The sequence below is a fragment of the Prevotella scopos JCM 17725 genome (genome assembly GCF_018127785.1).
Taxonomy (GTDB): Bacteria; Bacteroidota; Bacteroidia; order Bacteroidales; family Bacteroidaceae; genus Prevotella; species Prevotella scopos.
This window is the reverse complement of record NZ_CP072389.1, coordinates 634,387-692,057: the sequence shown is the minus strand read 5'-3', so window position 1 is coordinate 692,057 and position 57,671 is coordinate 634,387. Positions and strand designations below refer to the sequence as shown.

41 protein-coding genes and 2 pseudogenes (2 of these 43 only partly in view) are annotated in these 57,671 nt (G+C 39.0%); 32 read left to right on the top strand and 11 right to left on the bottom strand.

Annotation, left to right across the window (positions count from 1 at the left end; genetic code table 11):
* The 4 genes in view from ruvC to J4856_RS02560 are tightly spaced (at most 53 nt apart) and all read right to left on the bottom strand, a layout consistent with a single transcriptional unit that may run on beyond the window.
* Positions 1 to 248 carry the 5' portion of a crossover junction endodeoxyribonuclease RuvC gene (gene ruvC, locus J4856_RS02575; protein WP_025837179.1) on the bottom strand. The gene continues 328 nt to the left of window position 1, outside the view, so the window shows 248 of its 576 coding nt (coding positions 1–248); the start codon lies at positions 246 to 248; the stop codon falls past the left edge of the window.
* An 18-nt stretch (positions 249 to 266) separates the two neighbouring features.
* On the bottom strand, positions 267 to 911 hold the full coding sequence (locus J4856_RS02570) for an MBL fold metallo-hydrolase (protein WP_025837181.1): 645 nt from the start codon (positions 909 to 911) through the stop codon (positions 267 to 269).
* A 53-nt stretch (positions 912 to 964) separates the two neighbouring features.
* Complete coding sequence (gene rsmG / locus J4856_RS02565) at positions 965 to 1,588, bottom strand: 16S rRNA (guanine(527)-N(7))-methyltransferase RsmG (RefSeq protein ID WP_025837183.1); 624 nt, start codon at positions 1,586 to 1,588, stop codon at positions 965 to 967.
* A 52-nt stretch (positions 1,589 to 1,640) separates the two neighbouring features.
* Positions 1,641 to 2,411, bottom strand: coding sequence for an RsiV family protein (locus tag J4856_RS02560; protein ID WP_065368060.1), 771 nt, complete (start codon positions 2,409 to 2,411; stop codon positions 1,641 to 1,643).
* A gap of 77 nt (positions 2,412 to 2,488) precedes the next feature.
* Here J4856_RS02560 and J4856_RS02555 point away from each other — a divergent pair, with 77 nt between their 5' ends.
* The 19 genes from J4856_RS02555 to J4856_RS02465 all read left to right on the top strand — a co-directional run bounded on the left by J4856_RS02555 (position 2,489) and on the right by J4856_RS02465 (position 24,213).
* Positions 2,489 to 3,112, top strand: a complete 624-nt coding sequence (locus tag J4856_RS02555) for an HAD family hydrolase (RefSeq protein WP_065368059.1) — start codon at positions 2,489 to 2,491, stop codon at positions 3,110 to 3,112.
* Between the two features lie 94 nt (positions 3,113 to 3,206).
* Complete coding sequence (panB, locus tag J4856_RS02550) at positions 3,207 to 4,025, top strand: 3-methyl-2-oxobutanoate hydroxymethyltransferase (protein ID WP_025837185.1); 819 nt, start codon at positions 3,207 to 3,209, stop codon at positions 4,023 to 4,025.
* Positions 4,026 to 4,175: 150 nt separating this feature from the next.
* Positions 4,176 to 5,351, top strand: a complete 1,176-nt coding sequence (locus J4856_RS02545) for an MFS transporter (protein WP_025837187.1) — start codon at positions 4,176 to 4,178, stop codon at positions 5,349 to 5,351.
* A 403-nt stretch (positions 5,352 to 5,754) separates the two neighbouring features.
* The gene (gene ftsY / locus J4856_RS02540) at positions 5,755 to 6,705 is read left to right on the top strand and encodes a signal recognition particle-docking protein FtsY (RefSeq protein ID WP_065368058.1); all 951 of its coding nucleotides are present in this window, start codon (positions 5,755 to 5,757) and stop codon (positions 6,703 to 6,705) included.
* Between the two features lie 97 nt (positions 6,706 to 6,802).
* Complete coding sequence (gene rimO, locus J4856_RS02535; RefSeq protein WP_025837189.1) at positions 6,803 to 8,104, top strand: 30S ribosomal protein S12 methylthiotransferase RimO; 1,302 nt, start codon at positions 6,803 to 6,805, stop codon at positions 8,102 to 8,104.
* A 92-nt stretch (positions 8,105 to 8,196) separates the two neighbouring features.
* Positions 8,197 to 8,490 (top strand): HU family DNA-binding protein, encoded by a 294-nt coding sequence (locus J4856_RS02530; RefSeq protein ID WP_065368057.1) that lies wholly within the window; start codon positions 8,197 to 8,199, stop codon positions 8,488 to 8,490.
* A complete protein-coding gene (locus J4856_RS02525) occupies positions 8,483 to 9,838 on the top strand; it encodes an HU family DNA-binding protein (RefSeq protein WP_065368056.1) in 1,356 nt (451 codons plus the stop codon). Before J4856_RS02530 ends, J4856_RS02525 begins: the two co-directional genes overlap by 8 nt.
* 202 nt (positions 9,839 to 10,040) lie before the next feature.
* A complete protein-coding gene (locus J4856_RS02520) occupies positions 10,041 to 11,036 on the top strand; it encodes an AAA family ATPase (protein WP_025837192.1) in 996 nt (331 codons plus the stop codon).
* A gap of 50 nt (positions 11,037 to 11,086) precedes the next feature.
* The gene (locus J4856_RS02515) at positions 11,087 to 11,959 is read left to right on the top strand and encodes a DUF58 domain-containing protein (protein ID WP_025837194.1); all 873 of its coding nucleotides are present in this window, start codon (positions 11,087 to 11,089) and stop codon (positions 11,957 to 11,959) included.
* A complete protein-coding gene (locus tag J4856_RS02510) occupies positions 11,956 to 12,999 on the top strand; it encodes a hypothetical protein (RefSeq protein ID WP_025837196.1) in 1,044 nt (347 codons plus the stop codon). Before J4856_RS02515 ends, J4856_RS02510 begins: the two co-directional genes overlap by 4 nt.
* Before the next feature lie 19 nt (positions 13,000 to 13,018).
* Positions 13,019 to 13,975, top strand: coding sequence for a vWA domain-containing protein (locus tag J4856_RS02505; RefSeq protein ID WP_025837198.1), 957 nt, complete (start codon positions 13,019 to 13,021; stop codon positions 13,973 to 13,975).
* Positions 13,976 to 14,031: 56 nt separating this feature from the next.
* Complete coding sequence (locus J4856_RS02500) at positions 14,032 to 15,027, top strand: VWA domain-containing protein (protein WP_065368055.1); 996 nt, start codon at positions 14,032 to 14,034, stop codon at positions 15,025 to 15,027.
* Positions 15,028 to 15,031: 4 nt separating this feature from the next.
* Positions 15,032 to 15,727: a tetratricopeptide repeat protein gene (locus J4856_RS02495; RefSeq protein ID WP_025837200.1), complete on the top strand. Its 696-nt coding sequence runs from the start codon at positions 15,032 to 15,034 to the stop codon at positions 15,725 to 15,727.
* Between the two features lie 10 nt (positions 15,728 to 15,737).
* Positions 15,738 to 18,281, top strand: coding sequence for a BatD family protein (locus J4856_RS02490; protein ID WP_025837202.1), 2,544 nt, complete (start codon positions 15,738 to 15,740; stop codon positions 18,279 to 18,281).
* A gap of 37 nt (positions 18,282 to 18,318) precedes the next feature.
* The gene (locus J4856_RS02485; RefSeq protein ID WP_025837204.1) at positions 18,319 to 19,014 is read left to right on the top strand and encodes a phosphatase PAP2 family protein; all 696 of its coding nucleotides are present in this window, start codon (positions 18,319 to 18,321) and stop codon (positions 19,012 to 19,014) included.
* A 9-nt stretch (positions 19,015 to 19,023) separates the two neighbouring features.
* Positions 19,024 to 20,301, top strand: coding sequence for an S-adenosylmethionine:tRNA ribosyltransferase-isomerase (locus tag J4856_RS02480; protein ID WP_065368054.1), 1,278 nt, complete (start codon positions 19,024 to 19,026; stop codon positions 20,299 to 20,301).
* Between the two features lie 201 nt (positions 20,302 to 20,502).
* A complete protein-coding gene (locus tag J4856_RS02475) occupies positions 20,503 to 21,720 on the top strand; it encodes a DUF2027 domain-containing protein (protein WP_025837207.1) in 1,218 nt (405 codons plus the stop codon).
* 16 nt (positions 21,721 to 21,736) lie between these two features.
* Complete coding sequence (locus J4856_RS02470; RefSeq protein ID WP_025837209.1) at positions 21,737 to 23,704, top strand: NAD(+) synthase; 1,968 nt, start codon at positions 21,737 to 21,739, stop codon at positions 23,702 to 23,704.
* Positions 23,701 to 24,213 (top strand): hypothetical protein, encoded by a 513-nt coding sequence (locus J4856_RS02465; RefSeq protein ID WP_025837211.1) that lies wholly within the window; start codon positions 23,701 to 23,703, stop codon positions 24,211 to 24,213. Before J4856_RS02470 ends, J4856_RS02465 begins: the two co-directional genes overlap by 4 nt.
* A gap of 96 nt (positions 24,214 to 24,309) precedes the next feature.
* Here J4856_RS02465 and J4856_RS02460 read toward each other — a convergent pair.
* Together J4856_RS02460 and J4856_RS02455 are read right to left on the bottom strand one after the other, a co-directional pair.
* Positions 24,310 to 24,912, bottom strand: a pseudogene (locus J4856_RS02460) (IS4 family transposase); the annotation flags it as partial.
* Between the two features lie 277 nt (positions 24,913 to 25,189).
* Positions 25,190 to 26,056: pseudogene (locus J4856_RS02455) on the bottom strand (IS4 family transposase); the annotation flags it as partial.
* A gap of 154 nt (positions 26,057 to 26,210) precedes the next feature.
* Between J4856_RS02455 and J4856_RS02450 the strand changes: the two are divergent.
* From J4856_RS02450 to tamL, 13 genes are all read left to right on the top strand, one after another.
* Positions 26,211 to 28,967, top strand: coding sequence for a hypothetical protein (locus J4856_RS02450; RefSeq protein ID WP_025837214.1), 2,757 nt, complete (start codon positions 26,211 to 26,213; stop codon positions 28,965 to 28,967).
* Positions 28,968 to 29,164: 197 nt separating this feature from the next.
* Entirely contained in the window at positions 29,165 to 31,744 is a 2,580-nt protein-coding gene (gyrA, locus tag J4856_RS02445; RefSeq protein ID WP_065368053.1) for a DNA gyrase subunit A, read from the top strand.
* 180 nt (positions 31,745 to 31,924) lie between these two features.
* Positions 31,925 to 33,184, top strand: coding sequence for a tetratricopeptide repeat protein (locus tag J4856_RS02440; RefSeq protein ID WP_025837215.1), 1,260 nt, complete (start codon positions 31,925 to 31,927; stop codon positions 33,182 to 33,184).
* A gap of 84 nt (positions 33,185 to 33,268) precedes the next feature.
* A complete protein-coding gene (locus tag J4856_RS02435) occupies positions 33,269 to 34,378 on the top strand; it encodes a tetratricopeptide repeat protein (protein WP_025837217.1) in 1,110 nt (369 codons plus the stop codon).
* The gene (locus tag J4856_RS02430) at positions 34,378 to 35,583 is read left to right on the top strand and encodes a tetratricopeptide repeat protein (RefSeq protein ID WP_025837219.1); all 1,206 of its coding nucleotides are present in this window, start codon (positions 34,378 to 34,380) and stop codon (positions 35,581 to 35,583) included. Before J4856_RS02435 ends, J4856_RS02430 begins: the two co-directional genes overlap by 1 nt.
* A gap of 2 nt (positions 35,584 to 35,585) precedes the next feature.
* The gene (locus J4856_RS02425; RefSeq protein WP_025837222.1) at positions 35,586 to 36,899 is read left to right on the top strand and encodes a DEAD/DEAH box helicase; all 1,314 of its coding nucleotides are present in this window, start codon (positions 35,586 to 35,588) and stop codon (positions 36,897 to 36,899) included.
* A 208-nt stretch (positions 36,900 to 37,107) separates the two neighbouring features.
* Positions 37,108 to 38,178 carry a 3-phosphoserine/phosphohydroxythreonine transaminase gene (gene serC, locus J4856_RS02420; RefSeq protein WP_065368052.1) on the top strand — a complete coding sequence of 357 codons (1,071 nt, stop codon included), beginning with the start codon at positions 37,108 to 37,110 and terminating at the stop codon, positions 38,176 to 38,178.
* Positions 38,179 to 38,251: 73 nt separating this feature from the next.
* Positions 38,252 to 39,169: an NAD(P)-dependent oxidoreductase gene (locus tag J4856_RS02415; RefSeq protein ID WP_025837225.1), complete on the top strand. Its 918-nt coding sequence runs from the start codon at positions 38,252 to 38,254 to the stop codon at positions 39,167 to 39,169.
* Between the two features lie 86 nt (positions 39,170 to 39,255).
* Complete coding sequence (locus tag J4856_RS02410) at positions 39,256 to 40,503, top strand: DUF1015 domain-containing protein (RefSeq protein WP_025837227.1); 1,248 nt, start codon at positions 39,256 to 39,258, stop codon at positions 40,501 to 40,503.
* A gap of 20 nt (positions 40,504 to 40,523) precedes the next feature.
* Positions 40,524 to 41,117 carry an IMPACT family protein gene (locus tag J4856_RS02405; protein WP_025837229.1) on the top strand — a complete coding sequence of 198 codons (594 nt, stop codon included), beginning with the start codon at positions 40,524 to 40,526 and terminating at the stop codon, positions 41,115 to 41,117.
* Positions 41,118 to 41,232: 115 nt separating this feature from the next.
* Positions 41,233 to 42,045 (top strand): DNA-deoxyinosine glycosylase, encoded by an 813-nt coding sequence (locus J4856_RS02400; RefSeq protein ID WP_025837231.1) that lies wholly within the window; start codon positions 41,233 to 41,235, stop codon positions 42,043 to 42,045.
* A gap of 634 nt (positions 42,046 to 42,679) precedes the next feature.
* The gene (locus J4856_RS02395) at positions 42,680 to 47,812 is read left to right on the top strand and encodes a translocation/assembly module TamB domain-containing protein (RefSeq protein ID WP_234967162.1); all 5,133 of its coding nucleotides are present in this window, start codon (positions 42,680 to 42,682) and stop codon (positions 47,810 to 47,812) included.
* Positions 47,799 to 50,222, top strand: coding sequence for a translocation and assembly module lipoprotein TamL (tamL, locus tag J4856_RS02390; protein WP_025837233.1), 2,424 nt, complete (start codon positions 47,799 to 47,801; stop codon positions 50,220 to 50,222). The genes J4856_RS02395 and tamL overlap by 14 nt, the downstream gene beginning before the upstream one ends.
* Positions 50,223 to 50,889: 667 nt before the next feature.
* On the opposite strand, the gene J4856_RS02385 is transcribed toward tamL, so the two are convergent.
* The 5 genes from J4856_RS02385 to J4856_RS02365 form a co-directional block, all read right to left on the bottom strand.
* Positions 50,890 to 51,375, bottom strand: a complete 486-nt coding sequence (locus J4856_RS02385) for a dihydrofolate reductase (protein ID WP_025837235.1) — start codon at positions 51,373 to 51,375, stop codon at positions 50,890 to 50,892.
* A gap of 196 nt (positions 51,376 to 51,571) precedes the next feature.
* Entirely contained in the window at positions 51,572 to 52,366 is a 795-nt protein-coding gene (locus tag J4856_RS02380) for a thymidylate synthase (protein ID WP_065368051.1), read from the bottom strand.
* Positions 52,367 to 52,431: 65 nt separating this feature from the next.
* Complete coding sequence (locus J4856_RS02375; protein WP_025837237.1) at positions 52,432 to 53,835, bottom strand: methyltransferase RsmF C-terminal domain-like protein; 1,404 nt, start codon at positions 53,833 to 53,835, stop codon at positions 52,432 to 52,434.
* A gap of 5 nt (positions 53,836 to 53,840) precedes the next feature.
* Positions 53,841 to 55,934 (bottom strand): PorE family type IX secretion system protein, encoded by a 2,094-nt coding sequence (porE, locus tag J4856_RS02370; protein ID WP_025837239.1) that lies wholly within the window; start codon positions 55,932 to 55,934, stop codon positions 53,841 to 53,843.
* A 134-nt stretch (positions 55,935 to 56,068) separates the two neighbouring features.
* Positions 56,069 to 57,671, bottom strand: partial view of an endonuclease MutS2 gene (locus tag J4856_RS02365; protein ID WP_025837241.1) — the 3' portion only. 1,106 nt of this gene lie beyond the right edge of the window; only the last 1,603 of its 2,709 coding nucleotides appear in the window; its start codon lies beyond the right edge, outside the window; its stop codon occupies positions 56,069 to 56,071.

Here is a 57,671-nt window from a genome sequence, read left to right as displayed (position 1 = left end):
TTCTTTCCAAAGAAAGGAGCTTCAATAGCAACTTCATCGGGTAAGTATTCGTCGATGATTCCTGTTACGCGCTCGAATATCCTTCCTAATCTGAGATACACATCACTCTCCTTGCGCATGTCAATAACACCCATAACAACAAGTTCAGCTTTGTTCCCACAGACACGCAAGACACCATACCCCATGACATTTGTGCCAGGGTCAATACCGAGTAGTATCTTTTCAGGTCCTGAACTTTCTGTTTTCATTTTATGGGTTTATTTGTTTTAACGATCCATGTATGGATTATGAGCAAGTTCGAAGCCTATAGAAGTCTGTGGACCATGGCCTGGATAGACAACTGTGGCATCAGGTAATTGTGCTAGTTCTCGAAGGCTACTGATAATCTGGAACATATTTCCCCCGGGGAAATCAGTACGTCCAATACTACCCTTGAACAGTGTGTCGCCAGAGAAGAGGACATTTTCTTCTGCACAATAGAAACACACAGAACCACCCGAATGTCCTGGCGTATGCATCACTTTGAAGGTATGAGAACCAAAAGATATAGTCTTATTCTCTCCAAGCTTTAAATCACCGGCAGGTAAATCATAGTCGAGAACCATACCCAACATTTGTGCTGCGGCCTGCTTTGGGTTGTTCATAAAGACAGCATCGTTCTCTTCAACTTCAGGTAGAAGGTTGAAAGCTGTCAGAAGTGCTGCGTCTCCAAAGTGATGGTCAAGGTGTCCATGCGTCCCAAGATTATGTACAGGGCTTAGTTCTTCTTTTTTGATATAATCAATGATTGTTTTTTGTTCGCTTGTAGTTAATGCTCCGCAATCAATGATAACACATTCCTTTGTCTCGTCACTGACGACGTAACAGTTCTCTTGGAGAGGGTTTACCTGAAAAGTCTGGATGTTAAGCATAAATGTAAACTGTGAGTTAGATGGTTGATAATGATGTGATAATATGGGGAAAGTTATACGGGTACGTAAATTAGGTATTTCTCCTTAAACCACTCTTCATCAAACCATTGTGATAGTTCTGTCTTATCAGCTATATTCTTGTATGGTCTCAGTTCTTCATCAAGGTTACCACCTTTTAAAACAATTACGCCATTTGGCAAGACGTTATGTTGATCTGATGCAATATTCTTTTTGACAATCTTCATCAAATCAGAAAGTGGCATAACCGCACGTGACACGATGAAGTCAAACTTACCTTTTTCTTCTTCTCCACGTAAGTGAGCTGGGAGAACATTATCAAGACCGATTGCGTGAGCTACTTCTTGAGCTACTCTTACTTTCTTTCCTGTGCCATCAATGAGTTTGAAGTTAGCTTCCGGAAAGAGAATAGCAAGTGGAATACCCGGAAAGCCCCCACCAGTACCAAAGTCAAGAACATTTGTACCTTCACGGAAATTTATTCGCTTAGCAATCGCCAATGAGTGGAGGATGTGATGTTCATAGAGATTATCAATGTCTTTGCGAGAGATAACATTGATTTTTGCATTCCAATCGTGATACAATGTATCAAGAGCGGCAAATTGTTCTTCCTGTTTGGGAGTAAGATGAGGAAAGTATTTCTTTATTATTTCAATCATAATCTTTTGTGTATTGGGATTGGTGGATACTAGATAGAGTGAAATGCCTTCTTTAATTATCAATCGACACTCTAACTTCATTCTGATTAATTTCACCAGGTGTATAGATAAACACTGTCGAATCATCAGTGAGGATAAAGTTTTCTGCTGGGTAGGGGGGTATTCCTACAAAGTAACCTCTTGTTTGTAAGCCTACTATATCGTCATTTTCAAGCTTCTCTTTATCGGCTAAACGTTTAATTATTTCTTTTGTTAATTGTTCTTTGTAGTCATCACCGAATTGTTCCTGTAGTGTGACTAGATGTCCATTTTGAGAATTAAAGTTACGTACAATCGTATATTTGGTTTGTTGTCCGTTACCATTGTTGATGGCTATATGAGATAGTGCAGTAATGTAGTTGCCCATAGCAGCTTTTAATTCCGTTTTAATCGTTAATTCACCAATGAGTTTGCTCTTATCTTTCTCTTTTTGACGAATAAGCTGTGCAATGTCCATATAATCCTTAATGTATTGACGAACAAAAGCAGGAATAGCTGTTTGAGGAGCAAGCTTTTCGCTGTTGATTGAGAAATAGTCGGGTTGTAAAAGCCCCATTCTTAGTAGTGAATCGTTTATGGCGTCATACTTATTTCCTTTCAGATAGGTAAAATCAATATGAACATGACATTGTATTGCATCCGAAAGACGTGCTATGGTGTCAACAGAAACCACAGCTGTTTGTACATCCAACTTTTTTGGCGTAGTAGCCTTATGCCCACAACTACTCAAAAAGAGAAATAGAATCGCCGAAAAGGCAAACGTTGTAAATAACTTCTTTATCATATACAATCGACAAAGTTACGAAAAGTTTTTGTAACTTTGCATAATATAGATAATAACAATAATTAATTAAGGATAGAATGGTAAAAGCTTGTTTGTTTGATTTAGATGGTGTCGTGTTTGATACAGAACCCATATATACGAAGTTTTGGCATAATGTTGGTCTAAAATATTGTCCTACTATACCTAATTTTGCTCATGATATAAAAGGACAAACATTGGTGCAGATCTATGATAAATACTTCGCTGGGGAACTAGATAAGCAAGAAGAAATTACCAAAGAATTGAATGAATTTGAACATAACATGCCTTTCATTTATATTACTGGTTTTGAATATTTTATAAAAAATATCAGAAGTAAAGGTATAAAGACTGCAGTTGTCACAAGTTCTAACCTTGAGAAGATGCAGAATGTTTATAAGAAACATCCAGAGTTCAAAGACTATTTCGATGAAATTCTCACTTCAGAAGATTTTGAAGAAAGCAAACCATCACCAGATTGTTATCTCAAAGCGGCCGCACGTTTTGATGTATCACCCCAAGAGTGCGTTGTCTTTGAAGATAGTTTCAATGGTTTACGCTCAGGTATAGCATCAAGAGCACGTGTAATAGGTCTTGCAACTACCAACTCTATATCTGAATTAAAGCCTTTTACAAAGGAAGTAATTTTTAATTATAAGGGTTTTACTTTGTTAGACCATTAAAAAGAAGTAACTTTGCAGCCCAAAACAAAAAGCAAAGGTATAGATTATTGAAATACGTATAGAAAGTTATGCGCTTTGAACGATAAAAGTGAATATGGGATATTTAACAACGGATAAGAAGAAAGTAACTGCGAAGACATTATTGGAAATGAAGGCGACAGGTGAGAAGATTACTCAAATGACTGCTTATGATTTCACAACAGCAGCTATTATTGATGCTGCAGGGATAGATAGTATTCTTGTTGGCGACTCTGCGTCTAACGTGATGGCAGGTAATCAGGATACTACACCTGTTACAGTTGATCAGATGATTTATCACGCGCGTTCTGTTGTACGTGCCTGTCAGCGTTGTCTTGTTGTTTGTGATATGCCATTTGGCTCATATCAGGTCAGCCGAGAGGAAGGAATTCGTAACGCTATCCGTATTATAAAAGAGACAGGTGCTAGTGCAATTAAAATGGAGGGAGGTAAAGAGATTGCAGATACAATTAAAGGAATTGTTGATGCAGGTATACCTGTTATTGGTCATCTCGGACTTACTCCGCAAAGTATTCATAAGTTTGGTGGTTATGGACTTCGAGCAAAAGATAATGCAGAAGCTGAAAAACTTATAGAAGACGCACTTGCACTTGACGCAGTTGGGGTTAGTGCCATTACCCTTGAAAAGGTACCTGCAGCATTGGCTACAAAAGTCACTTCAATGGTTAAAGCTGCCACCATAGGTATAGGTGCAGGTAATGGAACAGATGGTCAGGTACTTGTCTATGCAGATGCTCTTGGAATGACAGATGGATTCAAACCTAAGTTCCTTCGTCAATTTGCAAATGTCAAAAAGTGTATGACGGAGGGTGTGCAAGAGTATATCAAGTGTGTAAAGGATACGAGCTTCCCTTCTGAAACAGAGTCGTATTAAAGTTTGTTGATGTGAAAACCTACAAGTTTAAGAGCAGATTCATTTATATCATCTAAATAGAGAGACAATTGGATTGTACAAGTATAATTCGTTTGCTTTACATAATTCAATATTATAACTCATAACAATTAAATTCAGGTTAAAATAAAAATGGACACTCAAAATATACCTATTCACGTTCGATTGTGGAATAAGCATTTTTGGTTGTTGGCGATGGCTAATCTCCTATTAGTTATGTCTTCTTATATGCTTGTTGCTACCATGCCCATGCGTATGATTGATAGGGGGTATTCAATGTTTCAGATTGCTTTGGTAATGGGTGTCTTCTTTATAGGAATTTATCTTTTTGGTAGTCTTTCAGGTTATCTTGTTCAACGCTTTCGTCGCAAAAACGTCTTCAATGTCTCAACTTTATTGTTGTTGGCTGTCACAGGTGTACTATATTATTTGACCAATCTCCCATATCATTCCTTTGATTATTCATTGCTCGTATTACTTCGTTTTGTACAAGGTGCATTCTATGGATTGTCACAACTGGTACTTCTTAGTACATTAATTATCGATACGGTAGAGGCAGTTCATCGAACAGAAGCAAATCATACAGCTACATGGTTTGGACGTTTTGCAATTTCACTAGGACCCTTAGCAGGTATCATGGTGTATAAGACTATGAGTTTTCCTTCGGTGATTCTTTTGTCTTGTATCTTTTTGGGCATCTCTTTTGTGTTTGTCAACTTAATAAGATTTCCATTTCGTATGCCAAGTGAGGACTTTTCTCGTTTTTCATGCGATCGTTTTCTCTTGAAAGGAAGTCATTGGCTTTTTGTTAATGTAGCCCTTATTACGACAGTTCTCGGAGTCCTATTAAGCATAGAGCATTCACCACGCTTTTATGGAATGTTAATGGTAGGCTTTGTTATAGCCATCCTCGCTGAGCGTTTTGTCTTTGCTGATGCTGATCTACGCAGCGAAGCGACAACAGGGATGATAGTGATTGGAATTGCAATACTACTCATGATTAATCGTAATCAGGAAAGCGTTAGTTATGTCGTTCCAATTCTTATTGGTTTAGGAGTAGGATTAATAGGTAGTCGATTCTTGCTATTTTTTATTAAAATGTCTGATCATTGCCAACGTGGAACCAGCCAAAGTACGTTTTTACTAGCATGGGAGACTGGAATTGGTGCAGGATTGTTCCTTTCGTATGGTTTATTTAATATGGAGCAACCGCTTATCTTGTGGGTATGCCTTGGAGTCTTGGCTGTTTCGTTGATATTGTATGATACATTCATCCATAGTTGGTACGTAAAACATAAGCATCGGTAATTTCTACTAAAAATCACCATCGATAGCCGCTTGTAAACCTGCATACCAAACTGTATTGTGGGAAAATGCCAAGTGTAAATAAAAAATATCGGCAGAGTAAACAAGTATTTCTTAAGATGTAAGTGATGCTTGTTTGCTCTTTTAATAGTGATGATCTATTCCATATTGTATAATGTCAATACTTGTTGTGTTTACTATTCACCATTCACCGTTCACCTTTTTGATGCTAAGCACCTGTACATCTTTATAAGACAATTAGAGAGTTGTTTATAAGCCATTGTTGAGAATTTAACTAACTTGTATGAGAAATAATCGTTGAAAAACACTAATTTACATTGTGATGTAAAGCAAATTTGCTTTTTCGTCAACTTTTTATTATCTTTGCAACAAATTAGCTAATTATATGGGATTATTCGATTTATTCGGAAAAAAGAAGAAGGAAACGCTTGACAAAGGTCTTGAGAAGACAAAAGTAAATGTGTTCTCAAAATTGGCGCGTGCAGTGGCTGGGAAGTCAAAGGTTGATGACGAGGTTTTAGACGATCTTGAAGAAATACTCGTTACATCTGATGTTGGTGTTGACACAACCATAAAGATTATCCGTCGTATTGAGGAGCGCGTTTCTCGAGATAAGTATGTATCTACAAGCGAACTAAATGGAATTCTAAAGAGTGAGATAACAGCATTACTTACGGAAAATAATACTGGCGATAATGGAGAGTGGACACTCCCAGAGGAAACACATCCATACGTAATTCTTGTTGTCGGTGTAAATGGAGTTGGTAAGACCACAACGATTGGTAAACTTGCTTGGCAGTTTAAGCAGGCTGGAAAGAAGGTTTATCTTGGTGCTGCCGATACATTCCGTGCTGCTGCTGTTGAGCAAATTCAGATTTGGGGTGACCGTGTTGGTGTACCAGTTATAAAACAGCAGATGGGAGCTGACCCTGCGAGTGTGGCATTTGATACGTTGCAGAGTGCCAAAGCAAATGGAGCAGATGTTGTAATTATCGATACGGCTGGTCGCCTACATAACAAGATAGGCTTGATGAATGAGCTGAAGAAGATTAAGGATGTAATGAAGAAGGTTGTTCCTGAGGCTCCACATGAAGTTTTATTGGTACTTGATGGAAGTACAGGACAGAACGCTTTTGAACAGGCACGCCAATTTGCTGCAGTAACACAGATCACCTCACTTGCCATCACGAAACTCGATGGTACAGCTAAAGGTGGAGTTGTGATAGGTATTAGCGACCAACTGAAGGTCCCAGTAAAATATATAGGTTTAGGTGAAGGTATGGAAGATCTGCAACTCTTTGATAAAGTGCAGTTTGTAGATAGCCTATTTAAATAGAGTGTTGGGTGTTGAATGTTGGGTGTTGATGAATTGATATTACATTCTATTTATGCAATTCATTAACATTTAACACCTATCACCAAACAAAGAGCGAATGAAGAAAAATCAGATAGATATTGTAACCATGGGCTGCTCAAAGAATCTTGTAGATTCAGAGCTGCTGATGAAACAATTCGAAGAAAATGGCTTTCATTGCACGCATGATGCAGAACGTCCGCAAGGTGAGATTGCGGTTATCAATACATGCGGTTTTATCGAAACAGCAAAGGAAGAAAGCATCAATACGATTCTTGAATTTATTAATAGAAAGAAAAACGGACAGCTTAATAAACTTTATGTTATGGGCTGTCTTTCGCAAAGATATAAAGATGAACTTGAAGCAGAACTACCAGAAGTGGATAAGTTCTATGGAAAATTCAATTATAAGCAATTACTAAATGAGCTAGGGAAGGCTGATGTTCCTGCATGTAATGGCGTTAGACATCTGACGACACCACGGCATTACGCCTATGTGAAGATTGCTGAAGGATGTGATCGTCATTGTGCGTATTGTGCAATTCCATTGATTACAGGTCGTCATCATTCGCGTCCTATAGAGGATGTGTTGGAAGAAGTGCGAAGACTTGTAGGGCAAGGGGTGAAAGAGTTTCAGATTATTGAGCAAGAGTTGACTTACTATGGTGTAGATCTCGATGGTAAGCACCATATCACTGAACTAATCTCAAGGATGGCAGATATTAAAGGAGTAGAATGGATTCGCCTTCATTATGCTTATCCCAACCAATTCCCCCTTGATCTTCTCGATGTAATCGCAGAAAAACCAAATGTTTGTAAATATTTAGATATTGCATTTCAGCATATTTCTGACCACATGCTTAATCGTATGCGTCGTCATGTTAGCAAGCAAGAAACGCTTTATTTGATAGCTGAAATACGTCGTCGTGTTCCTGGCATACATCTTCGCACAACTCTTCTTGTTGGTTTTCCAGGAGAGACTGATGAGGACTTTGAAGAGTTAAAAGACTTTGTTACTAAAGCCCGCTTTGAACGTATGGGAGCCTTTTCTTATTCTGAAGAAGAAGGGACCTATAGTGCTAATCATTACGAGGATGATGTTCCAGAGGAAGTGAAGCAGGCTCGTTTGGATGAATTGATGGCTATTCAGCAAGGAATCTCTGAGGAATTAGAAGCCGAAAAGGTTGGTAAGATATTTAAGGTTATTATTGATCGAAAAGAAGGTGAGTACTATGTTGGTCGAACAGAGTTCTGTTCACCAGAGGTTGACCCAGAAGTACTGATTCCATCGAAGGAGATGGTTTTACGAGTTGGTAACTTCTATGATGTTCGTATCACAGACTCCGATGAATTTGATCTTTTTGGTGAGGTTGTTAAGTGATAGTTTGTAGTTCATAATATTGAATTATAAATTAAAACTTAGAATTAATTTGATTATAGATTCTGAATTTTTGAATAAAAGGAGAGAACAGAATGAATAATAAGGAATTCATTGCAGCATTAGCAGTAAAAACTGGATATACACAGGATGAAAGTCAGAAGATGGTTAAAACCGTTATTGACTTGATGGGTAAATCCTTTGAAGCAGGCGACCCTGTTCCTGTTGTTGGTTTTGGGACGTTTGAAGTGAAGAAACGTATGGAGCGTGTGATGGTTAATCCTTCAACAGGTTTGCGTATGCTGGTTCCTCCAAAGTTAGTTCTTAATTTCAAACCAGCTGCGACAATTAAAGGACACGTAAGAAAGGGAGGACAAGAAAATGGCTAAGACAATAATACAACAGATAACAAATGCGTTAGCTAAGCAATACAATCTCTCTGCTGCAGAAGCGACAGCTTTTGTTGATGCCATTTTCAATATAATAAGCTCTGAACTTAAAAGTGGTAATCAAGTAAAGATTAAAGGACTGGGAACTTTTAAGGTTCAAGCAGTTAAGCCTCGTGAGAGCGTTAATGTTAATACGGGTGAGCGTGTGCTAATAGAAGGGCATGACAAAATAAGTTTTACTCCTGATATCGTGATGAAAGAACTTGTAAATAAGCCTTTCTCTCAGTTCGAAACAGTTGTTATCAATGATGGTGTTGATACGGAGGAGTTAGAGCGTGTTCCTGCCGAAGAAATTTCTGATGAAGTTAAGATAACGGAAGTCAATGAGCTTTCTACTGTCATTAGTTCTGATAAAGAACAAAATGTGCTTGGCAAGAAAGATAAAATTAGGGTTGAAATCTCTGAAGTACAGAAAAAAGAAACTATAACTGAGAAGGAAGATAAGGCTGAAATCATCTCTGTAAAAGAAGAACCCGTTGTTGAGATTGAAAAGAATCCTGAGCGAAACAACCAGTCTATTGATGATACAGAATCGCTATCTTCTACAGAGAAACAGGTGAATTCAGAATCACTAGTGGAATCTTCTATAACAAATAATGTTGAAGAGAAGTTGCAAGGTCAATCTAAAAAGGAAGAAGATGGAGTCGTAGAGTGCGATATTAAACCTGAAGAAGTAGCAGATACAATTGCTGTGGTTCCTGAAGAAAAGGTGACGCCAATAAAAGAAGATTTCATAGAAGATACTGAACGACCAAAAGCTTCAGAGCTTTGTATTTCTCCTACTGATGAAGATAATGATGTTGATGGTTCTGAAAATGGTATGCTGAAGAAGGTTGCTCTAATTGCATTTATAGTAATAGTATGTCTTGGCGTCTTTCTTTGGTTGCGAATGGGTAGTACTAAATCTCAGAAGAATTCAAAAGAAGTTGCTATACAGGCGAATGCTACTGATGATAATTCTTCAGTTGGAACCAAGACGATCTCTGCAGACACAACAAAAACGGCATCAGCAAGTCATAAGGATTCTGAAAAGGAAGAGGTGGCAAAAGTTGATTCTTTTGCAGCATTAAATCATGATCCACGTATTCGTTATGGTGCTTACAATATCATTGGTGTAGAACGTGTTGTTGTGTTGAAGAAAGGTCAGACGATGGAGAAGTATAGTCGTAAGACACTCGGAGCCGATATGGTTGGTTATTTCCAAGTTCTCAATGGCCGCAAAACGATGCAGGCAGGTGATACTATGAAGGTGCCAAAGGTAGAATTAAGGCCAGAGTATAGAAAGTAATTGTGTTTTAAAAATTTCAGATACAACATGGTCTTATTTGTTTCATACAAGTATTATCATATAATAAAGTCCTTAACAATTGTTTTAAGGACTTTTTTAATATAATTTAGACACTATTCTTCGCTACATACGCTTTTATGTTGTACTTTTGCGATTAATAGAATAAGAAAATAATAGTACAATAATATTAATTTGTAAGATAATGGCAGAATCTATTGATATTAGAGAGTTGAACGAACGGATAGAAAGACAGAGTTCTTTTGTAACCAACCTTACAACAGGTATGAATCAAGTCATCGTTGGACAAAGACATCTGATAGACTCTCTACTTATTTCTTTGCTTAGTGATGGACATATCCTACTTGAAGGTGTACCTGGTTTGGCTAAAACTTTAGCGATTAAGACGCTCTCACAACTTGTTGATGCACGTTATAGCCGTATTCAGTTTACCCCAGATCTTTTGCCAGCTGATGTTATTGGTACACAGATTTATTCTCAGAAGGATGAGGCTTTCCACGTAAAGAAAGGTCCTGTATTCGCAAACTTTGTTCTTGCTGATGAAATCAATCGTGCTCCAGCAAAGGTTCAGAGTGCGTTATTGGAAGCGATGCAGGAGCATCAAGTAACAATTGGTGATTCAACTTTTACACTACCTGATCCATTCCTAGTGTTGGCTACTCAAAACCCAATTGAGCAGGAGGGTACTTATATGCTTCCAGAAGCACAAGTTGATCGTTTTATGTTGAAGGTAGTTATTGATTATCCAACATTGGAAGAAGAGAAACTCGTTATCCGTGAGAATCTTCAAGAGAGTATGCCCGTTGTACATCCTGTTGTTAGTGCAACTGAAATACTTGAGGCACGTCATGTAGTTAAGGATGTATATATTGATGATAAAATCATGCAATATATTGCAGATATCGTTTTCGCTACACGTTACCCTGAACGTTACCAGTTGCCTGAACTGAAGCAAATGATAACATTTGGTGGAAGTCCACGTGCAAGTATCAATCTTGCAAAAGCAAGTTGTGCTTATGCTTTCATAAAGCATCGTGGCTACGTTGTTCCTGAAGATGTCCGTGCTGTTGCACATGATGTATTGCGTCATAGAATAGGTTTGTCATACGAAGCTGAAGCAACCGACCTTACAACGGAGAAGATTATCAGTGAGATTATTAATAAAGTCCAGGTACCTTAATCTTCACTTTTATTTTTAGACGAGTTTAAGAAGTGTTATCATCATCGTTTATGGATACAACTGAATTACTAAAGAAAGTCCGTAAGATTGAAATCAAAACTTTAGGACTAAGTCAGAATATCTTTGCAGGGCAGTATCATTCTGCCTTCAAGGGTCGTGGTATGGCTTTTTCTGAAGTACGCGAGTATCAATATGGTGATGATGTTCGTGATATTGATTGGAATGTTACAGGGCGTTTCCATCGTCCTTATGTTAAGGTTTTTGAAGAGGAACGTGAGCTAACTGTAATGTTGCTTGTAGATGTTAGCGGATCACTTGACTTTGGTACCTCGGGACAGCTCAAACGAGAAAGCGCAACGGAGATAGCAGCTACACTGGCTTTCTCTGCTATTCAAAATAACGATAAGATTGGTGTAATTTTCTTCTCAGATAATATTGAAAAGTATATAGCACCAAAGAAGGGTCGTAAGCATATTCTCTATCTTATCCGAGAGATGCTTACCTTTACTCCAAAATCTAAGAAAACGGATGTTGGAGTAAGTCTTGAATACCTCAATAAGGTTATGAAACGCCGTTGTACTGCTTTTGTCATCAGTGACTTTTATACGCGTAAGGATTTTAGTCATGAACTTCGAATTGCAAATAAGAAACATGATGTTGTTGCAATTCAAGTCTATGATCCTCGAGCAAAAGAAATGCCTGATGTTGGTTTAATGAAGGTTCTAGATGCTGAAACAGGTCATGAAATGTATATCGATACACATGACGTACGTATACGGCAAGTGCATAATAAATATTGGGAAGAACGTGAATTGCGTTTGCATGATATGTTAAGTCAGAGTCATGTAGATAGTGTGGCTATAGCAACCGACGTCGACTATGTACAGAAGTTGATGACGTTGTTTTCAAAGAGAAATCGATGAAAAAATATATCGTTATATTTATAATGCTTATCCTGGCTGTTGTAGGTCATGCACAGGTACAGGTAACGGCAAGTGTGGATTCTGCTAAGATTTTGATCGGAGGACGTTCACACTATTTCATTACTGTGTATGCACCAAAGGGGACAAAGATCTCATTTCCAAATTATAATGAGAAAAAAGAGATTGTTCCAAATATAGAAGTGCTTAATGCTAAGTCAGATACAACTGATGCATATGATAAGGTAAGAATAAGACGTATATATACTATTACTGGTTGGGATGCTAAGCGTTATACCATTCCAACGCAGAAAGTTATCGTAGATGGTGTATCGAAGATGACAGGAGAGGTAGAGATGGAAGTTCAAGCTGTCCCCATAGACACATTGAAGAATACTCCTATGCCTCCTGATGATATCCAAAAAGTTCCGTTCATGTGGAGTGAATGGATTCCAGTGATTTTGTTATCGATATTCGCGCTACTATTGATTGGTATAGCTTTTTATCTTTATAGAACCCTTCTTCATAAGAGACATAGTTGGACATCTAAGAAGGTTCATGTCCTATCCTACTATGAGCAGGCAAAACATGATCTGTCTGAGATAGCTGCTAATAAAATGTTATATCAGGAGCAAAAGGATTATTATACGGATGTGACGAATGTTCTTAGAAACTATATCTCACAACGTTACAATATCAATGCTTTAGAAATGACTTCTCATGATATATTAGATAGCATGAAAGATGTGTGCGATGCTTCTGATGTTAATGACTTAAGGGTAGTATTCAATGCGGTTGATCTTGTTAAGTTCGCCAAATATTCAACTAATGCGACTGACATGGATTATTATTTTGATAGCATTGAACGCTTTATAGATAAAACAAAAAATGATGAGCCTGCAGCAGTTGTCGTTGAACCTAAGGAGGATATGAAAGATAATCGTTCACGTAAGATGATAAAGCTTTCGATAGGATTGCTCGTTGTTGCATCCATAGCTTTACTTCTTTATGTAGCATCCGAAACCTATGCACTGTTGATGTGATTTAAATAGTAGAATAGAAATGGAATTTGCCAATAGTGGATATCTCCTTTTACTGCTCTTACTTATACCATATCTATTATGGTATTTTCTTCGTGGTAAAGGAAAAGAACCAACCATGAGGATGAGTGATACCTTCGCTTATCAACATGCACCAAAAAGTTGGAAGGTGAGACTGATTCATCTCCCGATGACTTTGCGTTGTATTGTTTATGCTTTAGTAGTAATAGTACTGGCTCGTCCACAAACACACAATGCTTGGGATAATAAGGATACCGAAGGTATTGACATAATGTTAACTATGGATGTTTCAGCAAGTATGTTAACGGAGGATGTTTTTCCTAATCGTTTGGAAGTAGCAAAGGAAGTAGCATCCGAATTTATCAGTAGCCGACCAAGTGACAACATAGGCTTGACAATCTTTGCTGGTGAGGCCTTTACACAATGTCCAATGACCCTTGATCATGCAACATTGTTGAATCTCCTTCATAATGTTCGGACGAATTTGGTAACAAACGGCTTGATCCAGGATGGTACTGCTATCGGTATGGGATTAGCCAACTCTGTGAGTCGTCTGAAAGATTCTAAGGCTAAGAGTAAGGTCGTTATCTTATTAACGGACGGAAGCAATAATGTGGGTTCCATCTCCCCAATGACGGCTGCTACAATTGCTAAGAAGTTTGGAATACGAGTTTATACGATTGGTTTGGGTAGGGAGACAGGTGAAGACATTGGTGCTATTGATTATCAAACGTTGCAAGATATTGCTATATTAACGAATGGTGAGTTCTATAGAGCACAAAGTCAAGCAGAGCTATCAAAAATTTATCAAGATATTGATAAACTTGAGAAGACTAAGATGAGTCTTAAATCATACGGCCATTTACATGAAGCTTATATGCCTTTTGCATGGTTGGCTTTATTACTCTTCTGTTTTGAGTTAATACTTCGTTGGACAGTCTTTAGACGATTGCCATAAGGGGTCAACCCACCATCTAGAATTAGGTTTACTTGTTTAACAAGATTAGTTGAAGAATGTTTAGATTTGATAATCCCATATATTTGTGGTTGTTATTACTGATACCCTTATCAGTAATTATATACCTACATTCTGTTCGCTTGCACAAGCGACGAATGATAAGGTTTGGGGATCCAACACTTGTACATCAGCTTTCTCCTATGATTAGTCGTAAGAGGGAGTGGGTTAAATTCGTATTAATGGAAATGGGGTTGTTGCTTCTTATCCTTATAGTTGCTCGTCCTCAGGTTGGTAGTAAAATTGCTTCGAACAAAGAAAGAGAAGGCATAGAGACTATTATAGCACTTGATATAAGTAATTCAATGTTGGCTGAAGATGTTGCTCCTTCACGTCTGGAGAAGAGTAAGCTGTTGGTTGAGAATTTGATGGATAAATTCAGTGAGGACAAGATAGGCTTAATAGTATTTGCGGGTGATGCCTTTGTTCAACTCCCTATAACAAGTGACTATGTTTCAGCTAAAATGTTTTTGGATAATATCAATCCTTCTTTAATTGGGACGCAAGGAACAGATATAGGCAAAGCACTTCAGCTTTCTATGAATAGTTTCACTCCAAACTCTAAGGTTGGCAAGGCTATCATCTTGATTACTGATGGTGAAGATAATGAAGGTGGTGCCGAAGATATGGCAAAACAGGCTTATAGTAAAGGAATAAAAGTCTTTATATTAGGTATAGGTTCAAAAGAAGGAGCTCCGATTCCTATGCCTGATGGCAGTGAATTAAAGACCTTAAATGGCGAACTTGTGAAGACTCGTCTTAATGAAGAGATGTGCAAGCAGATTGCTACAGCAGGTCATGGAGTATATGTTCATGTCAATAATAATAGTACAGCAGATGCAGTCTTGACCAGAGAACTTAGCAAACTACAGAAAGGTAAAATAAACAATGTTGTTTATAGTGACTTCGATGAGCAGTTCCAAGCATTAGCATTACTTGCTGTCATTCTATTGATTGCAGATGTCTTGTTACTTGAAAGAAAAAGACGTTGGTAAGAATATGGTAAAACGACTTTATATCATAATATGTATGTTGTTGATGTTTGTTAGCGGTTATGCACAGACATCAAATCAGTTCATTAGAGAAGGAAATAAACTTTTTTCTTCAAAGAACTATGCACAAGCGGAGATACTTTATCGTAAGGCTGTTGATAAAGATCCAAATAATGCAATTGCCAATTATAATTTGGGTAGATGTTTACAGCAACAGAAGAAGAATGATGAAGCTAAAAAACTCTATGAGAAAGCTGCAAAGTTAGAAAAAGATCCTCTACGGCAGTCAAGTAGTTATAATAACTTAGGAACTATTTCTCAAGGTGAGCAAGACTATTCAAAGGCTATAGAAGCATATAAAAGTGCTTTGCGTAGCAATCCTGACCATAAGAATGCTCGATATAACTTAGAATTATGCAAACGTAAGCAAAAACAGCAACAGAAAAATAAGCAATCATCAAGTAAAAATAAATCAGATAATAATAAGGACAAAAATAAAGATAAGAAGAATCAATCCAAAAATCAGAATAATAACAAAAACAATCATCAGAAGAATCAGCAACAAAAAGATAACCAAGGAATGAGTAAAGATAATGCTGAACAACTTCTCAATGCTGTTAAGCAACAAGAAAAAGAGACGCAAGAACGCTTATCTAAAGTTATGCGTCAGCCTTCTGATAAAAAACTTGATAAAAACTGGTAATTTTGAAGATATGAAACGATATATTATTTTATTACTATCTGTCATTAGTGTTTGTCTTTTACAAGCACAACGAGTTCGGGTAGCTGCACCTAAACAAGTGACAGTAGGGGAGGAATTTCAGGTTGAATACATCGTATATACACAAGATGTACGTAGATTTCAATTAGGTAGATTATCAAACGGACTTGAAAAGGTGTTTGGACCTGCTACCTCTTCACAATCAAATTATCAATTCATTGACGGACACGCAAGTAGCTCGTCTTCAGTATCATTTACTTACGTCTTTATCGCAACAAAGAAAGGAAATGTAAACATTGGACCTGCTCATATTTTTGTTAATGATCAGGAACTTGCATCTACGCCTGTAAAGATTGTTGCTGTCAATGGACCTACAAATGCTGGACATTATGATTTGCACAATGATCAACGGACAGCATCATTAAAAGTTTCATCAAACGATTTATTTATAAAGGTAATTGCAAATAAGACCACTGTTTACGAACAGGAGCCAGTTCTACTTACTTATAAAGTTTATACAACAAAGAATTTGCGCCAGCTTATTGGTAAAATGCCTGACTTAGTTGGGTTCCATGTACAAGAAGTAGATTTACCACAACAAAAGACTTTCCATAAAGAACGTATTGGGAAGCGTTTATATAATTGTGTTACTTGGAGTCAATACGTAATGTATCCACAAATGACTGGAACATTGAATGTTCCACCTTTGACATTTCATGGAATCATCCAAGAATCAAACAACTTTAATCCTTTTGAGGCTTTTGGTATTGATGGAGGTAGCACCAATATCAAGAAAGATATTGTTGCACCAGGATTAGCTATTAAGGTTTTGTCTTTGCCAAATCGTCCTGCAGACTTCTCTGGTGGTGTAGGACATTTCAATCTATCTGCGCAATTAAATAAGAAAGAGGTAAAGGCTGGTAATCCTGTTACGATTCGCGTTGTTGTTAGTGGAGCAGGAAACTTGAAGTTGATTAAGAAACCTATCATTCAGATTCCTAAGGAATTTGAAGCATACGATGTGAAAGTTACGGATAAAACACAATTGACGACAAAGGGGGCAGAAGGAAATATGGTTTACGACCAGGTTGTTATCCCTCATCAAGAAGGCCTAGTCGCAATTCCTCCTGTAAAGTTCTGTTATTATGACTTAGCTCAGAAGAAGTATGTTACTCTTCAGACTTCTCCATTGGAGTTGAAAGTATCAAGAGGCGATGGTATTTCAAAAGATATTCTGACTGTTGATTTACCTAACGAAGATATTTTACCATTGAAGCAAGGTGATGGTCCAGTTGATAAAGTGGGTGATTACTTCTTCGGTTCGATAGTATATTTTGTCATTCTCATCTTGTTATTAGGAGCAGGTGGCGTCTTGTCCTTCTATTATCGTGATCGTTTTGCACACCGTGTAGATATGGTTTTGAAACGAGGTAAGAATGCCAATCGTATTGCTTCTAGTCGCTTACATGCTGCCGAGCTATTGATGTTAAAGAATAAGAATCTTGATTTCTATGATGAGGTTCTAAAGACATTATGGGGTTATGCCAGTGATAAGTTAAACCTTCCTGTAGAGTTATTATCACGTGATAACATCAGTGAACAATTTAGTAAAATTAAAGTTCCCTATGATGTGATAGAAAAATATATCTCTGCTATTGATGAATGTGAATTTGAGCGTTATGCTCCTGGTGATGAAAAAGGTAATATGAAGCGAACCCTCGATACTGCCCTGAAGGCAATAGCTGATATGGAAGAAGCTGTTAAGAAACTCAAACCTTCTAAGAAAAAAACATTAAACTTCTTCTTATTTCTTATCTGTATGTCTGCTTTCTCTTTGCAGTTATCTGCACAGATAAAGACGGATGTAGATAAGCTTTATCAAAAGGGAAATTACAAGCAAGCTGTTAAAGGATATGAGAATCTGTTGAAGCAAGGAGAATCTGCAGACTTGTATTATAACCTTGGTAATAGCTACTATCGTCTTGACAATATCCCTTATGCCGTGCTTTCTTATGAGCGTGCACTGCGTCTTGCACCAAGTGATGAAGATATTCGTTTCAATCTTCAGTTGGCGCAATCAAAGACAATTGATAACCTAACACCAGAGCCAGAGATGTTTTTCGTTACATGGTATAAGGCTTTGGTTAATTTTATGAGTGTTGATAATTGGGCAATCTTAAGTCTGGTTTGCTTGTTTATTTCGCTATTGGCACTTGTTATATATCTTTTTATCGAGATTGACTTTCTCAGGAAGTTGTCAAAGGTTGTGTTGCCGCTTTTCTTTTTCTTCTTCATTATCAATTCATTCTTCGCCATCCAGCAAGTCTCTGAGTTAGATTCTGAATCTCATGGTATCATTATGACGCCTTCAGCTGTTGTAAGAAAGATGCCTGATCCAAAGTCGGACGAAGCATTTATCCTTCATGAAGGTTCAAAGGTGAGAATTACTGACAATAGTATGAGTCAATGGACTGAAATCAAGTTGAGCGATGGGCGTCAAGGCTGGATTAAAGCAGAAAATGTTGAAGCTATATAAATCCCTATCAGTTGACCTTCATTTATAAAACCAAATAATGAATTTAGACGTTTTAAGAGCACTCGATAAATCATTATTACTCACTTTTAATGGGAGTAATAATGTTTTTATGGACTATTTCGTCCTGACTGTGACTTCTGCTTACACATGGATTCCACTTTATGCGTCTTTGCTTTATATGGTTATAAAAAACAATGAGAACTGGCAGAAGATTATGCTTGTTATCGGTATTGTGGCATTGGGACTTCTCATTGTAAATGGTGTTAACATCGGTATTGTTAAACCATTGATAGCTCGTCCCCGTCCACTCAATAATGCTGATTTGCAAGGTATGGTTATGACAGTGAATTATTATAATGCGAGTGGCTATAGCTTCTTCTCTTCGCATACAGCAAATGCTTTTTTAGTTTCTGTCTTCTTTTGTTTGTTGGTACGTGATCGTATCTTTACTTTTTTTATGATAACGTGGAGTGTTATGGTTTCGCTCTCACGTCCTTATCTTGGCGTTCATTATCCTTCTGACGTACTTGTAGGAATGATATTTGGCTCAAGCGTCGCTATTCTCATTTATTTTTTATACCTTCGCATTTATATTCGTTTTAGTGACAAGTTGCACTATATTTCAACGAGATATACACGAACAGGTTATAGCTTTGCAGATATTGACGTTATTATCTGTGTGCTTATACTTTCATTTATTTATGCGGCTTTCCGTGCCGTTTTGTCAATATAAATAAAAATTATGTCTGAAGATACAAAGCATATATGCATTTCTGATTACAATTATTCTCTTCCTGATGAGCGTATTGCCAAATTCCCTTTAGCAGAACGCGACCATAGTAAGTTATTGCTTTATAAGCATGGAGAGGTATCAGAGGATATCTTTTATAATCTTCCCGAATATTTGCCTACGGGTGCTCTGATGGTTTTCAATAATACGAAGGTCATTCAAGCACGTATGCATTTCCGTAAGGAAACGGGTGCACTTATAGAGATTTTCCTTATGGAACCAGCACAACCAACTGATTACGAGTTGATGTTCCAGACTAATCACGAATGTGCTTGGCTTTGTATGGTCGGTAATCTTAAGAAGTGGAAGGAAGGAGCCTTGAAGCGTGAGTTTGAAATCAAGGGACATAAGCTAACACTCACCGCATCAATGGATCGAGAAAAGGTTCATGAACAAGCAGGTGGAACAAATCATTGGATAAACTTTGAGTGGGATAATTCAAACGTCTCATTTGCTGAAATTCTTGAAGCTGTTGGAGAATTGCCTATTCCTCCTTATCTTAATAGAGCGACAGAAGAAAGTGATAAGGAAACTTATCAAACCGTTTACTCAAAGATTAAAGGCTCAGTGGCAGCCCCTACGGCTGGACTTCACTTTACCGATAGGGTGTTGAGGGCACTTGATGAGCATGGTATTGATTGTGAGGAACTTACCCTTCATGTTGGAGCTGGGACCTTTAAGCCCGTGAAGAGTTATGAGATCGAAGGACATAGCATGCACACTGAGTTTGTTGTGGTTCGACGTCAAACATTAGAGAAGTTGCTTAAACATGGATATCAAGCAATTGCTGTGGGTACAACTAGCGTAAGGACATTGGAGAGCCTTTATTATATGGGCGTAAAACTTGTTCTTTCACCAGATACGAATGAGAAAGAACTTCACGTTAATCAATGGGAACCTTACGATTTGCCACATAATTCAGAAGGATTGGTTGAGAAGGATGGGAAGGTAATAACAGTGGAGGATGCCATCCATCATCTCCTGGCTTATCTGGATAAAGGTGGACTAGATGTGCTACATTCAAGTACACAGATTATTATTGCGCCTGGTTATTCATACAAGATTGTTAAGGCACTTGTTACGAATTTCCATCAGCCTCAATCAACGCTATTACTTTTGGTAAGTGCTTTCCTAAAAGGAGATTGGCGTAAAGTATATGACTATGCTCTTACTCATGATTTTCGTTTTCTTAGCTATGGTGACTCTTCGTTACTAATACCCAAGGAGTGATGGTGATTTACTATATATTTCGCTATAGAAAATGTAGATTAGATTGTCAGAATAAGCATGGTGGTCATTAATATCTAACCGCTTGGATATTTGCATGCAATGAATTGGACATATAGGTCCAAGAGATTGGAAAAGGAGTTTTTTAAAGAGTGAACTTCATCCAATGATTAAGGATAATCATGAATTTTAAGAAGAAATTAGATGAAAATAGGAGATAAAGTTAGATTTTTGAGTTCTACAGGTGGTGGAATCATTGCTGGATTTAAAGGTAAGATTGTTCTTGTGGAGGATGAAGATGGTTTTCAAATCCCAACACCAGTCAATGAAGTTGTTATCGTAGAAGATGCCGCTTCTGATCGTGCAAAGTTGCGTATTGACCAACAGCAACGTAAGATGGAGAAAGGAGATGATAATCGAAGTATTAAACAACGTCTTACGTCTAATAATACAGATGGGGATGAAGTTGGAGACGATTGGCGTGATGTTGATTCAACCATATTGCCTGATGATGATCCTTCTACCAACTTTGAAGCTCCTGTAAAGGAACGTGTTGGCGGTGATGAGTTGTCTGTTTATCTTGCTTTTATCCCTACAGATATAAAGACTCTAACAACAACGCATTTTAAGTCTTATCTTGTCAACGACTCTAATTATTACGTCCATTTCTCTTATTCCTTGAAACAAGATGAGAAGTGGGTTTTGAAAGCTGTCAACGAATTAGAGCCTAACACCAAATTACTTATTGAGGACTTCACGCTTGCCGACCTAAATGAAATGCTATATGGATGTGTTCAGCTTCATAGTTATAAAAAGGATAAACCTTTCATGCTGAAGCCCACTTGTGACTTGAAAGTAAAGATAGATGCGGTAAAGTTTTATAAGCTAAATACTTTTCACGAGAGCGTATTCTTTGAACACCCCGCTTTGGTCTATACTTTGGTTGAGAAGGATAAACCTGCTCAACACCCAATGTTAGAACCTTTGACAAGAAAAACTGAAGAGGATGCTGAAAAGCTGAAAACTGGATATTCCTCTCCGAGTCGTATCACAAAAGAAGATATTGACAAGAAGACAGATGAACTTGCAAAACGCTATAAGTTTGAGCGTACGAAGTCAGCAAAGCAGATTCTTAGTGATAACAAGATTATTATTGACCTTCATGCCGATGAACTTCTTGAAACGACAGCGGGTATGACAGCAGGTGACATTCTTGAATATCAGTTAGATGTCTTTCGTCGTACACTTGACCAATACAAGGATCAACATGGGAAGAAACTTATCTTTATTCACGGTAAAGGAGAGGGTGTATTACGCCGAGCCATCATCCACGAACTTAATTATAAATACAAGCATTATTCTTATCAGGACGCGTCCTTTCGTGAGTATGGCTATGGTGCTACCCAAGTAACAATTAAATAAAATAACGATTTTCTATATGAAACATGGATTAATAAAGGTTGCTTCAGCCATTCCTGCAGTAAAAGTTGCAGATACGAAGTTCAACCTTATAGAAACAGAGAAGCAAATTGCAATAGCTGAAGGACAAGGTGTAGAGATAATTGTGTTCCCAGAACTTTCAATCACAGGATATACTTGCCAAGACCTTTTCCAGCAACAACTCCTTCTTGATGATGCTGAACAAGCTGTTCTATCCTTACTCGACTTTACTCGTCAGTTGGATGTCACTGTTATTGTGGGTGCACCAATTGCTGTTGGTGCCTTACTACTTAATTGTGCAGTGGTCATCCAGCAAGGTAAACTCCTTGGAATTGTGGCTAAGACCTTCCTCCCTAACTATAGTGAATTCTATGAGAAACGATGGTTTGCATCTTCACAAGACCTTCGTCCTCAGCACATTCACTTTGCCGGAAATAGGATTCTCGTAACACCAGAGTTACAGATTTTCCGTACGTCAGAGGGAGTGTCATTTGCTATAGAAATCTGTGAAGACTTATGGGCACCGACACCTCCAAGTAATCATCTGACCTTGGCAGGAGCAGAGATCATCTTTAATCTTTCGGCCAGCGATGAACTAGCAGGAAAGCATACTTATTTGAAGTCGCTTCTTGCACAACAGAGTGCTCGAACGATTTGCGGATATGTCTATAGTAGTAGCGGATTTGGTGAGAGTACACAAGATTTAGTCTTTGGAGGTAATGCACTGATCTTCGAAAATGGTTCTCTCATTAAGCAATCTGAACGTTTCGAAATTAACCCACAACTGATTATATCTGAGATTGATGTTGAAAACTTGCGTGGTGAACGAAGAACTAATAGTACATTTGTAAACGCTCAACGTCCTGTAGCTACGGGGTTAGCTGGTGTAACAGGTCAGATAGGAGAACTTGCTTTACATGTAGATTGTATGCCACCAGTCAATGACCATAAGTTTATGTTAACACGTGAATTCAACCAGCATCCTTTTATTCCACAAGATGAAAATATGCAGGATGCTTGCGATGAAATCTTTAACATACAGGTTAACGGATTGGCAAAAAGACTAGTACATACTAATTGTAAGTCGGCTATCATAGGTATCAGTGGTGGACTTGATTCAACACTTGCCTTACTTGTGACCATTAGGACCTTTGATAAGCTTGGACTCGATCGTAAAGGGATCGTTGGGGTTACTATGCCTGGATTTGGAACAACTGGACGAACCTATAAGAATGCAATGGCTTTAATGGAACACCTTGGGATTACCATTCGTGAGATTAACATTAAGGACGCTGTTTTACAGCATTTCAAAGATATTAATCATGACCCAGAGGTACATGATGCAACGTATGAGAATGCTCAAGCACGTGAGCGTACGCAGATCTTAATGGATTTGAGCAATCAGATGAACGGACTTGTCATCGGTACGGGCGACCTCAGCGAACTTGCCTTGGGATGGTGTACCTATAATGGCGACCACATGAGTATGTATGCCGTGAATGCTGGTGTTCCTAAGACGCTAACACAGTATCTTGTGCGTTATGCTGCCAATAATACGAAGGATGAGAATGTGCGTCAGATATTAACCGATATTGTAGAAACACCAATCTCTCCAGAGTTGAAGCCTGCTGATGCAAAGGGAGATATTACCCAGAAGACAGAAGACCTTGTTGGTCCATACGAACTTCACGACTTTTTCCTCTATTATGTTCTTCGTTGTGGTTTCCGTCCATCGAAAATCTATTGGATGGCACAAAATGCTTTCCGTGGAGTTTATTCTGATGAGACAATTCTTCATTGGCTGTGCCTCTTCTTCCGAAGATTCTTCTCACAGCAGTTCAAGCGTTCGTGCTTGCCTGACGGACCGAAGGTGGGCAGCGTGAGTCTTTCGCCACGTGGCGACTGGCGTATGCCTTCAGATGCGATGTCAACCAACTGGCTCAATGAGTTGGAAGGACTGTCATGAAACGAATAATCATTCAACTTATCCTCTTACTGATTCCTCTGTGCACGCCTGCGCAGGGGAATCTGCCTTTACTTCCATTGTCTGTGCTCGAATTACTTCAATATCAGGTGCAGAAAGGGAAGCGGGCGGTTGCACCTTATCTTTTTAGTAAGTATGGACTCAGACGAATCCCGACAGAGTTAGTGGCTGATGACACACGTCAGTTATGGGGGTGGCACGTCAGTCCTAACATGGAGTTTGACCAATCAAAGCAACCTTTCTACAGGCTCTTTGCTAAGAAGGATAACTCAAGCCTTGCAGTCATTGACGATAGGGGAGGAGCGTTGCAAATCGTCTTTTGGAATAAGGGGTATTATCGTGCTTTGGTGTCTGGGCTTCAGTCGCATGGCTATCAGCTGCAGCAAGTCAAGCCAGCGAGTAATGTGCTCCGTTTTCTTCGAGCGGGTAGTTCTCTAATCGTTGATGTAACTGTGTGGCCAGATATGTATGTTATTGAATTTTATAACTAACTAAAGTTTCCCACCCTTTGAAACACTGTCTTTTCTCACCCACTTTTGCTTGTCGTCCCCCATATCCATTGACTTTTAACACATGACTAACAGAAGTTATGCAGACTGCCCACATACTTCATCCCACTTTTCCAATGCTTCAGCCATTACAAGGATTTTGCTCATCTCTTTATCGTTTTCGCTGATTGTAGCCATAAGCTGTTGGGGCGTCACCCCAAGCGTTTCTCCTAAAACACGAAGAATGCGTTCGATACAGGCAAGAACTCGCTTCCATAACGTGAGTGCCATAAGGTCAGCCTCCATATTCGAAAAGAGTTCGCCCATGGTTTGGTATTCTGTGAACCTCTTTTCCAAAGCCATAACGGTATATGTAAGGTAACATAGCGTTGCATCGGCTATCTGACCATTGAAGTCGCAACCTTGATAACCTCCTAATCCGAGATACTGCTTCGTCTCTTTGTTCATCACCTCTATGTTCCATCTAATCTGATACACTTCAAAGGCTTTTACGAAAGACATCGTAGTATCCGTAGTGAGTAAGACGTTCCACGTGGAGTTTCTACCATACTTGATGAGGAAGATTCTGACAGGTATATCTCCTAAGTTGCCGTTGAGTTGAATATATCGACATTTATACTTACGACAGCTCTTTCCTCGTTCGCATTTATAGGCGGCAATGAGTTCTGCTGCATTTTTCTGGCTCTATAACGAATCGTGTGGGTAATTCGTCATAGAGCCTAAAAATATTGTCAAAAAAAGTATAGCCTTCAACTAAATAAGACTCGCAATTAACCTTAGTTTTAATTCACTTAATGCACATTAAATCCCTACCCTTACATATACAGCAATGGTGTTAATCCTCCGCACATGTGGTGCATACCATCCGCACCATTGGTGCTAAGCATCCGCACCACATGTGCTAAGCCCCCGCACCAAACCGGTGGAATATCAACACACAACCCACACGATTCGTTATAGAGCTATTTTTCTTCCTGCCTGACACAGTGTATTTCGTCTTTCCCATTTTAGCAAGTCCGACAAAGTGCATTGCACCTTTACCTATGCTTCTAACACACGCCATAAGTTGCTCGCAAGTAAACCAACTATCGGTAATCACATACTTCGCATGCTATTCCATCTTCCATCCACGGCGAAGCATATCCATGGTGACTTCCAGCCTAGACATTTTACACTCTTGAAAGCGCTTAAAATCTGGGCTGCCATTATTTCTCTTGGTATGATATGCCTTTCTGAGTTGCTGTTTTATTAGCCCGCAGTCGCCTTGTTTTCCCTTTTCTTGATGCAGTGAAAAATCAAAGGGTATGGTTGTCTTGCCGTCAAAGAATGCACAAAGTAACAGTTTGTAGCCTAATACACATCTGCCTTTCACATGGTCGAAAACACGACTGATACCTTCCATCCTCACACCACTCTTCTCAAGTACTGTGTCATCTATAATGAAACATGTCGTGGTGCCTGATTGAGGAGCTTCGCCATACTTGCGCAACAGGCACATATAACGCAGGGCAAAGTGGTTCATCAAGCGTCTCCAATCCATCTGCGGGCGAATCATCATCCGATAGAAACAGTTCTTACCATGATTTGAAAGCTCATATATCTTATGTTTGCATATGCTGTGAATACTCTCACCTACAATGCGGAAGAGGCAAAGAGAAAGGATTAACTCCGAAGCCGAAACTCCAACCTGTTTTTCCAATGACAGGCGAGATAACAGGTGACCAATGCCAAACTTGCCAAAAAGATGAAATAAATCATCACTCATTCGGTTTTTAACACTCAAAAGTTTGGATAACTCACTTATTTTCTCTATTTTTGCTTCCATAATAGTTTTGTTGTCTTGTCTTTAAAATCAGTTGTTTTGCGATTACTAATTTACAAAGAAAATTCGACAAACTGTTATTTTTCTATCTATTTTTGAAGGTGGGAAACTTTAGTTAAGCAATCTATATCACCGACCATCTACGCCAGACTATCTTATGAGAAACGGACTACTTTTGTTCTTAATGTTATTATTTTGCTGCAGTAATGTACATGCAAAAGATGACGCAATCCCTGTTCAAGGGCGAGTGCTTGATAACATGACGGGAGCTGGAGTGCCAAGTGCCAAGGTTTACCTAATGACCTTAGACAGTGTTGTTATAGATAGCTTGATAGCCGCACCTGCAGAGGCTGGAGAATATGCGGGCTTCTATCAATTTAAAAATTTGACGAAGGTTGGGAATTATATCGTGCGGGCAAGTGCTGATGGGTATGAGGACGGCTATATGCACTTTGCGTTGAGGAGTAAGCGAGAGTTTTCAGTATTTGTAAAGTCAATACGATTGGCAAAGGCGCACGAATTAGCAGAAGTGACCGTAAAGGCTACAAAGGTTAAGATGGTTGTTGCGGGCGATACGATTGTTTATAATGCTGATGCTTTCAACCTTGCAGAGGGGAGCATGCTCGATGCGCTAATTAGCAAGTTGCCAGGCGCACGACTGACCAAAGATGGGCAAATATTCGTCAATGGCAAGTATATTCAAAGCCTTTTAGTCAACGGACGAGAGTTTTTCAGTGGAAACCCAATGTTGGCATTGGAGAATCTACCTGCCTATACGGTTAATAAAATCAAAGTTTTTAACAAGTCGGGAGCAGCTTCAAAGTTGGCAGGACGTGATATGGGCGACAAGAACTATGTGATGGATGTAAAGCTGAAGAAGGAGTATGCCGTAGGCTATATGGGTAACATTGAAGCTGGTGCAGGTTCGAACAACAGATATAAGCTACGTGGCTTAGCCATAAAGTTCTCTGACAAAGAACGTATCGGAATATTTGCCAATAGCAACAACCTTAACGACAATCAGCGAGCGGCACTCAATGGCGAGTGGAGTCCACAAGATGTAGGGAGTGGATTGCAGACGACTAAAACGGTTGGTGCTCAATATATACGCTTTTTAGGAAATGAATTTTCTTGGTTCGACCTTAGTAGCCTTTGGAATCATACAAATACTGATGACGAATCTCTCTCTTCAAAACAAACGTTTTTATATGGTGGAGACTCTTATCAGCATAGCAGATATAAGTCGTTAGGAAGCTCTGATAATTGGACTGCGGGTAGCAATTTTTGTATCCAAAAAGATAAATATTATACGATTAATAATCTTTCCTTTTCCTATGCCCATAGCCATGGCCTGAACAACAGCAATATCGAGACGTCTGACAATCAATCGTTGCTTAACCGTATGTTGTCGGCAAATAGCCTTGAATCGAAGAATATAGATTTCAACCTTAAAAATAGCAATGGAATAAGTATCATAGCTGATATGATTAGGTGGGACTTTGGAATCAATTATAATCGTAACACGCAAAAGACATTTTCCCTACAGGATTTGACCTATCTACAGCATAGTCTTCCCTGCGATTATCGTAATCAATATATAAACCGCCTTAATCAAAACCTTAAGTTGTCAGCTGGTATCAGTTATAATTGGACTTTTAGAAATATCAGCTTACAACCTGAGTATAATTACGCATATTCTTATATAAAAACGGATAATCCACTCTATCGTCTTGATAAGATTTCTGGACGTGATAGCAGCTTGTTCGATAGATTGCCCTCTGCCACAAACATCTTGGCTACAGTCCTTGATAATAGTAATACTTATCACTTTACAGAATATCAAAATAGTCATCGCTTTAACTTCTGCTATAGAGACTTGCATAGTAAACTCTTGAAGTGTGAGATAAGTGTAAATCTGCCTGTTCGTATAGTTCATGCCAACCTTTATTATCAACGCATGGGACGACACGATGTGTCTCGGCAGAGTATATTCTTTGAACCTAATATATGGTTAAAGGGTAACGCATGGGAGATAAAAGCTAAGATGAATTCTGAATTACCTGACCTTACAACGATGGTTAATTATCGTGACGATAGCAATCCTATGAATATCATATTAGGCAATACGCAGCTTCGTAATATTCATTATTATGACATAGAAGGTGGTAAGACATTTGAGGGGAAGAAACATAGTCGCCTTAACATTAATACGGGTTATCATCAAACGGATAATGCTGTGGCTTATAGTCTTGTATTTGATAAACAAACAGGTGTTTCAACCGTTCAGCCCATTAGCGTAAATGGTAATTATCACATTGATTTAGGAATAGGATATACTCGTCCGCTGGATAAAAAAGAGAAATTAAGTATTGATAATCAAGCATCTTTTAACTATAATCATAACGTTGACATGGCAATGGTACAAGGGGCTACACAAAGTCAACGAAGTATTGTAAATAACTGGAAGATAAGTAACGTCTTGAAACTTAATTATCGTCCCGATGATAACTATGAGTTCACACTTCATGGCGGAGGTACATATTATCTTATCAAGAGTCAGCGTGAGGGATTTAGCAATATTTATGCAGGAGATTATAATATAGGTGTGAATGTTCAGGTAGCTTTGCCTTGGAAACTACAATTAACAACTGACCTAACAATGTTTGCTCGCCGTGGTTATCAGCTCTCAGAGATGAATACTACTGACTGGATATGGAATGCACAACTTAGTCGCAGTTTCATAAATAAGAAACTTTTAGTTAAGTTGCAAGGCTTTGACATACTCCGTCAGCTCTCTAATACTCAATACTTAATGAACGCACAAGGAAGAACGGAAACATGGAATAATAGTATTCCACGATATATGATGTTGTCTCTGTCATGGAGATTTAATGTAAATCCTAAAAAGAAATAAACGCTTCAAAATAATAGGTCTTGATAACATTTTTTCGTTATAAGCTCTTTGTGGTATCAAAAAACATTCGTATCTTTACACCTTGAAAAAGTACGAAAACGGCTCAGAAAGGAAATAAAGGCTATTGTGGGCAATTTTAGTCTTATGGGGATGAGCTCGTTAAAGTGATAGAAATTTATAACAGAAAAAAATATATAATGGACGAAAATCAAACAATTGATCAGGACAGAATTATGAAGATCAACATCGAGGAGGAGATGAAAAGCTCCTACATCGACTACTCAATGTCGGTGATTGTGGCACGTGCCCTCCCTGATGTTCGTGACGGTTTTAAGCCTGTTCACCGCCGTATCCTCTTCGGTATGCGCGGTATCGGTAACTTTAGCAACCAGCCTTACAAGAAGTGCGCCCGCGTTGTCGGTGAGGTACTTGGTAAGTATCACCCACATGGTGACTCTTCTGTTTACGGTGCGCTTGTGCGTATGGGGCAGGATTGGAATATGCGTTACAAGTTGGTTGATGGACAGGGTAACTTTGGTTCTGTCGATGGTGACTCTGCTGCTGCGATGCGTTATACTGAGTGCCGCCTCTCAAAGATGGGTGAGCACGTTATGGACGATATCGAGAAGGATACGGTTGACATGGTCAACAACTTCGACGATACGTTGCGCGAACCAGCTGTGATGCCTACAAAGATTCCTAACCTGCTTGTTAATGGTGGTAATGGTATCGCTGTGGGTATGGCAACAAATATTCCTACGCATAATCTTGGCGAAGTTATCGATGGATGTTGTGCTTATATTGATAATCCAGAGATATCTACTGATGGTTTGATGGAGTTTATTCCTGCTCCAGACTTCCCAACGGGTGCTTATATTTATGGTCTTCAAGGTGTTAAAGATGCCTATGAGACTGGTCGTGGTCGTGTGGTTATGCGTGCCAAGGCAGAGATTGAGAGTGATGAGAGCCATGATAAGATTGTTGTGACAGAGATTCCTTATGGAGTTAATAAGCAGCAACTTATTGAATATATTGCTGACCTCGTGAAGGAAGGCAAACTTGAAGGAATTTCTAATGTTAACGACGAGACGGGCCGTCAGGGTATGCGTATCGTTGTTGACGTGAAGCGTGATGCGAATGCAAACGTTATTCTGAATAAGCTCTTCAAGATGACAGCTTTGCAGAGTTCTTTCTCTGTAAACTGTATCGCATTGGTAGCGGGTCGTCCACGTCTGTTGAGCCTTCGTGAGTGCATTAAGTACTTCGTTGAGCATCGTCATGACGTAACCATCCGTCGTGCTCAGTTTGACCTTAAGAAGGCACAAGAACGTGCACATATCTTGGAGGCATTGATTAAGGCTTGTGACAATATTGACGAGGTTGTACGTATTATTCGTGCCAGCAAGACACCTTCTGAGGCTCAGAAGAACCTTGAGAAGCGTTTTGACTTCGATGAGCTTCAGTCAAAGGCTATCGTTGACATGCGTTTGTCACAGCTGACTGGTCTTCGTCTTGATCAGTTGCATCAGGAGTTTGAGGAATTGATGCAAACCATCAAGGACTTGCAGGAGATTCTTAATAATCCTGAGCGTTGCAAGGAGGTAATGAAGGAAGAGTTGCAGGAGGTTAAGGAGAAGTATGGCGATGTTCGTCGTACAGAGATTATCCCTGATGAGCATGAGTTTAATGCTGAGGATTTCTATCCTAATGACCCTGTTGTTATTACTATCAGCCACCTTGGTTATATCAAGCGCACACCGCTTGCAGACTTTAAGGAGCAGGCGCGTGGTGGTGTAGGTTCTAAGGGTGCTCGTACTCGTGAGAAAGACTTCACCGAATATATCTATCCAGCAACAATGCACCAGACAATGCTGTTCTTTACTCGTAAGGGACGCTGCTACTGGATGAAGTGTTATGACATCCCTGAGGGTGATAAGAACTCAAAGGGCCGTGCTATTCAGAATATGCTCTCACTTGAGCCAGGAGATTCTGTTAACGCATTCTTGCGTATTCAGGGCTTGGATGATGACGCCTTCCTCGATTCTCACTATGTAGTATTTGCTACAAAGCAGGGTATCGTTAAGAAGACTTCACTCCGTGCTTACTCACGCCCTCGTACCAATGGTGTGATTGCTATCAATATCAACGAAGGCGACGAGGTGGTAGATGTTCGTTTGACAAATGGTCATAACGAACTTATCATTGCTGACCGCAATGGTCGTGCTTGCCGCTTCGATGAGGAAAATATCCGTACAATGGGTCGTGTTTCTACTGGTGTACGTGGTATGCGTCTGGACGATGACGGACAGGACGAGGTTATTGGTATGATTGTTGTTAATGATCCAGTTAACGAGACTGTTATGGTTGTATCTGAAGAGGGTTATGGAAAGCGCTCACAAGTTGAAGACTACCGATTGACTAATCGTGGCGGTAAGGGTGTTAAGACACTGAATATTACGGATAAGACTGGTAAACTTGTTGCTATCAAGAACGTTACTGATGATAATGACTTGATGATTATCAACAAGAGCGGTATTGTTATTCGCATGTCAGTTGCTGAGTGCCGTGTTATGGGTCGTGCAACGCAAGGTGTACGCCTTATTAACCTCGCAAAGAAGAACGATGTCATCGCATCAGTATGTAAGGTGATGAGTTCTGAGATGGAGTCAGAGGTTGAGGAAGAAAACAACGAAGAACTTCCAAACAACGCTGAGAATATCGAGAGAGAGGCATCATCAGCAGATAACACTGAGGTAACACCAGTTGATTTCGAGTAAGATATCGGGGGTACAAGTTGATTAGTTGACAAGTTGGCGGGTTAACGGGTTGACAAGTTGACAAGTTACTTGTATCAAAGTTCTTAGAATCAGCGGTAATCATAATTATGAATTATGAATTCTGAATTATGAATTCTGAATTAACATAGAATTATAAACCTTTTAATAAAGATCACTAATATGAAGAAGTTAATGTTCGCAGCATTGATGTTACTCAGTACATCTGCTGCATTCGCTGGTGACAGCGAGCCACTAAAGGCTATCCTTAAAGCACAGAGCTATGCAGAGGCTGCAGAGCTCATAAAGGCTAACATTGGACAGCTTACAGACAATGCTGAGAAGGCAAAGGCTTATGACAAGCTCTATCAACTTGCAATGAAGAAGGTAAGTGCAGAGCAGGGTGTTCAGCTTGAAAACCAGACTAACCAGCAGATGGGTAAGGAAGGTAACAAGGCTGTTGATGAGAAAGGTCTCTACGAGGCTGTAGGTCAGGCTTTCGATGCTGCTGAGGAGATTGTTAAGTATGACAATATGCCTAACGCAAAGGGTAAGGTTAAGCCTAAGTATACAGGTATTGCTGATGAGCTCTATCCACTCCGTGGTCAGCTTATCAATGGTGGTATCTTCTATCAGGGTGCTAAGGATGATGCAAATGCTTATAAGTATCTTGCTCGTTACGTAGACTCTGCTGATGAGCCAATGTTCTCAAAGTTTGATAAGTCTAAGGATGAAAACTTGAATGAGATTGCTTACTTCGCAACTTATTATGCTTATCAGAATAAGGACTACAAAAAGGCTGAGAAATATGCTGAATACGCTGTAAAGAGTAAGGACCGTGGTAAGGATGCAAAGCAGTTGCAGTTGGCTATTATGGGTGCACAGCTTAATAGTCGCCAAGACTCTGTAGCTTATGCAGACAAGCTCGCTGGTATCTATGCCCAAGATCCTGATAATGATGCCGTATTGACAACTTTGACATCTATCTATAGCTCACTTGGTATGCAGAACAAGGCAGAGGAAATTGTAAACGCTGCCCTTGCAAAGAACCCTAACAGCTATGGTGCGTTGGTAATGCTTGGTCAGTTTGCAAGTCAGAAAAAGGAATATGACAAGGCTGCTGATTACCTTTCAAGAGCTTTGGCACTTGCTAAGGATGACAACGCAAAGATTGCTATCAACGCATCAATCGGTCAGTGCTGGTTCTATAAGGCACAGGATCGTGTAGCTGCAGTTAAGGGTGTATTATCACCTGCTGCACGTGCGCAGTTTAATGAGGTATATAATAAGGCAATTACCTATCTTGAAGCTGCTAGAAAGCTTGATACGCTCAAAGAGCAAAAGAGCTCTTGGGCTTACCCACTTTATGGTTGTTACTATTTTGTAAAGGGCCCACAGGCTCCAGAGACATTGGAGGTTGCAGCTATCGCTGGCGTTCAATAATTATTAGTTTTTACATCACCCTCTTATATGATCACTTTTCTTAGGTCATATAAGAGGGGATTTTGTTTTACTAAATTGTAGTTAATGAAAAGAGTACTAATACTGATTATTTCTATTCTTTTAAGTTGGAATATTTCTGAAGCACAAGAAGCATATCAACAGGCTGAGTCTTTTAATCGTCTTGCCAAAGATGCTTTCTCCCGTGTGGAAAAACATTCGAATAGGGATTCTGTAGCTATCTTCAAAGCCGTTGTTGATGGTGTGGAATATTCATTGAAAAGTGACGAATTTGACAGAATGCCTAATCGAAAGGGAAAAGTTAATCCTAGGTTTGCGGAGGAGAATAAAAATCGTTTGGCAATTTTGCATCCAATGCTAATTGATGCAGGTAAGTATTTCAGCAAAGGAAGTTATACGAGAAATGAAGGACTTGATGCTTTAAAATTATATCTGGAAACGCGTAAGTCTCCATTGGTAAAAGATAATATTGATGAGTCGGGTGTTGCTGCCTACTACATTGCTTATTATTACCTTAAAGCGCATGATTTACAGAAAGCTGATGAATATGCCGATATTGCTATGCAATATGATGAGACAGCACAAGGTGCTGCAGAAATTAAGGCACAATGTATGCAAAGCAAAATGGTGACAGAAGAAGATTCGCTACGTTACCTATCTGTTATACAGCGTCTTTATCGTACCGACCCAACAAATGATAAGTATTTCTCATGGATAATGAAGTTTTACCAGCATCCTACACCTAAATTTAATATCGAAGATTTTATTGATAGAATGCTTGAAGAGAATACAAACTCAGTAATCCCTTGGATTCTAAAAGGTGAAATTGCCATGCATGCAGAGCGTTGGGAAGAAGCCATTGACGCTTATAAACATGCAGATGAGATTGATCCAAGTAGTATTCCTGTTGCTTATAACATTGGTGTTTGTTTGAATACGATAGGATTAGCAACACGTGAGGATGTTATTGAACGAAGAAAAAAGAAAGAGAACGTGTCTGATAATGAATATATGAAATATTTTTCTGAAGCACGCATCTATCTTGAACGTGTGAGGGCAAAAGATCCACGAAGGAATAGAGTTGACTGGGTTGGGCCGTTACATTTGGATTATACGATATTGAATGATAAAATTAAAGCTGAAGAGCTTGAACCTCTTCTAACAAATTTTAAATAGTGAAGTATTCAAAGTTATTTTTATTATATATTTGTTTGCTCTTCTCAATTACAGGCTTTGCCCAGAAGAAGCAGCTTCAGATTGTACGTGATCAGATAAAAGCTGGAAAAGAACTCACGAAGGCAGAAAACACACTTCGTGGGTTACTGGCTGACTCTACAAATAGGAAGAATAGTAAAATATGGCTTCTTCTTTGCGATGCGTTGACAAAACAGTATAACCAGGGTAATGAAAAATTATACCTAAAGCAAAAATATGATACAGCGGCTTTCTTCTCTTTAACAAGAAAATTATACGAAACAATGTCAAGTTTTGATTCATTGGATGCAAAGTCTGATGCAGACGGAAAGGTTCATGCAAAATATAGAACAAAGCATGCTACTTTTCTGAATTCAATTCGTCCAAATCTTTTCAATGGTGGGTCGTATTTTGTTCATAAGAATGATTACAAGACAGCTTTTGATTATTACAGCGATTACTTGATGTCTGCAAAGTATCCTCTCTTTGAAGGTTATGATTACATGCAACATGATGCACTCATTCCCCATGCGGCTTATTGGGCAATGTTTTGTGGATATAAATTGGGAGATGCAGATAAGATTATGCGTTTCAAGGAGCAAGCAGAACGTGATACTTCAATGTTGAATTTTGTTAGACAATACGAAGCCGAAGCATATTTAGTTAAGAAAGATACGGCTATGTATGTAAAGTCTTTGCAAGCGGGGTTTGAACAGTATCCAAACTTCTCCTTCTTCTTCCCACGACTCGTAGAATATTATGCAAAGATTGGAGAACATCAAAAAGCATTGGAAATCACAGAACGTGCTTTGAAAGCCGATTCAACAAGTCTGCTGTTCCGTTTTGCAAAGAGTACAGCATTGCTCAACCTTGGAAGATACAACGAATGTATTGAGATCTGTAAGCAATTGATAAAAGACAACGAATCTTATGCTGATGCATATTATAATATAGGACTCGCTTACTTTAATCAGGCTATAGAGTTGAATAAGGATAGACAAAAGTATCGTGCTAACAAAGAAAAGATTATAACATTATATCAACGTTCTAAACCCTATATGGAAAGATACAGAGAGCTTGCACCAAATGCAAAAAGTAAATGGTTAGCTCCTTTATATACAATTTATTTAAATCTGAACATGGGTAAAGAATTTGATGAAATTGATAAGATAAGAAAGGAGAAATAAATATGCACAACGATATTCTTACAAAACTCGGAATTACGCTTAATGTGATGCAGGAAGCTACCGCAGGTGCAATATTGCATACGAACAAAGATGTTGTGGTAATGTCACCGACAGGCTCTGGCAAAACTTACGCTTACCTCCTGCCATTAATTCAACGTTTAGATGCGTTATCAGATGAGTTACAAGCAGTAGTTTTGGTGCCCGGGCGTGAATTAGCATTGCAGTCTGCTAATGTTCTAAAGGATTTGGGAAGTGGTCTGCGTTGTATGGCATTATATGGTGGTCGTCCAACAATGGAAGAACATCGTGTGCTGAGAGATGTTAAGCCACAGATAGTCGTTGCTACTCCTGGCAGATTAAACGACCATCTTGATAAGTTAAATATCAATGCCGAGACAATAAAGTGGCTTGTCATTGATGAGTTTGACAAGTGTCTTGAATTTGGCTTCCAAGACGAAATGATGAGTATTCTAAGCAAACTACCGAATATAGAAAGAAGAATCCTACTTTCTGCAACGAAGTCAGATTCTATTCCAAAATTTGTTTCACTTGGTAGAACCATTCATCTTGATTATCGCATAGAGGAAGAGAATATTCCTGATCGTATTCGTCTCTATACGGTTACAAGTAATGAAAAAGATAAACTTGAAAGCTTAAAGAAACTGCTACTATCTTTAGGGGATAAGAGCAGTATTGTTTTCTTGAATTATCGTGACGCTGTAGAACGTACAGCAGCATTCTTGAAAGAGAATGGCTTTACAATAAGCTGGTTTCATGGTGGGTTGGATCAACGAAAGCGTGAAGCTGCACTTTATAAATTCTCGAATGGATCTGCACCGATACTTGTTAGTACAGATCTGGCTTCCCGTGGATTGGATATCCCTGATGTTGATAATATCATACATTATCATTTCCCAGAAACGGAAGATAGCTATGTGCATCGAGTAGGGCGTACAGCGCGTTGGGATAAGGAAGGTAGAACTTTCTTTATTCTTGGTCCTGATGAGCATTTACCAGAATATGTCAACAATGATTATGAGGAGTATCAGCTTCCTGTATCATTACCTAAACCTGCTCTTCCACGAATGGGGACTATATATATAGGTAAAGGAAAGAAAGATAAGATTTCAAAAATGGACATCGTTGGCTTCCTATGTAAAAAAGGTGGTTTAAACTCGTCGGATATTGGGAAGATAGATATTAAGGATCGTTTTACTTATATTGCAATAGTAAGTACAAAAATAAAAAAAACAATTTCCTTGACTAAAGGTGAAAAAATAAAGGGTATTCGTACCGTTGTGGAAGAAGTAAAGTGATACATTAAACAATGTGTCACTTTCTATTAGTATGCTCTAACCACGTGTATTGAATTACTTATTTCGTATGTTGAAAAAAAACTGATTTTTATTTGGATGTATGAAAATAAAAGCGTATCTTCGCATCGTTGTCTATAGAAAACCTATTACAATATTTAATACTGATAATAACTATAAAACATAAGTCAAACTTAAACTAAACAATCAGATGAAAAAGTACAATTTTGGTGCTGGTCCATGTATTCTTCCACGTGAAGTAATTGAAAAAACAGCAAGTGCGATTTTAGATTTTAATGGTATTGGTCTCTCTATTGCAGAAATCAGTCATCGTTCAAAAGATTTCCAACCAGTTATGGATGAAGCAATGGCTTTAGTAAAGGAAATTCTTAATGTTCCTGAAGGCTATTCTGTGCTCTTCTTGGGTGGTGGTGCATCACTTGAGTTCTGCATGATCCCTTTCAACTTCTTGGTAAAGAAGGCTGGTTATTTAAATACTGGTGTTTGGGCAAAGAAAGCAATGAAAGAAGCAAAGTTGTTCGGAGATGTTGTAGAAGTTGCTTCATCAGCTGATGAGAACTACACATATCTTCCAAAGAACTTTGATGTTCCTACAGATTTGGATTACTTGCACATAACAACTAATAACACCATTTATGGTACAGAGTATCACAAAGATTTGGATGTTTCAGTTCGTATGATTGGTGATATGTCTTCTGACATCTTTAGTCGTCCTGTAGATGTTTCTAAGTATGACTGCATCTATGGTGGTGCACAAAAAAACCTCTCTATGGCAGGTGTTACATTCATTATCATTAAGGATGATGTTCTGGGTCGTGTACAGCGTGAAATTCCTACAATGTTAGATTATCGTACACACATCAAGAAGGGTTCTATGTTCAATACTCCTCCTGTAGTACCAATCTATACAGCTTTAGAGAACCTTCGTTGGATTAAAGCAAATGGTGGCGTAGAAGCAATGGAGAAACTTGCGAAGGAGCGTGCTGATATTGTGTACGATGAAATCGATCGCAACAAGTTGTTCCGTGGTACAGTTAAGTGTGAGGAAGATCGCTCTTACATGAACATCTGCTTCGTTCTTAACGATGAGTATGCTGATCTTCAGGATGAGTTCTTCAAGTTTGCAACAGAAAGAGGTATGGTTGGTATCAAGGGTCATCGTGATGTAGGTGGTTTCCGTGCAAGCTGCTACAATGCTATGTCAGTTGAAGGCTGCAAGGCTCTCGTTGAAACAATGAAGGAATTCGAGGCTAAGCATTAAAAATAATTAGACTTAGCAGTGGGTCATATTCAATCTGCTAAACTTTATAATATCTAACCAAAATATTAAGACTATGAAAGTTTTAATTGCAACTGAAAAACCGTTTGCACCATCTGCTGTGCAAGGTATCACAAATGAACTAAAGAATGCAGGACATGAAGTTGTTTTGCTTGAAAAATATACAGATAAGACTCAATTGCTTGATGCAGTGAAAGATGCTGATGCAATGATAGTACGTTCTGATAAGGTTACTCCTGAAGTTTTGGATGCTGCTAAGCAGCTGAAGATTGTTGTTCGTGCAGGTGCAGGTTACGATTCTATCGACACTGCATATGCAAAAGAAAAGAATGTTGTCGTTGAAAATACTCCTGGTCAGAACTCAAATGCTGTTGCTGAACTTGTATTTGGCATGTTAGTATATGCTGTTCGCAACTTCTTCAATGGTAAGGCGGGTACAGAGTTGAAGGGTAAGAAGCTGGGTATTCTTGCTTTTGGTAACGTTGGTCGCAATGTCGCACGTATCGCTAAAGGTTTTGATATGGATGTTTATGCATTTGATGCATTCTGCCCTGCTGATGCTATTGAGGCTGCTGGTGTACATGCTTGCAAGACACAGGATGAGTTGTTCCAAACATGTGATGTTGTATCACTCCATATCCCAGCAACACCTCAGACTGTAAAAAGTATCAATTATCGCCTCGTAAACTTACTCCCAAAGAAGGGTGTACTCGTAAACACTGCGCGTAAAGAGGTTATTGATGAAGAAGAATTGATCAAATTGATGGCTGAACGTGAAGACTTGAAGTTTGTCACTGACATTATGCCAGACGCTGATGCTGAGTTTAAGAAGTTTGAAGGTCGCTACTTCTCTACACCAAAGAAGATGGGTGCTCAGACTGCTGAAGCAAACAATAATGCTGGTATTGCTGCAGCAAAGCAGATTAATTCTTTCTTTGCGACAGGTGATACAAAATTCCAAGTAAACAAATAACTTTTTAATAGATAAGGGTTGATTGCCTTGGTTTATAAACAAGGTTAGGCCCTCAACCCTTTTATTATTTTCTAAAGATTAATACTATGGCAGTTATCAAACCTTTTAAAGGTGTTCGCCCTCCAAAAGACTTAGTTGAGTCTGTTGCTAGTCGTCCATACGATGTATTGGATTCTGAAGAAGCTCGCGCTGAAGCAGGCGATAACGAAAAGAGTTTATATCATATCATCAAACCTGAAATCAACTTCGAGGTTGGTACAAGTGAATATGATCCAAGAGCCTATAATAGTGCTGTTGAGCAGTTCGATAAGTTCCAAGAAAAAGGCTGGTTAGTTCAAGATGATAAGGAACATTATTATATTTATGCACAGACTATGAATGGCAAGACTCAGTATGGTCTTGTTGTCGGAGCTTTGGTTGATGATTATCTAAATGGTAATATCAAGAAGCATGAGTTGACGCGTAGAGATAAAGAAGAGGATAGAATGAAGCATGTGCGCATTTGCAATGCTAACATCGAGCCAGTATTCTTTGCTTATCCTGATAATAAAGTTCTTGATGATTTGTTGGCTCGTTATGCAGCTACAAAGCCTGAATATGATTTCGTTGCTCCTGATGATGGCTTCAGACATCAGTTTTGGGTTATCACAAATGAAGATGATATCAAGACAATAACAGAAGAATTCAAGAAGATGCCTAGCCTTTATATCGCTGATGGTCATCATCGTTCAGCTGCAGCAGCATTAGTTGGCGCTGAGAAGGCTAAGAACAACAAGAATCATAAGGGCGACGAGGAATATAATTACTTTATGGCTGTATGCTTCCAAGCAAGTCAATTGACAATTCTCGATTATAATCGTGTTGTCAAAGACCTAAATGGCATGGAAGTTGCTGAATTCTTAAAGGCTTTGGAGAAGAACTTCACAGTAGAGTTAAAAGGCAAGGAAGAATATCGTCCTAAGAAACTTCATGAGTTCTCAATGTATCTCGATGGCAATTGGTATAGCTTAGTTGCTAAACCTGGTACCTACGATGATAATGATCCAATTGGTGTTCTTGATGTAGATATTTCAAGCAGACTGATTTTGGATGAACTGATGGGTATAAAGGATCTCCGTTCAGACAAACGCATTGACTTCGTTGGTGGTTTGCGTGGCCTTGGTGAGTTGAAGCGCCGTGTAGATAGTGGTGAAATGCGTTGGGCATTAGCACTCTATCCTGTTTCTATGCAGCAGATTATGGATATTGCTGATAGCGGTAAGATTATGCCACCAAAGGCAACATGGTTTGAGCCTAAACTTCGTTCTGGTCTTGTTATCCATAAGCTGGATTAAAACAAGATTAATAATTTTAAATGGATAGCGATAAATATAAGACTATAAAAGAGAAAGCGATTAGCGAGGGATATTACTCTGAAAAGCGGAGTAAGTTCCTCGCTTTTGCACATCATGTTGATTCTGTAGAAGATGCTTTGAAGATTGTAAAAGAATATCGAAAGAAGTATTTTGATGCTCGTCATTGCTGTTATGCTTATCGAATAGGCTACGATGGTACAGAATTTCGTGCAAATGATGATGGAGAGCCATCTTCAACAGCTGGTAAGCCTATTTTAGGACAAATCGACAGCTATGGATTAACCAATACGCTGATTTGTGTTATTCGTTATTACGGAGGAATAAACCTGGGTACTGGTGGTTTGATTGTTGCTTATCGTGAAGCAGCGGCAGATGCTTTAGCAAATAGCGAGATTGAAGAAAAATTCATAGAGGAGGAAGTAAAATATACATTTACTTATCCGATGATGAATGATGTCATGCGAATTATTAAAGAAATGAATCCTCGCATTGTTAATCAGGTATTTGACAATACCTGCGAGGTTGTTCTTTCTATTAGAAAAGGGCAGGCAGAAGAACTGCGTACTCGATTGAAGAAACTATCATTTGATTGATACCCAATTTAGGAATGATAAAAAATGTAGGACACAAAATCTATTATTAATACAACCAAAGTTAGATAACAGAAAGCTTATACAATGACATAATTGAATTTAAAAACAGACTGATATGACTTTACATGAAGCTATTATTTACGTATTAGAAGGCTATGGTTCTGCGATGAGCTCTGCTGAAATAGCAAAAAAAATATTTGACAAGAAATTATATCTGCAACAGGCAGGTTCTATGGCTCCAGCCAAACAGATAAGAGCTCGTGCAAGAAAATATCCACAGTTTTTTATTATTGAAGACGGTAAAATATGCCTTAAAACATCTTTGGACTTCACTGATAGTCAAAAGAATAAAACGTCAATTAATCTTTGTCAGTTTACGTCCTCACCATTTCCTAAAAGCAAATGTAAAGAAAATTTGCCATTTATCTCTCAAGAAGTGTCTTCTAATTTTAAACAGGGACTTGCTCCATGGGTAAATGAGAAAACCAAGGTGCTCATCTTAGGTACTATGCCTGGAGATATCTCTATCCAGCAGCAGTCCTACTATCTTAATCCACGCAATGCGTTTTGGAAGATTATCAATAAACTTTTCAATTCAACAAGTAGGTTAGAAAAGAACCGTTCATTTCTTAACAATATCGGTATAGGGCTATGGGATGTTTATAAGGAAGGTTTAAGAAAAGGTAGTCTTGATACAGGCTTCATCGGCAACCCTTCCACAAATGAGATAAAAGACCTACTGAATAAATATCAATCCATTAAAAGCCTTGTCTTTAATGGTCAAAATACATATAAGGCTTTCCTAAAGGCAATTGGCAAAGTTAATATACCATGTTATGTCTTTCCGTCAACGTCTTCAGCCTATAGTCGAATGACATTCGAAGAGAAGTTGAAAGTATGGACTAAACTAAAGGAGTTGCTGAAATGAAATTCTAACAAGTTGACATCAGTCTTACATTCATTTATTTTTTCGGACGTCAAGCTACGCAGTGTTTGTAAACTATTTTCGTACTCTTCAAAAATAACATACGCTCTTTTAGCTTCTTAAAGACGTCCAATTGACTTACAAAAGATGCCCTTTAAGCATGTTACTAACGCCCTTTTGAAGTCTAATTAAGCACCTTTTAAAATACATATTTATAACCAGTTGATTTACTGTTGGTTGCAGACTTTCTTTTTAGCAGTATTTTTATCATTATTTATATGTGTTTATTATAGCGTTTTGTAAATATTATATCATCCCTTCATCTGTACTTTTGGGGTATAATAATGAATTGGTTTTTAGTATAGGAAGATATAGGGAAAATAATTAGTTAACAATATTGGCTATGTGTTTGTTTTATATCTAATTTCTGTTTTTCTATTAAAGCGATACGAAAGGCTATTAGACAATAAATAAGAGAACCTTATTTTATCCCATTCTCTTTTTGCTTTTTTACCTTACTAAACTCTTCTATTCCATTTTTTTTGTGTTACTTTGCAGTTAATTATTTAAGTTTACTAACGTATTAATCCTACCCAAGTAAGGATATATTTTGAGAAAGCTGTCAATGATTAACATAATGAACATGAAAAGGAGCTTGAAATGGCTGATTGCTATTGTTGCAACACCAGTCATTCTGTTTCTTATCCTTGTTGCTTTACTATATTGTCCACCCGTTCAAAATTGGGCTGTAAAACGTGTGGCAGCCTATGTTTCTGATAAAACAGGAATGGAAGTAAGCATTAAAAGGATCAATCTTTCTTTTCCATTAGATCTTCAGTTAGATGGTCTGAAGATGCTTCGTCCGAATGATTCTATTCCTAATAAGAAAGATACGGTGGCAGACGTACATCGTTTAGTGGCAAATGTTGACTTATTGCCATTGCTTAAAAGTAGGGTAGAAGTAAATGAGCTGACATTTACAAAACTAAAAGCAAATACGGTAAACTTTATCGGTGACCTTCGTGTTCGTGGTGATTTGCAACGTTTGCATATTGTAAGTCATGCGGTTAACCTTGTTGGCGATTCTATTCGTGTAAACAAAGCAGATATTGAAGGCGGATGGATAGATATTGCATTGGGTGATACCGTCCCCGATGATCCTAATAAACAAAAACCATTGTGGCGTATCAATATTGATAAACTTAATCTTACAAAAACAGATTTCCGCCTTCACATGCCTGGAGATACAATGAGCGTTCGTGCTAACTTTAAGAAGGCTATGGCTAATGGTACTGAGCTATTACTACACGACAATATCTACAGAGTGGCAAATTTAGATTGGCAAGGAGGCGACTTTAATTATGATAAAAACTATGTACGACATGCAAGTTCTGGTTTTGATGCTGCCCATATTGCCATGCATGATGTTAATCTTGGCGTAGATTCTTTTCAATATGCAGCTCCTAAAATCTATTTGAATGTTCGAACAGCCAATATGAAAGAACGAAGTGGACTGGTTGTGAAGGATTTCCGTGGACCTTTCTTTATGGATTCTACAAGTATCAATCTACCTAATTTATATTTCTGTCTGCCTGGTACAGAACTATCAGGACGTTTTCGGATGGATATGAATGCTTTTGCAGATAATAATCCAGGACAGATAGCTACGCAATTAGATGGTTTTCTACAACTTGAAGACTTACGTCCATTCTTAACTTCTGTTCCTAAGAATATTTATCACACGATTCCAAGTCAACGACTTATTGTAAATGGTAAGTTAGATGGTAATCTTCGTTCAGTCTCTTTCAAACAGCTTCGTTTGGCTATGCCAGGTTATTTTGACCTTACAGGAACAGGATGGATAGGGGATATGATGGCTGGTTCAGGTCATCTTCGTAGCGATTTGAAGCTAAAAGGGACAGCTAACAACTTAAGTTTTGTTTCCAAGTTATTGCCACGCAATGTACGTAAGACGATTGCCTTCCCGAAGGCTATAGGTGTGAAAGGGTATGTCCATGTGAGAAAAAGCCTTTATGCTGGTAACATACAACTGACGCAAGGTGGTGGACGTATCCGTCTGAATGGTGCTTACAATACATCAACAGAACTTTATCGTCTTACAGCCGATGCAAAGGCTTTCCCTGTTCATCGTTTTTTACCAACCATGAGACTGTCTGCCTTCACAGGAACTATCAAAACTCAAGGGCGAGGAACTGATTTCTTGAATCCAAAATCATCAACAAATCTCAGCCTTCGTATTCGTAAATTCAGCTATGGTAAGTATGTACTCGATGGTTTGAATGGTGATGTTTCAAAACATGGTGAACTATTGTCTGCTCATGTAAACAGTCAGAACCGCATATTAGGTGGTAACTTTACTTATAAAGGTAGAGTGAACAGTAAACTTGTTGATGGACACATCCGTGGATGGTTACATCGTGTCGATCTGCATGCAATGGGTATTATAAAGAAAAGATATGTGGTCTCTACATGGGCAGATCTTGATGTACGTTCAGATATGAAGAATAGTTATTATGTGAGTGGCCCACTCCGTTCTTTCCGTTTTCAGCAAGAGGGCAGTAAGAGTAGTCACCTTCTTGCTGCTGGCAACTTTGACGTACGTGCTGATGTACATGCTAATAGTCTTGATTCTCATTTGAAAGGTCATTTATCCGAGGCTGATTTGCAGGCTTTAGGATTGATGGATAAGCATTATATAACTTCTGCTAATGGCGATATAACACTTCGTTCAGATATGAAAAAATATTATGCGGTTAGCGGAAATATAGGCCATCTATTATTGAGCGAACTGCGTAAGGGAAAGAGAGTTCCATTAGCTGAAGGTAATTTCAATCTTGATGCAACAATGCGAGGTGATCAGATTGGAGGTACAGTAAATGGTGTATTCCCACATGTTGACCTTTATCAGTTAGGTATCGTAGATAAAGCAATGACATGTAGTTTTACAGCAAACACTTCATTTGCTATGTCTGGCAAAGATAACCTCAATGTACGTGGTCTGTTAGGAAACGTTCGTATCGCAGATCAAAATAACATTTATACGCCAGGCGATGTAAGTCTTGATCTTATGAGCAAACGCGATGCTGTACATGCCTCTGTAGATGGTGGAGATTTTCATTTAAGCACTGCCTTCAATAGTAGTGTGAACCAATTGGCTGAAAACGGAAAGAGAATCTATAAAACAATACGTGACCAACTTAAAAATCGTCGTATTGACCAGCCTGCAATATTACGTCAGTTACCAACAGGGCATTTTACATTGCGCAGTGGACGTAATAATTTGCTTTTTAATTTATTAAAACAAGATGGTTATGCCTTTAGTCAGGCTGACATAAACTTGACATCGTCCCCTGAAAAAGGACTTGATGGATATATTAGTGTTGACTCTTTAGTATATGATGATATTCGTCTTGACAGTCTCAGAGCTGATCTTACAAGCTTTAATGGACAACTGAATTATAAGTTATCAGTTGCAAACAATCCTGATAATTCTTATCCATATCATGGTAATTTACAAGGAGTTCTCTATGAGCATGGTTTGCAGACACATGCTACAATTCTTGATAATAAGGGAAATAAAGGTTTCGATCTGGCTGTACAAGCTGCCATGAAGGGAAGAGGAATACAGCTTTCCATTACCTCTCCACAGTCCATATTAGGATACAAGTCATTCGCGGTTAACGATTCCAACTACATCTATATTGGACGAGACCGTCGTTTGTCAGCTGATCTTCGTCTTGAAGCTGCAGATGGAACTGGTATGCTCGTCTCAACCGAAGATGAAGATACGACATCTTTACAGAACGTGACTTTATCAATGAATCATTTTGAGTTGGGCAGTTTGTTTGCTGTGTTACCTTTTGCACCTAAGATGTCAGGTAGGTTGGATGGTGACTATCACCTTGTTCAGACTAAGAAGGAGCTTATGATTTCAAGCGATATGACAATCAAAAAACTCGTTTATGAGAATAGTCCTATGGGCGACGTCGGTACACAGTTTGTTTATATGCCAAAAGGAGATGGCTCTCATTATGTTGATGCCATTATTACCCAAGATGGCAAAGAAGTTGGTGTGCTATCAGGAACCTATAAGAATGAAGGGGGTGGAGATTTAGATGCTACCTTGGAGATGAAACGTTTCCCATTGAATTATGTGAATGGGTTTGTCCCTGACCAAATTGTTGGACTTGACGGTGTTGGTGAAGGTAAACTATCAATGAAAGGTTCATTGAAGAATCTTGATATAAATGGTGAGGTTTATCTTGATTCATGTTACTTAGTCAGCCTACCTTATGGTATAAAGATGCGATTTGCTGATGATCCAGTACAAATACACAATAGTCGTATCCAGTTTGAGAACTTTGAACTTTTCGCAAGTAATGGTTCACCACTCGATATTTCCGGAGAACTAGACTTCTCTAATTTTGATAAGATGAAACTCGATGCTCAAATGAAAGCAAAGAATTTCCAGATTATCGATTCAAAGAAGAATGCACGTTCAGAAGTTTATGGAAAGGCTTTCGTTGACATAATGGGACGTATTAGCGGAGCGTTAAATAATTTGCAGTTGACAGGTAACCTTGATGTCTTAGGAAATACTGATGTAACCTATGTGGTGAGAGATGGTACTTTGGTTACGGATAATAATCTGAATGACCTTGTTCAATTCACCAACTTCAATGACTCTTCTGCTAATGTCGTTGTTAAACGTCCCGATATTACAGGTTTAACAATGGCACTCAATGTTGATATAGATGAGCAAGCTCATTTGTTCTGCGCATTAAATGCAGATCAATCGAATTATATCGACTTCATGGGTGGAGGAAATCTACTTCTTAACTATGATCCAACGAATAGTGTGCAGGTACGTGGTAGATATACGTTGAATGAAGGAAAAATGAAATACTCTCTGCCAGTTATTCCACTTCGTACCTTTAACATAAAGGATGGTAGCTATATTGAGTTTACAGGTGATCCGATGAAGCCAACACTTAATATTACTGCTACTGAGAATGTCAGGACGAGTGTGTCAAGTAGTTCGGGCGAAGGAAGGATTGTTGACTTTGAATGTGGTGTAAGCCTTACCAAACAGTTCCCTAAACCTGGGGTTCAGTTTATTATCACTGCGCCAGATGATCAAGAGATGCAGAATGTTTTAAACACGAAGGGTGTGGAGGAACGTTCAAAACTTGCAGTGACGATGTTGGCATCAGGAATGTACTTTGATGGTGAGAACTCAGCGAGTGCAAATACTGCAATGAGTGGAGCGTTAGCAGGCTTCTTACAGAAGCAGGTCAACTCTATCACAGGTAAGGCTCTCAATTCGATGGGACTTGACTTGACTGCGAATATGGAAAGTGCAGCCGATGTGAACGGAAACTTACACACCGATTACACCTTCAAGTTCTCAAAACGTTTGTGGAATAACCGACTACGCATCATTATGGGTGGGCGTGTGTCAACGGGTTCACAATTCTCTGAAGAGAATGGTGCATACTTTGATAATTTCTCACTTGAATATCGTTTGAATCAAAAAGAAACGAAATATTTGAAACTCTATTATGAACGTGAAGCATACGATTGGCTCGAAGGTAATGTAGGTGAGTTTGGAGCTGGTTTTATGTGGAGACGCAAGTTACGTCATTTTAAGGACATATTCCGCTCAAAGGATGATTCTCCTATTGTAATGCCAAAGTCTGTTAAGCCAAAACGTGACTCTTTAATTAATTTCGTTAATGAGAAGAAATAAGAATAATATAACCACGATGAGTAGAAAAAGAATCATGAAACTATTATGTTTTGTGAGCGTTTTTTTTATTTTTGTCGCATGTAGTACAACTTCTGCAATTCCTGATGGAGAATTTTTGTACACGGGAATGGACGAAACAAAGTATGATAACTTTCAGCCAAATAAGCATTTTGATGCTGTAAAAGAAGAGTTAGACCTAGTTCTTGCTACCAAGCCAAATGCTGCTTGGTTGGGTAGCCCAAGTGTACGTTCTCCCTTCCCAATCGGTTTATGGATATGGAATGCTTTTTCACAAGATACAACAGGTTTGAGTCGTTGGTTGGTGCGCGCATTTGGTTCTGCACCAGTCTTAATGAGTTCAACGACCCCAGATTTAAGAGTCACAGTGGGCGAGAATCTCTTGCATAAACGAGGTTATTTCAATGGAAAGATAAGCTACGAGAAACTTGCGCAGAAAAATCCAAAGAAGATGCGCTTGCAATATGCTGTTAATATGGGACGAATGTGGGTGCTTGATAGCATACAATACACGAACTTTCCACCAGTAGCAGATAGTTTGATAAATGACAACCTTAAAGACGCAATTATTCACAAAGGAGAAGCCTTTGATGTTGCAACACTTGAACAAGAACGTAAGCGAATAACAGAGCTCTTTCATAACAATGGTTACTATTATTATCAGAATAATGATGCAAGTTATCTTGCTGATACAACGAAAGTTTACGGCTCAGCTTCCATGCGTCTCCAGTTGGCTGACTCGGTAAATGCGAAAGCCTTAAGGAAATGGTATATTGGGAATATAACCTTTAACTTACAACGTCAGGTGATGGATTCTCTTCATCAACAGAGGCGTTTTCGTGATATTATTATGAATTACAATGGTTCACGCATGCCATACCGTCTTCGTGCAATTGCTAATAGTTTGAAGATATGGCCTGGCACAATTTATAGCCAAGAACGATTTGAGAATACCCAGCAACAGTTGAATAATAGTGGTGTCTTCTCTGCAACAACATTCACATTCACCCCTTCGGATACGACGGATACCTGTAATGTTCTGAATATGAAAGTCAATTGTTTGTTTGATAAACCTTATGACTTTTATATTGAAGCCTACGGAAAAGGGAAAACAAGTGGGCGATATGGTCCAGAGGCAATCATTGGTTTAACAAAACGCAACGCATTACGTGGTGGAGAAAAGTTTAACTTACGTCTGCATGGATCTTACGAATGGTCATCAAGTACTGATGATAATGGTAACAATCATCGTGGAATAAATAATTACGAGTATGGTGCTGAAGCAAGTCTGCAGTTCCCTCGTCTTGTTAATCCTTTTGTCACACCTCCAAGAAAACGATGGGACCGCGAAGAGAGAAAGATTGCTGCGGCAGCTGAGAAGGGGCTAGTTTATAAGCCGAAGACTCCTCGCGCTTATTACACTACACCTTCTACTACGCTGAAAGCGTCTTTTGATGTGCTGAACCGAACTAAGTATTTTAAGCGTCATGTTGTGTCAGGTGAACTAAACTATCAATGGCAACCTAACGAACGAAATAGCTATTCATTCTCACCATTGACACTGACCTACGAATATATGCAAAAGGTGACTGATCGTTTTCGTCAGCTCATGGATAGTATACCTTATCTTGAAGCTTCATTGGCAAACCAATTCATTCCCAAGATGGTTTTTCAATATAACTTCATGAGTCCATCTCATTATAAGAGCCCTGTCAATTTTTGGGTAAATGTTAGCGAGGCATCAAACATTCTTTCAGCAGGTTATGCGGCCTTTGGCAAATCTTGGAGTGAAAAGGATAAGAAACTCTTTAAGAATCCATACGCACAATTTGTTAAGGTTGATGCTAATTTTACAAAGGTCTGGGGGTTTGGCGATAAAAGTGGTATAGCTGCGCATGCCAATTTAGGTACACTTTGGGCCTACGGAAACAGTAGATTTGCACCTTACACAGAACAATTCTACGTTGGAGGAGCCAATAGTATTCGTGCTTTTAATGCACGTCAGATTGGTCCAGGATGTTATCGTTCTACACAACTACGTCGTTCTTACGTTGAGCAAACAGGTGACATAAAGCTTCAGTTAAATCTTGAATATAGACCTCACCTAATGGGGTCGCTCTATGGAGCAGTTTTCCTAGATGCTGGTAATGTATGGACAATGCACTATGATACCGGACGACCAGAAGGGTATTTTAAGTTTAAGAACCTTTTAAAGGAGATGGCACTTGGTACAGGTGTCGGACTTCGTTACGACATAGGATATTTCATGATACGTTTAGATTGGGGTGTTGGTTTGCATGTTCCTTATGAAACTGGTAAGACAGGATTCTATAATATATCTAAGTTCAAGGATGCTCAAGCCTTTCATTTAGCTATAGGATTACCATTCTAAACGCTTTTCTGACCAACGATTCAATCCCATTAAATCTATTAATGGGGCTGAATCGTAATTAGTCATGAACAGTAGAACTGAGATTGATTTCCTATTTTTATTTTGTTGCCAGTGCAGGTACTGTTCCATTTGTACTCTCCTGTCATTCTTTTTAGTCTTTCAACTTGTTGTAATACAGTAAGATGCATGAAATGTTAAAAATGACAGCAATTCAAAACAAAACGGCTCTATAACGAATCGTGTGGGTAATTCGTTATAGGGCCTAAAAATATTGTCAAAAAAAACTAAACACAACTTCAAATTGACCTTAGTTTTAATACTCTTGATGCACATTAAATCACTACCCTTCCATATACAGCAATGGTGTTAATCCTTCGCACATGTGGTGCATACCATCCGCACCATTAGTGCTAAGCACCCGCACCACATGTGCTGAGCACCCGCACCAAACCGATGGGATATCAACACACAACCCACACGATTCGTTATAGAACCAACAAAACTATTCTTTGATTTTATGTGATTATATCCTTTCTGTTTGAGAATATTTATAATCCTGACTTTCGGGAGGATTTTCAGTAATTAGCTTTTGGTGTACTTTTCCACCTGTTTTCAATCGAGCGTATTATTCTCTTTATGGATAAAAGAGGGTAGAAAATGACGAGGTTTACTTCCTCACATAGTTTACAAAGCTGTATGCAGGGTTATCATCAGTTGCAGGTCGGCTTTCGCATGATTCTACACCCCATGTTCCATCGTTGTACTCGGGGAAGAAGACATCAGCATGTGGGGGAATAGCATGTATCTCTGTAAGGTAAAGATGATCAGCCATGTCTAGTGCTTCTTTGTAAAGACTCGCTCCGCCAATGATGAATGCTTTTTCCTCTGCACCTAAATGTTTGAGTGCTTCTTCAAGCGAAGTATAAACATCGCAGCCAGGGAAGTCTGTTTCTGTCCTACTAAGTACGATGTTCCTTCGGTTGGGTAGAGCACCTTTAGGTAGTGAATAGAATGTTTTACGGCCCATGATTACGGTGTTTCCCGTTGTAAACTGTTTAAATCGTTTTAGGTCTTCACTAATGAAATAGACCATATCATTCTTATAACCAATGGCACGATTTTCTGCTACTGCTGCAATGATGTTTATTTCCATAACGTGTTGTTATATTATCTTTCCCGATTCTTATAGAAAGAACAAGATTGCCTATAGGACGTTCGTTCGATAGAGGGGAATATTATTCTTTAATTATATTATTGAATCAATCATCAATGATTAGGCAAATAGGAAAACTCAACTCTATAACTTACTATTTGCACAACCCCCTCTTCTGGAGGAGTAGGGGGAGTTTTTACACTGCTACTATACCCGGAATATGTGGCAGTGGATTGTAATCTATCAGTTCAAAGTCTTCGTATTTGAAGTCAAATATATCTTTCACATCAGGGTTAATCTTCATTCTAGGCAGTGGACGTGGTTCACGTGTAAGCTGAAGTTTAGCCTGCTCAACATGATTCAGATAGAGGTGGGTATCACCTGTTGTATGGATGAACTCACCCGCTTCAAGTCCAGTGACCTGTGCCATCATTTGAAGCAGAAGAGCGTATGAAGCGATGTTAAAAGGTACACCAAGGAAACTATCGGCTGAACGTTGATAGAGTTGCAATGATAATCGTCCATTAGCAACATAGAATTGGAAAAGACAATGACAGGGTGGGAGAGCCATATCATCTACTTCAGCAGGATTCCATGCTGTAACTAACATGCGACGTGAATCAGGATTATGCTTAATCATATCCACGACATTCTTAATCTGATCGATAGTACCTCCTTTATAATCAGGCCATGAACGCCACTGATGACCATATACAGGGCCAAGCTCACCATTCTCATCAGCCCATTCGTTCCATATTCTTACGCCATGTTCTTGTAGGTATCTTACGTTTGTGTCACCACGCAAGAACCATAGTAACTCATAAATGATACTCTTCAAATGAAGTTTTTTGGTTGTCAATAGTGGAAAGCCATTGCGCAAGTCAAAGCGCATCTGATGACCAAAAATGGATAATGTTCCAGTTCCAGTTCTATCACCTTTCTGTGTTCCTTCTGTAAGGATGCGGTTGAGGAGGTCCAAATATTGTTGCATAATTGTTTAATTATTTCTGTGAGAACTATTGGGAAATCTTGTATATCGTCTTAAATTCATTTACCTTATAACAGAACCAAAGGTTCGTCGGGTATATGTGTACTTTTTATACGCCATTCTTGTGGATAGAGGTTGTTAGCTCGATTCCCAAGATTCTTGGCAAAACCTATTGGATAGTCTTTATAGGTAAGCAAAACAATGCCTCGTGGGACTTCTGGGGATAATACGATAGCTTCATGGCGAAGATAAGAGATGGCTGTTGGGTAATCAACATCCACTGAAGGATAAGCAGACTTGTCAGCTGAAAAGGAGAGTGCCAACGTATGGTCTGGAATTATATTCTTACCTTTTTGCGTACCTTCTTTTACGCCATGTGAAAGGACATGAAGATGTTTGCGAGCTTCTGTGATAGCTTTATTGATGTCGATTGTCGTCTTTTTATTAAGGGCTTCGTCTTCTCCACGCTTACGAATGATAGCCATAAACAAACCTTCACCACGGGTCTTGCCAGGAATGAAACGATAGACAGGGAAGTCTCTGCAATCTTTCAATGGATTATCGATGAGAGAGCCTGTAACGTTCCATGCTTCTTCAGTAGGAACAGAAAGTAGTTCGGCATCATACTCATTGATGATCCATGCAATATTCTCTTCATCTTCATGAGCGTTGAATGTGCAAGTTGAATAAATAAGAATGCCTCCAGGCTTCAGATTGTCCCATATATCAGCAATGATGTTTCGTTGTAATTGCCAGCAATTTTCAACGTTCTGTGGGCTCCATTCTTCTATAGAGGATGGGTCTTTGCGGAACATTCCTTCACCAGAACAAGGTACATCAGCAATAATCACATCAAAACGAAGCTTTGTTTTCTTATAATCACGTGGATAGTTGTTTGTAACAAGAATATCCTCATGACCAAATTTTTGAACATTCTCTGCTAAAATCTGTGCTCGTTTTCCTATTGGTTCGTTGGATAATAGGAAGGAACCTGCAGGTAAGGATGTACGTGCACAGGTTGTTTTCCCGCCTGGAGCAGCACAAAGATCGAGGGCCATAACAGGCTCATTTACCCACTGATGCAATACATAAGAAAGAAACATTGAAGATGCTTCTTGCACATAATAAGCGCCAGCATGGAGAAGTGGGTCAAACGTAAAGTTTGGTCTTGTGTCCAACCAATAGCCTTCTTCACACCAAGGGATGAGCTGAGGATGGAGCATAGGGTTGACCTTATGAGTTGACTCCGCTACCTTAAAAGGATTCAGACGAATACTAATAGGTGATGTTTCATCCATCCCTTTTAGAAAAGTCTGATAAAGGTCATCTCCAAACAGGTCACGTGTATAGTTAGTAAAAACAAGAGGAAGTCTTTTCTCCACTTCTTCTACATATTTTATACCTTGTTTATCTTGGATTGATGAACAAGGAGATTCTGTTACTTGATCTGGTTGGCTATTATATTTTATCATATTGCTTAGGGCATGTCAATGATTATCATTCCATCATCATCGGAGTTTTCTTTCTTCTTGGGTTTAGGCTGTTGTTTCAGGTTTCCCTTCTCATCAAACATACCATAGGTAGTACGAAGGACTGTAAACTCTGTTCGTCGGTTCAACTGATTGGCTATCTCTTGCTTCTCCTTGTCGAGTTTTTTGATGAAATCTTCAGTAAGGACATCATTTTCCTTTAGCCAAAGGTATTTCTCAGTAAGCTTCTTACGAATCTTCTTTGGACGCTCTTTGCCATATCCCACAGGAGTAAGACGTTCTTTATCGATACCATGTGCAGTAAGATAGGCTACTACTGCATCCGCACGGCGCTGTGAAAGTCCTTTGTTATAATCAGCAGAACCAAGATAATCTGTGTGCGCAGAAAGTTCTATGGTTATATTAGAATTTTCTCTAAGAAGCTGAACGAGTTTGTCTAAAGCCTTCTCTGATTCTGGACGAAGTGTTGCTTTGTCAAAATCATAGAAGATGTTGTCTATCAATACAGGTACATTTATTCCAGCCAAGGCAAACTGTAGCGTATGTTCTTTAGACTCTTCTGTAGGAGAAATCTTAACTTCTTCCTTATGGTTCAGATAACCATTACATGTTGCAAGGAAGATATAATTAACGCCAGGACGTACCTCTTGTTCAAAAGAGCCATCACCTTTGACAGCCAGTTTCTTATTCGTACCATCGTCACCCACCATGAATACCTGTGCTGCAGGCAATTCATAGCCATCCATTTCATAGACCCATCCTTTAACGGTCTGAATGACTTCAGGAAGTTCGAAACTATAAATATGGTCCCAACCACGCCCGTCTCCTCGATTTGAAGAGAAGAAACCACGATTGTGAATACCTTCGAAAGTCATACCGAAGTCGTCACCTTGAGAGTTAAGAGGGTATCCAGGATGTTCCAAATGATATCGGTGATTATTACCAACCTTAGCTATAAAGATGTCAAGTCCCCCCAGACCACCATGTCCGTTACTTGAGAAATAAAGGTCTCCATTCGGACGGAACGTAGGGAATTCTTCGTCTCCAGGAGTGTTAATAGGCTCTCCGAGGTTTTCAACACCACCTGTCGTACCGCCTGTCAGACGTACACGCCAGATGTCAAGACCACCTTTTCCTCCGGGCATATCACTGGTGAAATAAAGCCAATTGCCGTCCGGAGAGACTGCAGGATGTGCAAAACTTGATAGGGTATCGCGACTGATTTCCAATTTCGTTGCCTTTCCCCAGTTTGCATCCGAGCGATTGCTAATAGCTATCTGTGCGTATCGAGGGTTGCTGGGGTCAGTTAAACATTGTGTGATATACATTTCTCGACCATCTACTGAGAATGCAGGTGTACCCTCGTCTGCTTCTGTGTTCAATGCAGATTCAATTGACTTGGGTGTACTCCACTTACCTTTATCATCCTTTTCACTAAGGAAAATGTCACCAGCTTTTGCTCCGGTGATGCCACTCAGTTCATCACCTTTTGCTTCATTGCGTGTTGAAGTAAAATAAAGTTGTTCGTGCTTATCACCATAAAGCATCGGTGAATAATCCTGGCGACGTGAGTTAAACACGTCCATGCGCTTCACAATATACTTCGAGCCACGTTCTTTCAAGCCAGCCGCTATTGATGCGGCTTGTAGTTCTTCGGAGATAAGTTGATTGTTTGGCATTGAATCAAGTGCGATGCGATACTCTTTAACAGCTTCAGTATAGCTACCTTCCTTCATCAGATTGCTAGCTAAATGCTTATGTGTCTCAGCATTATCCAACTTATAACGGATTACATTCCTATAGGCTGCAATAGCACGTTGAGAAGCGGAGATGCGCTCGTAGCATTCAGCCATCTTCAACGACAACTCACCACGTTGACGTCTGTCCTTGGGTGATGTGCGCTGATAAGCAGTCTTAAATTGGTTAGCAGCGTCAAAATACTCGCCCAAGGAAAGGTGTTTCTCACCTTTCTTTATATTTCTATCTACACCGCATGCAGTCAGCATCATTATGAAGCCAACTGCTAACAGAAGGTGCTGTTTCTGTCTGCAAAGTTTGTGTAAAAGTCTTAGGTTGTCCATTTTTTATTCTAACGTCAGCACTATTAATTTATTGCTTTTGAGTTTTATCTTCTCTTCCTAAATACACTTAACTCGTCAACTTGTCAACTTGTGTCAACTCGTAAACTTGCAACTTGTCAACTTAGTCATCGAAATCACAGTTCGACTACTGTAATTCCTGCACCACCAAACTGTACGTGTTCGTCACGATAGCTTTTGACATTAGGAACACTACCAAGGTACTGTCGGATAAGCTGACGAAGGATACCATTGCCTTTTCCGTGGAGAATGCGTACCTGACTTGCTCCGACAAGGATAGCATCATCTATGAAATATTGCACTTGGTTCAAGGCTTCATCTGCTCTCATACCGCGTACATCCAATTCCTGACGGAATTGATTGCGGTGTTTGTCAATGGTCTCGCGGGTTTCACGACTATAGTTATATGCTTGGAATTGCTTCTGTTCAGATTGAATAGTAGCTGTATCAACGTGCTCCAAACGACTAACAGCCATCTTTGTTCTCATTCCTCCAAAGATAACATTTGCCTGCTTTCCTTCTATCAATTCTACCTTACCTACCGTCGTAAGACCTTTTATTCGTACTGAATCACCCACCATAATAACGCCACTACCTTGCTGCTTTCGTACAGCATTCTTCAAAGCTTCGGCTGCTGCTTGTTGTTTACCAGCTTTTTCTTTCAAATGTTGTTCGTGACGTTCCTTTCGACTCTTAATTTTGTCAACCTTTTTCTGAAAATCGTCATCAGAGAGTAAACCGCTACTTTTAATTTTCTTTTTATTAGATGTTTCAGCTTTATGAGTCTTACTTCCATCCAACAATCCAGCTTCATACGTTGCCAATTCCTGACGGATACGCTTGGTCTCTTCTTTCTCAGCCTGCTTCTCTCTGATTTCTCGGATGGCGTTTTCTATTCTACGATTGCTCTCCTTGATAATCTCTTCTGCCTGTGTCTTGGCACGATTGAGAATCTCCTTTCGGCTTTTCTCTAAAGCAGCGATATCTTTTTCATATTGATTGATACGTTTCTCCAATTCTTTCTCGTGACTATGGATGGTTTGACGTTTACTTTCCCAATAACGCTTGTCTCTAACAATATCTTGTAAGTATTTGTCACTCTGAATATAATCAGAACCAACAATCTCTGCAGCATCACGAATTACTTCTTCTGGTATTCCTGTTTTTCGAGCAATCTCAATAGCAAATGAGCTACCTGGTCTTCCAATAGCCAATTGGAATAGTGGACGCATTTTATGACGATCATAAAGCATCGCACCATTAACTGTTCCTGGATGTTCTTCTGCAAAATGCTTAAGATTTTGGTAGTGGGTTGTGATAACAGCCCACGCATGTTTCTTCCAAAACTGACGCAAGACTGACTCAGCAATAGCTCCACCAATCTGTGGTTCCGTCCCTGTTCCGAACTCATCAATAAGAATAAGCGTACGATTTGATGCACGACGCATCATAATCTTCATATTCATCAGATGAGAAGAGTAGGTACTAAGGTCGTTCTCAATACTCTGTTCGTCACCAATATCTATCATAATATCAGTAAAGATACCTGTTATAGAGCGGTCGCCAATAGGGATAGAGAGACCACACTGAAGCATATACTGAAGAAGGCCAACCGTCTTCAGACACACTGATTTACCACCGGCATTTGGACCAGAGATAATAAGTAGATGTTTGTCTTTCGTCAGTTGGATATCGAGAGGGACAATACTTGATGGTATG

Excerpts from the sequence above, each read along its gene's own strand:
- ftsY (WP_065368058.1), top strand. The coding sequence starts at position 5,755 with ATGGGATTATTCGATTTATTCGGAAAAAAGAAGAAGGAAACGCTTGAC.
- J4856_RS02555 (WP_065368059.1), top strand. The coding sequence starts at position 2,489 with ATGGTAAAAGCTTGTTTGTTTGATTTAGATGGTGTCGTGTTTGATACA.
- J4856_RS02510 (WP_025837196.1), top strand. The coding sequence starts at position 11,956 with ATGAAAAAATATATCGTTATATTTATAATGCTTATCCTGGCTGTTGTA.
- J4856_RS02440 (WP_025837215.1), top strand. The coding sequence starts at position 31,925 with ATGAAGAAGTTAATGTTCGCAGCATTGATGTTACTCAGTACATCTGCT.
- J4856_RS02485 (WP_025837204.1), top strand. The coding sequence starts at position 18,319 with ATGAATTTAGACGTTTTAAGAGCACTCGATAAATCATTATTACTCACT.
- J4856_RS02400 (WP_025837231.1), top strand. The coding sequence starts at position 41,233 with ATGACTTTACATGAAGCTATTATTTACGTATTAGAAGGCTATGGTTCT.
- J4856_RS02425 (WP_025837222.1), top strand. The coding sequence starts at position 35,586 with ATGCACAACGATATTCTTACAAAACTCGGAATTACGCTTAATGTGATG.
- rsmG (WP_025837183.1), bottom strand. The coding sequence starts at position 1,588 with ATGATTGAAATAATAAAGAAATACTTTCCTCATCTTACTCCCAAACAG.
- J4856_RS02505 (WP_025837198.1), top strand. The coding sequence starts at position 13,019 with ATGGAATTTGCCAATAGTGGATATCTCCTTTTACTGCTCTTACTTATA.
- serC (WP_065368052.1), top strand. The coding sequence starts at position 37,108 with ATGAAAAAGTACAATTTTGGTGCTGGTCCATGTATTCTTCCACGTGAA.
- J4856_RS02480 (WP_065368054.1), top strand. The coding sequence starts at position 19,024 with ATGTCTGAAGATACAAAGCATATATGCATTTCTGATTACAATTATTCT.
- J4856_RS02500 (WP_065368055.1), top strand. The coding sequence starts at position 14,032 with ATGTTTAGATTTGATAATCCCATATATTTGTGGTTGTTATTACTGATA.
- J4856_RS02395 (WP_234967162.1), top strand. The coding sequence starts at position 42,680 with ATGAACATGAAAAGGAGCTTGAAATGGCTGATTGCTATTGTTGCAACA.
- J4856_RS02515 (WP_025837194.1), top strand. The coding sequence starts at position 11,087 with ATGGATACAACTGAATTACTAAAGAAAGTCCGTAAGATTGAAATCAAA.
- gyrA (WP_065368053.1), top strand. The coding sequence starts at position 29,165 with ATGGACGAAAATCAAACAATTGATCAGGACAGAATTATGAAGATCAAC.
- J4856_RS02405 (WP_025837229.1), top strand. The coding sequence starts at position 40,524 with ATGGATAGCGATAAATATAAGACTATAAAAGAGAAAGCGATTAGCGAG.
- J4856_RS02520 (WP_025837192.1), top strand. The coding sequence starts at position 10,041 with ATGGCAGAATCTATTGATATTAGAGAGTTGAACGAACGGATAGAAAGA.
- J4856_RS02410 (WP_025837227.1), top strand. The coding sequence starts at position 39,256 with ATGGCAGTTATCAAACCTTTTAAAGGTGTTCGCCCTCCAAAAGACTTA.
- J4856_RS02545 (WP_025837187.1), top strand. The coding sequence starts at position 4,176 with ATGGACACTCAAAATATACCTATTCACGTTCGATTGTGGAATAAGCAT.
- J4856_RS02465 (WP_025837211.1), top strand. The coding sequence starts at position 23,701 with ATGAAACGAATAATCATTCAACTTATCCTCTTACTGATTCCTCTGTGC.
- J4856_RS02385 (WP_025837235.1), bottom strand. The coding sequence starts at position 51,375 with ATGGAAATAAACATCATTGCAGCAGTAGCAGAAAATCGTGCCATTGGT.
- rimO (WP_025837189.1), top strand. The coding sequence starts at position 6,803 with ATGAAGAAAAATCAGATAGATATTGTAACCATGGGCTGCTCAAAGAAT.
- J4856_RS02450 (WP_025837214.1), top strand. The coding sequence starts at position 26,211 with ATGAGAAACGGACTACTTTTGTTCTTAATGTTATTATTTTGCTGCAGT.
- J4856_RS02380 (WP_065368051.1), bottom strand. The coding sequence starts at position 52,366 with ATGCAACAATATTTGGACCTCCTCAACCGCATCCTTACAGAAGGAACA.
- J4856_RS02570 (WP_025837181.1), bottom strand. The coding sequence starts at position 911 with ATGCTTAACATCCAGACTTTTCAGGTAAACCCTCTCCAAGAGAACTGT.
- J4856_RS02375 (WP_025837237.1), bottom strand. The coding sequence starts at position 53,835 with ATGATAAAATATAATAGCCAACCAGATCAAGTAACAGAATCTCCTTGT.
- J4856_RS02490 (WP_025837202.1), top strand. The coding sequence starts at position 15,738 with ATGAAACGATATATTATTTTATTACTATCTGTCATTAGTGTTTGTCTT.
- J4856_RS02415 (WP_025837225.1), top strand. The coding sequence starts at position 38,252 with ATGAAAGTTTTAATTGCAACTGAAAAACCGTTTGCACCATCTGCTGTG.
- tamL (WP_025837233.1), top strand. The coding sequence starts at position 47,799 with ATGAGAAGAAATAAGAATAATATAACCACGATGAGTAGAAAAAGAATC.
- J4856_RS02560 (WP_065368060.1), bottom strand. The coding sequence starts at position 2,411 with ATGATAAAGAAGTTATTTACAACGTTTGCCTTTTCGGCGATTCTATTT.
- panB (WP_025837185.1), top strand. The coding sequence starts at position 3,207 with ATGGGATATTTAACAACGGATAAGAAGAAAGTAACTGCGAAGACATTA.
- porE (WP_025837239.1), bottom strand. The coding sequence starts at position 55,934 with ATGGACAACCTAAGACTTTTACACAAACTTTGCAGACAGAAACAGCAC.
- J4856_RS02495 (WP_025837200.1), top strand. The coding sequence starts at position 15,032 with ATGGTAAAACGACTTTATATCATAATATGTATGTTGTTGATGTTTGTT.
- J4856_RS02475 (WP_025837207.1), top strand. The coding sequence starts at position 20,503 with ATGAAAATAGGAGATAAAGTTAGATTTTTGAGTTCTACAGGTGGTGGA.
- J4856_RS02470 (WP_025837209.1), top strand. The coding sequence starts at position 21,737 with ATGAAACATGGATTAATAAAGGTTGCTTCAGCCATTCCTGCAGTAAAA.
- J4856_RS02435 (WP_025837217.1), top strand. The coding sequence starts at position 33,269 with ATGAAAAGAGTACTAATACTGATTATTTCTATTCTTTTAAGTTGGAAT.
- J4856_RS02530 (WP_065368057.1), top strand. The coding sequence starts at position 8,197 with ATGAATAATAAGGAATTCATTGCAGCATTAGCAGTAAAAACTGGATAT.
- J4856_RS02525 (WP_065368056.1), top strand. The coding sequence starts at position 8,483 with ATGGCTAAGACAATAATACAACAGATAACAAATGCGTTAGCTAAGCAA.